Consider the following 57,671-nt stretch of genomic DNA (forward strand, 5'->3'; position numbering starts at 1 on the left):
CTCGCAGGGATACAGGAGAAACCTTTCTCAACGCCAACCCCGAAATTCCGGTTGGTGCCACTGAGCTGGTTGTTTCCCAGCCCAAGGCGGATGGCGAAGCCTACGAGTAGTTTTCAGTGTGTCACTGACGCGGCACTATTCTCTTTCGTTTGAGCCACGCGGAATCTGGCATCGCCAGTACCGACACCAGGTGCTCGAACACAGGGTTGATTGGTCACTTCCCGTACAGCGTCGAAGTCAGTGCAGACGCCTCTGCCGACGTGACATCGGTCTCGTTCATATCGGCGCCCAGGGGCGCAGTCTGGCGGTCTTGACCGCCCTTGATCAAGACCTCCTTGCAGGTTGTCGCGCCTGGCGCGCCACTCCGGGAGCCGTCTCCCCATAGTTTCCCAGTGGAAACCACTGGCTACTGCCAGCCCTACGGGTGGGTGATCCCCCTCGTCTCCCTCCGGGTATGACCAATTCCCATCCGCTCATCGCCGCTTTGCTAGCTCAGTTGCATGCGCAACTGACTATCCAAGGAAGGACAAAGGGTCATGGAATTGATTCTGCCAATTCAACGTACACAGATGCTCGCCAACTTTGAGAATGAAGGACCCGACCACGCCCCGGTGGTCAAGTGGTTCTGCCCCTGGAACAGTGGAACCTGGTTGCTCAGCGAGATCAAACCCGCCGACGAAGACATTCTATTCGGGTTGTGCGATCTGGGATTTGGCTTCCCTGAATTGGGCTACGTTTCACATGAGGAGATCGAAGAGATCATCGGCCCCGGCGGTCTCAAGATCGAACGGGACATTCACTTCAAACCGCTTGCGAGTCTAAGTGTCTACACCATGGCGGCGAAACAGGCCGGAGGGATTGTCACGGACCCGGCTTCTCTCATGCGGGCCTATCAGTTCCTCGCGGAAGACGCCAAGCGTGAAGGCAAAAAGCTGCGCTCCAGGCTGCTCAACGAGAAGAACGGTGAAGCCATCTCGTTCCCGCTCTTCAATGGCCTTTCCGCCATCAGCTGAGGAAAAAGAGGGGATCGAACCTTATCCCCTCTCTCACTCATAGATCGCAAAGTGAATTTTCTCGAGGACAGTTATTATGAAAAACGGACACGAAGAGCCTTACGCGCATGCTTCTTACCGTATAGCTGGGCCCACCCATATCGCCTTCAGCGGCGGCAGAACCTCTGCATATATGCTGTATCACATCCTAGCGGCCCATGACGGTAAGCTGCCGTCCGATGTGGTTGTTTCCTTCCAGAACACAGGCCGCGAGATGCCTGAAACTCTGGACTTCGTGGCAGACTGCGCAAGGCATTGGTCGGTACCGATAACCTGGCTCGAACGGGACTCTGACGACGATCGAGGATTTCGGACTGTCGGTCACAACGACGCGGCGCGCAACGGCGAGCCTTTCCAGCGGCTCGTCGAGGAGCGGGGGTATTTGCCGAACGCCGTGGCCAGGTTCTGTACGGCTGAGCTTAAGGTTCGCGTGGCAAAGCGGTACATGTTGAGTCTGGGTTACAGCCACTGGACATCCGTTCTGGGTCTTCGGGCCGACGAAGCGAAGCGGGTTGCGCGGGCTTGTGCACCAACCAAAGAGAGGTGGCAAAACCATTGCCCTTTGGCAGATGCTGGGATCACGAAACGGCAGATTAGTGCGTTCTGGAAGCGGCAAACTTTTGACCTCCGGCTCGCGAACGTCGAGGGCAAAACCCCCCTTGGAAACTGCGACGGCTGTTTCTTGAAATCGGAAAAGACCCTTGCGGCTTTGATTCGGGACTTTCCTGAACGAGCACAATGGTGGCTCGACGTTGAAAGTGGCGTCCGGACCCGGGGGCGAGCTTCGCGGTTCAACAAGAACTTTGCCCTTGCTGATCTTGCGTCCTTCGTCGATCGGCAAGGTGACTGGGTCTTTGATCAAGAAGACGCCTTGTGCGATGCCCCTCACGGTTTTTGTGAGTGATCGTGGATTACTGGACCCTTGGAGCTTTGGTCGATGCCAACATTGTTGTGAGCGCCTGGTGCGAGGGCTGCCGACACAAGAACCATATCGACCCTCGCGATCTTATCAATCGCCCTACCCTCTCCCCATTTGTCTACGTACGCGAGCTGCGAGAGAAGGTGCGATGCAGCGCCTGCGGTTCGAACGCGGTCCAGTTGTTGTTGCAGGAACGCCAGGTTATCGAGACATGGGATTCAGATCCGGACAGTTAGACGGAACTCCGAACTATGAGATCATTCGTTCGGCCCACTCGGTAAAATCCCTGCCGAGGATTGTCTTCCATCCACATACGGCTTCTAACTTGCCAGCGGGTGAAACTCATGGAGGAAGCTACAGGGCGGCTCAAGAACCTCAACGATGACAAACTCAGAGCCCACAACTTTGAGGCACAACAGGAGAAAGCTGCCCGGGATTGTCTGCGGCGCTAGTTCAACATGTGAAGTCTGTCCCACAATCGAGCAGTAAACTTGTAATCTTTAGGTTCGTATTGTAAATCCGCCATAGATCCGCTAAATAGGACAAAAAACCGGACATGAAAAGGACGAGTGTTTAATTTTCCTTATGCACAAGATACTGACAATAAATATAAATGATCAGAAACAAAGTGGACATTAAAGCGGACATGCGTGCGGACACTGCCGAGACCAACGGATCGGTCGAAGATCTCGGCGAAAGCGTCGCTCTTATGGAACCACTCCTTATCGGTGAAAGCACCAGGCAGCGGGCCGCTCTAACCGATTTGGTCGTCGATCTGGCCGCAAAGACCGCCGGGCTTCGCCGCAGCTTGCCAAGCGGCATCGTGACCGCGCTATCCGATCTGGTCCGCTCGATGAACTGCTACTACAGCAATCTGATCGAAGGTCACGACACCCATCCCGTCGATATCGAGCGTGCCTTGAAAGGCGACTACAGCGGTGACCCTGAGCGCCGTAATCTCCAGCTCGAAGCCAAGGCACATATCGCCGTCCAGGCCTGGATCGATACAGGCGGGCTTGATGGTCGGCCCCTATCGGCTGAAGGTTTGTGCGATGTCCATCGCCGTTTTTGCGAGCTGCTTCCCGACGAGCTGCTGTGGGTTACGGAGCCAGAAACCAAAGAGCGGTTGAGAGTCGAACCAGGCACGCTTCGGACGCAGTCTGTCCAAGTCGGCCGACTCCTGGCCATCAGTCCCGGCGCTGTTCCCAGATTTCTCGATCGATTCGAAACAACCTACAAGAATCTCGGCAAAACGGACGCGGTGCTGGCCGCAGCAACAGGCCATCATAGATTTCTGTGGATCCACCCATTCCTGGATGGCAACGGTCGTGTCGCACGGTTGATGTCCTATGCCGCCTTGCGTCAGACGCTAGATACCGGTGGGATTTGGTCGGTGGCGCGCGGTCTTGCCCGCAATGAAGCCGCATATAAGAACCATCTCACCGCCTGCGACTTGCCGCGGCGGAACGATCTCGATGGTCGCGGCAACCTCAGCGAAGAGGCGCTTGCGGACTTTATCAGCTTCTTTCTGAAGACCTGTATCGACCAGGTGGACTTCATGGAAAGTCTCGTTCAGCCTAATGGCCTGCGCGATCGCATCCTACTATGGTGTGCCGAGGAGACACGCGGCAATCGCCTGCCCCCGCACGCCGGATCGGTCTTGGAAGCCATCCTCTATCGCGGTGAACTGCCCCGCGGTGAAGTCGCGAACATACTCGGTACCGGCGATCGCCAGGCACGACGGATCACATCAGCCTTGTTGGATCGCGAAGTGCTGACATCAGAAACGACACGGGCGCCGCTGCGTCTCGCCTTTCCAGCAGCCCTTGCATCTCGCTGGATGCCCGGGCTATTCCCTGAGAAGGCGTTGTCAGGCTAAATCGGTATGAGCCGAAGCGAGGCGTCTGATAGCCTCCTGCAATGCGTAACCCCTTCCGATTCTTCAACAGTTCGCCCGAGGTAATCCACCTCTCGGTAATGATGTACATCCGCTATCCCTTGTCGCTGAAACAGGTCGAAGATCTCCTTTACGAGCGCGGGATCGATAACTGCCATGAGACAGTGCGGTTTTGGTGGAGCCGGTTCGGTCCGATATTCGCCGATGAGATCAGGAAGAAGCGGTCGGCGACACTGCTATTCGCGAATGCGGGCGCTGACTCAATAGTCGAGCTGAGAATTCACGCCGACCGTTCCGACGACGAGAAAGGACAATGGCGAAGTTTACGTTCATCAAGACCTTGCAGAAATTCACCTCCGTACGAGTCTCTGTCTATAACCACTTCAACCACGACCGCCACTTCACCCGCCGCGCCGTCTACCGCTTCACCGCCCTTGTCGAGTGGCGTCAACTGGCGGCCTGAAACCCATGCCTTCGAGGATCTTCGAGACTGATTCGTGTTAACTTGACAATGCCACCTATTCCACTTTGTCGAAATCTTCCGTGTTTCTTCTGAATGATTCGCCACTGCGTTTGGTGCCATTTGTATCAAAACTAGCCATATCAACCTTATTACCATCAATACCAGATGGCCAATTAAGCGTAATATAAGCTATGTCGCCGCTTTGGTTGGTAAAACCACCTGCAATCCGCTTTCCTTTGGCTAACCCTAGAGCATCCCAAGTGCAGCCAGCGACTCCTCGCGACTGGATGGCATAGGGGCCATCCGTGAATCTTAAATTGCGGAGTGATTTAAGCTTAGTAACATTTATTTGGCATTGCGGATTTGCAGTTGAAACATATTTTCCACCCATTTCCGCTGAAAGTGGCGTTATGGTGGACATTGTGGCGGCGGCCACAACGCAAAGGTAAAGTGTTTTCATCTTGCATGTCTCCCTCACAATTTGTTCATTTTGATATAAAAGAAAACCTCTAGCTCCAGGAAGTGGAACAGGGTCAGAATCTCCGGCTCACACGAACCTTCATGCGTATGAATCTTCGGACAAAGAACTCTATTCGGAGCTAGAAACTCGCACACCTCCCAAATGGGAGGTCAGTTTCAACGAGGAGAATAGGTCATGAGAAGACGAATCAGATCTGGCTGACTGCGGGTGTCAGTCTTCCGAAAAATCAGTTTCAGTCTTTGACGTGCCGTGCCTTCAGTAATGCCCAGTCGACAAGCAGCGGAGATGAGCGAATACCCTGCCAACAAGCTTTCGCAAAGGGCTCTTTCTGCATTTGTTAGGTCATAAAACGCTGAGACTACAGAAGCATCTAAAAAGCTCGAATGATTGGGGTCTAGAATCTCTAGTAAAACTCGCGCATCCAAGCCGGCATCATCTAACAACGAAGGGATTGGATAGAACGTCAGGTTATATGGCCTAGTTGATGCTGGATTGGACATCTGCACGCAGGACGATCTAGGCTCTGCCTCATTACCGCGCGATGAATTGGCCGTTGTCCAAATAGCGCGATCTATCTCTCTCTGTGTTTTCGAATCCTCAACTCTGAGCTGGCCTGAACGAAGGTTTAGAACACTTTGCCTTCGAAGGAAATCCTCGGCCTCTTCATTCACTTTTACGACTGTACCTCCCGATTTCAGGATCAAGACCGGGCGAGGCTGACTATCCAACAGGCGGTCGATTGTGCGTTCATGGCTTTGTAGAGAAATAAACTTCTGGCGCAAAACCAGGCTGTTCTGAACATGAGGGACAAGCCGCTGGTAGGCCAGGAGATCCTTGTTCGTATAAGCGTCGGATTGCAGGCCACCGTAAACGCTCATCATGACTCTGGGGACCCCGCTTCGTCCGGTCCCGTCATGGACCGTTGAAGCAATCAAATTCTTGACTTCAATGTACCGTGTGTAGTCGTTGAAATACTCCGATTCCTCAAAGAGCTTGTCATCGATCAATTCTTGACCGATGAAACACGTTCCCGAACGAATATATCCCATTGTTTCAGCGTTGAGCGACCATAGGTCGCGCGTATGATAATACTCTACGTATTCCTTCAGATCGTTTGCAGACAGATCCAAGCTGGCCCAGAGGCTGTTGTTCGCTGTCGGTGCCACATGAGGTGTGAACATCAGACAGCGCGCGCCATTAAAAAGATGTCGCACATCTTGCATGACTCCTGGCCATAACCCGTCGTCGGTGGAGGCTTCGTAGATTTTTTCTATGATCTTGTGTACAGATTTCATAGAGATCGTGCGCCGGTATTGCATTGGGCTTACATCATCAAATTCTATCAGAAATCCCTTATTTCGCGAATAAATTTGTTTGAGCTCTACTCATGGGCTTGCATAGATTCAGTTGCCCTATCAAAAGGCGCTCTGGCGCCTTTATCGAAGAGACCGATTAGTAAGATAGGGAGCATGTTGTGGAATCTAGCTGCATAAATGATGTTGCATAAACAAAACGCGAAAAAGATTAATGCAACACGAAGTCCGGCTACGCGCGCGTTTCGACAACCGTACAGAATCTGAATCTCGAGCTTAACGCGCTTTGCGAACCCGGTTGCCAAGAAACCTACAGCAAGAAGCTTTCGTCTGACTGGGTGATCCTTCCGGAACTTGAGAAAGCCAAGTCCCGACTCCGTGAAGACGATACGCTCGTTGTCTGGAAGCTCGACCGCCTAGGACGGCAGACCGTCGGTCTGCTGGGCGTCACCTAGGAGCGCACAGTTCGCGGTCTCGAAGCCCGAAGGCACTCAGTTAGGCCGAAAAGAAAGCTAGACGATAAGCAGATTGGGGTTGTTATCCAGTTGCTGGAGACGCCACACGATGATGGTAGCTTTCCCTCTTGCGAGGAATTCGCCACCGTCTTCAATGTGGACAAATGCCACCATTTCACAACGTGTGCGCGAATTCAAAGCAAGGAGCTGATCGAGGATTACTGGACTCTTGGGGCCTTGGGGTGCCAATATCGTTCTGAGCTGTATTGGTTCTGACCTAATTTGTAGTAGTTCAGACTCGATCTGACAGTTACCGGCTTGGATGTGGCGTCTGTCAGATTAGGTCAGAACTAATATGACTAACTTCTACGGGAGTGGACCGACCCGCTCACTTAGGGCATTGCAGCTTGCACCTATTTCAACAGTCTCGCGGCCCGGCTCAATTCCGCTTCTGCGTCGTTGTAATACTCTGAAGCCTGTTGCACTGACTTGTGCTGGGACTGCTGCATGGCCTCTGCCAACGGTATTCCATCTCTTGCTGCTTGGGTGAGGTATCCGGCGCGCAAACCATGCGCACTGTAATCTTTGACATCATAGCCTGCGCTCTTGAGTCGAGACTTGATAACCCAAGCGATCCCGGCTTCGGTCATCCCGCGTTCACCTACATTCTCCCAGCGATCAACTTGGCGAAAAACATATCCCTCTTCGATGTTCTCACTCTCCAGCCAAGTCAATAGTGCCTCAACGGGCCGACCAATCAACTTTACCGCTGCACCGTCTTCCGCATCTGTCGTCTTTGTGCGTCCGAGTTCGATCGTAATACAGGGCAATAAAGGACTTTCCGGATCTTCAGGGTCCGCAGGCACAGGTTCTTCTTCGATTAGTTGCTTAACTTTGAGGGAGGCTAGTTCGCTGCGTCTGCGGCCCCCTGACCCAAAGGCGACCGATAGCAAGGCGCGATCACGCAAAGCAGCCGGTCCTCCATCCCCACAGGTCTCCATGAGATCTTCGAGAATGTTGCGTGTAATCGCGCGACGGCTGTTTCGAACCCTCGGCCGATCGGCAGCTTTGGCAGCCCGTTTAACAGACTCACGTAGGCTGGGTGAATCAAAAGGACCTTTCTGCCCGCGAATGCGGTGCAGCGTGGCCCAGCTGGACAGGCGTCGTCGCACTGTCGCCGGTGCTTGTGGACCTTGGGAGCGCAACAGGTCACGCTCACGGAGTATATGCTCAACTTCTGGCGGCATGCCATGATTCGGATCTCGGGCACGCTCGGCCGCATCGTAAAGGTGATGCGCCACATACTTGAGCGCCAAAGATTCAGGTGCCGGCCAAGTTAAAGCCTGATCGGTAGCCGCCAGGCACCAAGCTTCAAGGTAAGCAAGGTCCGAAGTCAAGGCCCGCAAAGAGTTCTCAGGCGTGCCTTTGCGCGCCAGATGTTTAAGTGTGTTGAGATCAGCGTCGGTGAGAAGGTCTGTGACCAAATCCTGACGCTCGAAGGAGACCACGGAAATCAAAGAGCCCAACCGGTCGCTCGAATCTACTGAAGGTTCAGTCATGTTTCGGTCGATCTTTGGTTGCTCTGTTCATAGTCGCGGCGGTGCTTCTCAGTCAACTTTGCCTCTAATGCTCATTCCGCTTTAACAGCGGTGTCGAACCATTCGGTCTTCGATCGGCCTTTGTTCCGGTTCTTCCCCAGAAACGCAACAAGCTCCACTGCCCAAAGAGAGGACGAGCAATTGGCAACCCGTAAGTGCGATGCAAATTACGCTCCGGCGTATTGTGCTCTATGTAGACGCCTCGGTACAACTCATCTCTGTTTGTAGAAAGATCCTGATTCATTAGACACGATCCCGCAACACCATTTGAAAAATCGACCTTTCGCACAGAGCTGCTTGTCAAAGGGTCCGCACCCTGGGGTAGTGGGTCACTTTGAAATCTCCGGCTGACACTCGGTGTAAGGACCGCAGTTTTCCGAGCCCTGGTCGTTTGGCCTCGATCAGGGTTACATAGTTTTTGATTTCCCAAAGATGATCTGTCAGGCCATCCATCTCTGGAGCTTCTCCAAGCGGACACAGCCAACTAAGGCCTGTTACAACCCATCTAAGGCCGCACTCGCGAAAATCTCGAGATCTTCCGTAGATGCAAATGGCACTTGGGCAATGAAGTACTCTTCGCCGGATGGTTTATCGCCGCCTAGGCGAGCCGCGACATGCCCTTTTCCGAGCAACCGCTCAGCTCCTTCGACGCCAAGCGCGAGCTTTGACCCAGCAGTGCTGGCGACCTTTAAGCAAAGCCGATTGCCGAGGTTATCGCGGATGCCGACAGGGATGGCGTCCTGGGCAGCACGCTGCGTGATCATGATGATATGGATACCACAGGCTCGAGCTTTGGCCGCAAGACGTGTGAAGCAGCTCTGTACAACATGACGATAGTCTTCAGAGCCAGCCATCCAGTCCGCCATCTCGTCATGGACCACTGTGATCAGAGGAAGTCTTTCAGTTTCAGATACGCGCGCGTTATATTCCGAGATCTTTGGTACACGTGCCTGCATGAAGAGCTCGTAGCGACGATTCATCTCCTCGACAATCTCATTGAGAACCTGCTCGGCAGCTTCTTGTGTAGTTACAATCTCACGAGCTAGATGCGGAGCCTGTGAAATCCAGAAGAAGTCCACACCAAACTTAGGATCTATGACATAGAGTTTGAAGTTCTTAGGGTGATTGAATGCAATCATCTGAAGCAGGAGGTTCTGTGTCAGCACGCCTTTGCCGCTGCCGGTCTCACCGGCGATAAGTGTATGTGGTGCGTGTTCCTCATTTTCACCGTGGGATCCTTGCAGATTCAACCAGAGCGGCTCCCCGGAATCCTCCCGGAGACCAATTAGGAATCGGGACGTAGAATTCGGGCAGGAAACTGGCCAAATCGCTTCAAGCCAGACACGAGCTAAATCGACGATCTGTCTCTTCTGTGCCGCTACGAACAGTGAAATCCGACCTAAGCCCGTCCTGATATCCGTGACATCAAGGCCGAAGGTGGTTTTCAGCTCGAGTAGCTTGGGTTCTAGTTTCTTGACGGTCAGTGTGCCGTGGCCAGCAAAATTTACCAGGACGCCATTAGGCGTTGAGATGGTTGGATTAGGCATGAGCACTGCATGCATACCCAGCTCGGTCAAAGCTGCTTGAAGCTGCCTTGCCGTCTTGACCGCAAACTCAAGTTCTTGCTCTTTGCTACCCTGCCCACCGTTGCGTGTCATCGATAACTGAAGAGCGTTCTCTAGGGCAGGTCTGATCCTTCTATTGGAGACTGGAGCAATCTCGGCATCCGGTTCTTCAGCCAATCCTTGCGCCAATTCATTTTGCTCGACGAGTTCATCGTCGGACAATACCTGCTGCGGGTTCGTTGGAGCAGTTTGTTTAACGCTCTGTTCGTTTACTGTCTCCGGAAAAGAAGGCTCACTGCGTCTCTTGGGTTCCATACACTCCCGTTTTGTAAATCCTTCCGGCACGGGTATCGAAGGCGCATCAGGTGATTGGGGGTCTTCGATGACTCTCATGAGACGGCCGAGGGCACGCTGGCGGACCTGGTACTGCCAGACATCGTCATCAGATGTCGATAGAGTCACGATGATGCTGTCATCAGCGGTTTCGTCGTCATGAATAACAACAATCGACCTACCCTCAACGCGATATTGGACTTCACCGCGGGCAAGAGAGCTGCGGAATCGATCAAGTTCTTCAATGTCACCGAAGAAGCGAACATATTCAGGGCGCAACACCATGAGATGCAAAAGCTGAACGCCCCAAGCCTGTTTCGCGACTGGATCTTGCTGGTCAACAAAGTTTGCCCTGAGGGTATTCAAAGTGGAGGAGACTTGCTCACGAGATGATTTCGATTCCGTGGTCGAGGAGGTCGCGGCAACACATTTAGCTTCTACAACACTCATGTGGATGACGAAGTCTCCGGCATCATTCTTGGAGACAGAAAGTGCAAGAGTGTCAGCCATTTTTCCCGTTAGACCGAAGAAGGCCCTGTTATCGTCAAGTGAAAACCAAATTGGTTCGATGTTACTTGATCGCTTGTCGATACGGATGAGTGAGGTTGCAGCTGCGAGACCGATAACTTCACGGGCTGCGGATTTGGATCGAGCTGAACTTAGAATCTTCTGACCGCAAACCTCAACGACCGTGGAGATCGTTCGCCGCGCCATTGACTGCGCATCGTCGTGGAGTGCGGCGTCCACCATATGCTCAAAATCCGACTGTATATGCCGTACGAGGTTGGCGCTCGGTTCGCGCGATGATACCAGAACGCGCAACTCTGAATCCGGCAACTGCACATCCCGTATCACCTTGATGCCGTTATCAGCAAGCATCTGCCTGCTTGACATGCTATCCACACTGACGACCCACTCTCCGATCGCATGTGCCCGCTCGATTGTACGTCGAACTGCGGTTGTATCCCAGGACACACGCCGAAGCGGCAAGGCGCGCCAACCCTCCGGTATAATGACGAGATCTTCTCTACAGCAGTGGCAGAGATCGAGGAACTCTGCGGCGGCTCGTGGCGGATGTGTGACGGTCAACGACATCTCAATTGTCTTGGCGGAGACCCAAGAGTTGCCTGCATCACCGGCGCGGCGGCGTGGGAGAGCCACATTTCTAAAGTCTATCGCGTCAGGCAGCGTGTCTGGCTCACCCCGCTCATAATCCCACGTCATCTCCGACTGTTTGAAGAATACATCGTGCAGAAATACGAGATCCGTGCTGTTTCGACGATCACTTTTGCGAGCACTATCACCTTTGCCAACACCGACCCTCAGTCGCGACAGGAAACCTTCTGTCACCTCATCCAAATTCTGAGCACGTAGCCTGGCATTCTGAGTGGCGTAGATCTTTCGCATCCGATCCGGATTGTCATGGGAGATCAGAAGACTGCAGCGGAGGTGCCCATTCCGCGCCATCCGATCTTCGAGGCCCTTGGCTATCATTCCGGGCAAGCTGACCGTGTCCGCATTGAAGATGGCGGTCGAGAAATTTCCCTCTTCATGAGGATTGAGCTCGAGATAACGGTCAGAAACGGACAGAAACTGCCGACTTGCAGTTGATGCGGTTGCCTCGAGTTCCTGAGGATCAGAAGCGGCTGTTCCAACCGGAACGGCAAAGCTGTACCCCGCACAATCCTGAAGAGCAGCGTAGGACTTATGATTAACCGAGATAACCTCGGGAAAGAACCATTTCTTATAGAGATATCGACGCTCGTCACAAGCTCGCTTCAGTCCATCATCCGAGACTGTGTCGACACTCAAAAGGGTTTCGACAAAGTCTGCAAGATCTCTGGCTTTGGCCTGACGCTCAAGCAGCCGTAGCGGATGCCAAGCGGGGATGACTGCCCCCTCTTCCGAAGTGGCAGAGATAACAATACCAAACTCCGTAATCTTGCCCATAGTAGTAAGACGAGGGTTCGTGTTTGCGTTCAACTTTTGTCGCGCGACTTTGCAAAGCTGACCAAAGGCCTGAGCTTGTTTTTCGATCAAATCGGTCTGGTACAAGTTTTCCGGGTCGGTTTTCAGGCCTATAATCGCATTGGTGAATGCCTGACGGAACTCAGCCAATGCCTGCAGAATGGCATCTTTGGATGGAGCGTCGATATGTCGCCCAGCCTCATGATCCGTCAGCTCATCACCGATGACAACAAACAGATCTTCTTCTTTTGGAGCACTTGCGGGGTCAGCCGTTCTGCCCTCCTCTCCGTGCGCCACATCAACAAACGTCCCTGTATCATACAGAGAAACTGGTAAGGCATTTATTTCAACGCCTGGCTTCATTGAGAGTTTTGAGTCATGCACACGGATAAAACCATCCGTCATCCCTTCATAAAGGGCGTTGATATCCTCGGGCCAGGCCATTGCGATGCTGCTGACCGAGGGCGTCCAGAAGATGCGGACGCGGTGTGACAAGGGACAATCCGATCCGTCATCGGCGACCAGCCCCATCTCGAATTCAATTTGACGAGCGTCTTTCTTGGATTGCCCGGTTGCTTCGTCGATCGCCTTCTGGTCAAGCCATCGACCAAAATTAAATTCAACATGACCGGACAGCACCTTCTGAAGAAGCTGCGCCTCCTGCCGGAACAGTGCGTACACTCTCGCGTCAAGGGATGACCAGCTGGAAAGTTTCTCGCAGTGCTTGGCTTTAATCTCGATTTTCCCGCCGGTTGCGATCTTTCCATCATCATTGGCGGTTTTCATCAACAACGCATGGATACCCTCGAGGATTGACACTTGAAGGTCGTCACTCGTCACCTCATCTGAAAAGAGATGACGGCGCCACGCCTCATAGACCTTGACGCTGGTACCTGATCGGAGCTCATCCTGCCAAGTGTCGAAGAAATCCTGATCTTGTTCCGGGGTGGTGTCCTTAGTACCGAGATCCTCGAGATATTGTTGAGCGGCCTCATCACCTTCAAACTTATCGGCGAACTCTTCGGTTAACAGCTCCCGAGTCCGCTCGCTCAGATCTGGCGTTCGCCTTCGGCGTCGCACTCCGAAGGCATTTTTCCCAAATGCTGTCCAGTCAATAGTCTTGCAAAAGATCTCCTGGCTTAACCGCCAGCTCCCGTGTCGCAGATGTTTGCGATCTGCAACCAGTGCTCGAATGGCGTCAGCCTGAATCTTTTTATCTGTTGAATATTCCACCTCATTCTCATCGAGGCGCTCAAGTAGCTGGTCGGTATCGACCCGCTTGTCGGTCTTATCGAGCAGATAGACATAATTCGCGACTTCCTGTTCTGCGCCGCGAAACATGCCGCGGAACTCCTGCTCGAGCTTTGACCTTGCAGTCTCAAGTGCGGGTATTCTGGCGAAGCTGTAGGTCGGCATATGCAGGGCCGGTGCAGATTGGTGGACCTTTTGTGGCCAGGGGAGTGAAGTCTTTTCCTGGAGCAAAAGAACGAATTCGGCAAACTGATCGAGTTCCCTAGTGACTCCAGACTGGTTTAGTCCTTTCAGAAGGGCTTTGATCCAGTTCCGGCGATCATTACTACCAACGTCGCCAACGTGCCTGTCGACGATCACAGCCACCCATAGATCAATTTGTTCTTGTATCGAGTTTCGGTCGATCCTCGAGACTGGGTTGAGGCTTGCACCAACCGTTTCGCGCTCCTCGTCAGAAACCGCGAACAAGATAATATCAGCGGCATCACTATTCCGGAAATAAACAGCAGGCTTGTCGGTCAAATGATCCGCAGACAGGCTGGCGGTCAGAGCGGCATCAATATCCTTTCGAATCTTGAGGTCGATTTTTTTTGATGAATTCGAAGGTAGCGTGCGGGATATCCCTGCGAGATGTTCCGGCCTCAACCCTGCAAGTAGCTGAATAGAGCGCCCCGTATTGTTCTTCGCCTCATTCAGAACCATTTGCCATACGATTTTGCCGATAAGATCAGCTCTTTCGCTAATGCGGGCGTGTGCATCGCCGTCGAGGATGGGGCCTTTGGGGGGGGCTGTTGTCACAAGCGGATCCATTCAAATCACGTCGTCAAGCCAATAGGGGTTTGAGACAAAGGCGCAATCATCAGAAAGGCGCTTGACGTAACCCAGACCGGTTAAACGGCGCTCAAATGCCTTTAAATTGTCTTCGAAGGAAGAGATGTCGCAAGGTGGACGATCGAAGGCAATTCCTGCTTCTCGTGGACCAATAACGATGCTGTAGCGCTCATAGAGACTGGACATGAATTCCATGATCGTCACTGGCCTAGTCACATTTGCGAGTACAAGAGCTTCGATAAATTCATCTGAACCTGCGAACCATGAACCGACACCTCGGCGGGCAAGTACAAAGCCGGTCTGTTTGCCCAGGGGTTCGATCAGCGTTGAGACGTTATTACGACTGCGTCCCTTGGCGGCTTTGAGAAAATCGCTGCGCCAAGCGGTTGGCTCCTTTGCTCCTGTCTCACTATCATAGATGTTGGTATTGAAGGCCTCTCGGATTGCTTGCTTAGCGAGATTTGAGCGTTGTTCGAGATCGGGATGGGTGTGAGCTTGCTGCCACTTGGGCATGCCATCTAGGCTCTGGATGATGAAATTCTCTACTGCGTCCTCGATCAATTGACGCTGCCGCTTGAGATAACTTCTGGACAAGTCCCTGAGATCGCTCTTAGCACCGCCAGTCAGGTCAAGCGGGATGGGATCTCGGACTGGACTCTCTGCGACTTCATGCGCCCGGTCCACGAAATACCGCACAAGATTCAACGCGGTCATCCTGAAGAGCGGATCTAGTTTCTGAGGAGTCGGGAGCTCGCTTAGATTAAGGATCGACACCCAGTCTCCGGCCATCCGTTCATAAGAAGAATGATGCTTGAGAGGTAGATATCCGACTACCCCACCATCACTAGCGTCAGAGTCTGGTGTTTTTGGAGGCGCCAATTCTGCCGCGATTTTGTTGAGCGAGTCTTCAGTACCGAAGAACTGTGTTTTGAGTAAAGCGGCAAGCTCATCGGCCTGAGAAGAGCGATTGAGCATGAGATAGACCATCTCGCCGCCGCGTCCAAAGAACCGTCGGTCCGCACTAAAATCTTCCTTCACATCGGCGAATTGCAGATTTGGCCCCCTCGGAACGAGAAAGCGCGAAGTCCAACGACGATTGTGGATTACATCGAGCTCGAGACCCCTCAGAATGCGGACGGCCTGCAGAACCTCGAAGAAACGGTCGCCAAACCGTGTCGATAGATATTTAAAATCTACTGTATCCTTACGAGCTGTCGCTTTATAGCCGCGATTGAGTTCTTCGACCCATTGTTCAAGGCGCTCTTCCGGGGTGAGGTTTTCTGCGTAATTGATCCGCTCGAGAGAAGAGTCCTGAAACAAGATGTAACGCAAGGCTCCCATTTTGCGAACCGGAACCTTGAAACTCTCGTGCTCATTTTCGGAGCTTTTGGGGTGACTAAAGATCCGGTTAGCTTCATAGGAGGTACCACTTCCGTCAATCTGCAAGGCACGGCAGATCGAGAGAACCTCCAGCACTAGCATAAAGGCTTTCTGTTCTTCGATATAGCGATGTCCAAATACCGCTTCCTGCACCCACATATCTATGGGTCTTTTGTTGATGTGATTGTCCGTCAGGCAATCGGTAGCTGCATTGATTTTTGTCATGGTCAGCGACCCTCTTCAAGAATGCCAATCGGGGAATCTACGAGGCGCTCTTTATCGGTTTTAACGGCGACATACTGAATCTCGATATCACGATCCTTGTTGTAGCGAAGGATTGACCCAACACATTTGATTTGGAAATTCCGGATATCCTGAAAGCATTGGTTCGAAAAGCTGGTAGGTAATGCTCCTTCCGCAACGCGCATCAGATATTCGAACAATGTTGGAGAGACCGACAAATTGCTCATGGGTTGCCGATCCTCAGAACTGACCAATTCAAGTTGAGGGGCGCGACCGGGATTAGACGGTGGGTCCAGCCGCAGATAATAGGGGTAACCTTGCCAGTTGATCGGCGATCCAACTAGCAAGGGGACATCCATTCCCAAATAAACACCGGAGGGCTGAGTCAGCCAAAGCCGGTTGGTTGTCCCTGTCAAGGACCCGGTCAGAGTCCGATTGAGTCCGAGCAGTATACGTGCCCGGGTCCATTTCATGCTGTCTGCGTCTCTTTCCTCTAACGGGCGAAGCAAATTGATATAGAGATCACCATGATGATGGACCGAGAGTTGCCATGGACACATCTCGCGATCGCCTTTATGAGGCACATCTTCGGTGGTAAAAAAAAGCCGCCGCCTTTGGGCGATCAGCGCATCGCGTAAATCATCGATGTGGCGCTCGGGATTATCTCGATAGTTCTTTCTGATCTCATCAAAAAGGGGTTGTCCATACCGGCTGTGATCAGGCAGGGACGTGCCAGCATCGAGCAGCTCGTCATCGAAAAAATTGTTGGTCTCATGACCAATGCCGAAGCTGTCCAAGGCTTCGAATGCCGTGAACTGCATCCGCCGGATCTTTGGATGATTGTGGCCAAAAACGTTGGAGAAGGGATTTGTCGCCTTGTACTCAGCGGCATCGGCTCGAAGTCGAGCGCGATTGCAGTTTAACAACGGGGTCGCCGTACCCTTTGCATCTCCAAGAAGGGCGTTGACCACAAGTATCATGAGCTGGCGGATGGACAGATGTTTGTCGTCTGCCGCCGCCATCTCGATCAATGAACGCAGCCGAGTTTGCATTGTCGCAGGCCCAGCCTCGAGTAACACTTTGCGGTTTTCCCGGATCGGACAGGGGGTTGGCTCAGACATTGCTGAGCATGATGGCGGACAGGATGACCATGCCGAGTGATTGCAAATGGCATCTATCATGGCATCGAAGGTCTCAGCGTGAGAAGTGCGAGACATGTTGATCAAACGGAAAGCCAATCCAGGAGGTTTTTCTTGATCATCCTTGAGCAAACTCTGAAAAATTTGCAGGACTTTGACCGCATGTGGGTCATCTCCCATATGTTCGCGCCAGGATTTTATTAGATGTCCGTCATTGACGCAGACGACATAAACTTCGCGGCTGCCCTCTTCGCGATAGAATGCTTTGAGCAATCGTGGAATGAGGGACTGCTTGGTAGCATTATCAATTTCACTGAGATCCTTGATGAAGTGGATCTGATAGCCGTTCTTGGTGCAATTAAGTGTTACTTCAGGGTCAGTATTACCCCAGGCTAAGCTTCCACCACTCAATTCGTTTAGCACGTGTCTGGCGGTATAGGTTTTGCCATCTCCTGCAGTACCAGTCAGCAGTACCGAGGTTGGTTCATCAGCAGTCACATAAGCCTTGATCTGGGTTGAGCGCTCTTGATGGATCTCAATGGGATCGAGACCCGCTGATTTAGCTGCTTGGACAACAAATTCGTCATACATGTTGTTGCCATCAGAGGTCGGGCCATAGGCTGCCAGAAATTCGATTAACGGATTGTCGGTCATAAAAAAACCTCTACGGGCGCTATAGTCCGATATCGCCCTGGATAGTTTGAACTTTTCAGCGATTATCGGCTGCAAAGTCGTAGACCTAACAGTTTACACAAATTAATTCGTTGTCTCAACTTAAAGTGGAAATGCAAAATCTTTTACTTGTGACAAATGATGCAGGACGCAGCTACATCTGCGGTTCCGTAAACCTCATCAATTTCAATGTCATTAAGTCCTTCTCGAAGCGGATTGATTGGACGTCGTGCTCGCTCGCGCGCAAGCCGCTTATCAAAATCCTGTTCGATTTGAGCAATCCGATCGGGATGCTCCAGCTCAACAAGGGATTCTCGATCACTCCATGTAAAAGGAGAGCCGTTATCAATCGCAGTCTTCTCGTAACGTTTCGCCTCTTCAAAGGCCTCTGGATGTTCTTTCTTGAGGCGAACCCACTCAATCTTCTGTTGATAGAAGCAGAAGGTACAGCCACTGCGAGAGCGCCAGTCATAGTACTTTGGGAGCCCAAGCCCAGACGATTCTAGAAGTTCAATGACAGCTGGTTTGTCGAGACCATGCTCGCGGAAGGGAAAACGGACCTGGAGGTTTGGATGCGTCGCTTGCATCCCCGATCGAGCAGGTTCGTCTGCACGGATTGCTACGTGACTGATGACTTTGATACCGGCGTTGAGGTCGTCTTTGATCCAATTCTCAAACGGCCGAATTTTGAGCTGGCGAGTGCACCAGCGTGTACGAGGAGACGGGAGGAAATTTCCATATTCTTTGAGCCAGAAGTCGAAGTTCCGATCGGGATTGAGATATGCGATCTGTTTCCCAAGGAAGCCTTCTAAGCGGCCCAAAAATTCGTAGACTTCCGGCAACTCTTTTCCTGTATCCGTAAAGAAATACTCAATCTCCATCTCGGGATAAGTCTGGCGCATGAAGACGGCGAGCGCGGCACTGTCACGACCGCCAGACAGTCCAAGCACATTACGTTCCGTCATGACGCCATCTCCCGACACTTGTCTTCACCACTCTCTTGAATGAGGCGAGCCCCGAATTCGGCCAACGCTGCAAGCACGAGACGCTGATCCTGCCCAGATTTTGTGGCGACGTTCGAAAGCTTCTGGGCCAGAGCACTGGCAGCCTTTCGCTCTTGCGCTGAAAGTCGGACCGATTTCATTTCGGCCTGTGCGGCCTCTCCCGTTCCAAATACAATGCCGACGGCGTGCTGCGTTGGCTCTCGATCTTGTACTCGAGCCAACATCTCGGCTTGAGTGAAAGCGAGCGAGAGCTCGGCGATGGCGAGAAGCGCACGTTTGGGATCCTGATCGGACCATAAGGGCGGAGGCTTGTTGGCCACGAGGCTGACGATAGCTTCGAACTCTTGCTCGGTGCCGGAGAACTCAGCGAGACGTCCGGCAAATGCGTCGAGACGAAGATCACCGGTGATCCCTTTTACGGTTTTCGCTCGATGTCGGAGATGCTTGATGTCGATCTCTTTGTTACCAAGGGCTGACATCATTTTTTCACGCAGAACGCTCAGCATATCCGTATAGGCTGAGGAGAGTTCTGTAAGCGCGGCACCGATTTCACCTATAGGATGCGCTTGGTTCGATGGTGATACGGCCTGAGGCAAATCAACAAAAAGCGTTTGGTGAGGGTCACTCGCGCTGAGCAAGATCCGACGAACATTTGCCGCCGTTTCTGACAGCGTAGAGGTGCGGCGGGTCCAATTCGGCAGCTTCATCGCAAATTCCACTAGAGCTCGCGCCAGTTCGAGCGCTCCCGGTTTTGGCGTCACACCGGTCGAATCTTGAAGCTGCCAGCGCAGCGCTGATATGAGTTCCTCATTTTCGGCGGTGCGATTTACCTGCCGGAGCGAAATCGCTTGAGCATCTTGGAGAAGCCGATCAACAACCACATCAGTCACTCGTGGCTGGAACATGTCGTCGACATAAACTGCCACCTGTTGACTGTTTGCCATGATGAACGCAACCGAAAGGATTGGAAGGACACCCTGTCTGAGGCCGAAAGGCGGCTGCCTCCATTCGTTATATATCGAAGCCAGAGAAACGGCGCCGTCAGACGACGAGAGAATTTTTTCGGCAGCCCCCCACATCGGCCGGAAAGTCTTACCGATCTTACTGCTCTGATGCGGCGCATTGAATCCGGCGCGGCCGCCTCTCGTGCCATGAAGTCCTGACGCTTCAAGGATAGTCGCGTGAAGACCCCGCTCGGCCGGAAATCCATTGATCCCAAGTACGATTTGGTCGCCTCGGGAGACCATGGCGTGCAGCAGCGCGCGAACGGCGGCCTGACTGTTGCTCGACGGCCGCTCTCGGTTGACAAGCTCGCTCTTAATGATGGGGGCCTGGTCGAAGGTTTCGTTTGCTAACTCCGTAGCAAGATGCGCAACGGATCGACTATCTTGAAGCTCACGCTTTTCACCGCGCACAAACCATGCCGCTTGGTCAAAACCGGTCCTGAGAGCTTCTTCGAGCTCTGCGCTCGACAAGGCGATGCGCGCCTGAATTTCTCGACGTGCAACATCGTCGCCTTCGAGCGAAGGGTGCTCTCGCCTTATCGTCTCTAGCGCAATGAGTTCAGCGCCAAGCATACGGATCGCCCATGCATTCTTAGGGTAGCCGACCGCCACGGGAAGATCGCAAACTTGTTCTGACGCCATGCGGCATCGCTCTTTGACAGTTCGTTCAGGCTCCTCACCATCAGGGATCGCGAGAATAAACTGACCGGCCGCGCCGTCTTGCGGAACGAACGATGACATCGTTTTTTTGAGGTCAGTCACGCTCGTTAGCCCTGACTCGAACCATCGAAGCGTACCGGTCCGAAAATAATGCTTCTTAGCGAGCAGAGGCTGAAGATTTGCTAATTTTGCTAGACGCCCTACATCGAGCTCCGTCCGCTCAGCCTCAGTCTCTAGAAGCGCAGCCGCGATGTCGAAGTCACTGCCGGCGTATACCGTCCAAGCGTCGGTGTGCTTGCGAAAAACGATGATCGACCGTTGCTCGAGGGCCTCGACAACCGCCTTAATCGATTTTACCTTTTCGTGTGGGAAGCACGCGCGCAGAATATTCAGCTCCGCCATAAGACCGGACCCGTTTCGGAAAAGGTCGATCAGTGCGATTGTCTTTGCCAAACGAATGTGCAGCGCGCCACCAAAGCGCTCGCACCGCTCAACCGCGTCTGCGCCCATTGCCCATCGATGCCCATCAGGAGAGGCGAGAATAGCAGGCTCTAGGTTGACCTGTAGATAGTCCCAGAAATCGGCAGGCTCATAAGTGACTTGGGCTTCAACCGGTGTTTCTTGCAGGAAGTCCTGAAACGCGTGGGTCTCAGTAGAATTGAGAAAACCAAAGACACTTCGCTCATTCTGACCGAAGCGGCGTCGCGAAACTGGGCCAACGAGTGCTGCGGTTATGGGATGTAGTGGCCAACATGCGGCCAAGCGATCCTGGAGGTCTTTTGGGCTGTTCGGTCTACGCTTGGAGATAGTCGTAGCAACCGCCTCAGCTATTTTTACATTTGTTTTGGGCAGTACTTCGGTCGATAGAGCCCGTCCAATCAAGTCGATGACCTCATCGATCGCAGTGACGACCGGAATGTCGACATATCGACCCTGGATCTTCGCCCATTCGTCCTGGACTTCTCGACCTAGGCGTAGCGCATACTGCTCAAAAGACTGGTGTAGTATGCCGATGACGATGAGACGACCACCACAGCGGCCCGCTGTCTCGGCGAGATCTTGGAAGAAGTGGATATCGGTATCTGCACTCGCGGCGCCGTCGAGATACTTCCCCATCTCATCGACGACAACTAAAACGCCGCTGCCTGAACGCGCTTCGGCTTCACTGACGAGCCGCTCCAAAACGTCGCGGCCCGCAGGATCCGCCTTGCGTCGCTTTGTGCGCGGGCGGCCTTCCTCGCGGGCGATCGCGTTGGCTGTAGCAGATCGAAGGTCGTCGACAGGGTCGGATCTACCTCCGACAACCGGAACCAAGAGCCAATTCTCGCCACCGATGGGAAATGCTTTATCAAGCATTGGGACGGCGCTAAGTAACGCCCTCGCCTCTTCACGACGCGTAGGATCGGAGCCAACAGCTTCGCACAGCGCAAGCGCGAGACTAGACTTGCCGCCACCATAAGGGCCTGTCCACGTAAACGCGCGTTGGCCTGTATGAACCGATAGTCTTGCCATCGTTTCGAGCGCCTGGGCGTTGGATCCGTGGCAAACGAAGCCGTGCAATGCACCATCAACACCGAGGTCTGCATCAATGCGAATGGAGCGTTGGTAGCGCCGCTCGACTGACACGACTTCGGACAGAGTGGTCATGCGACTCTCCTTTCGGAAGAGCTTGAATATGCGGACGGCAGAAACATGATCGGGTCGACGTCAGGCTTGCGCCGCGCAACATTTCGTACGCCGGCCGTGTCAGACCAGATGAAGGCGTTGTTTGAGCTTTCGCCGATGCGCGCGAGACGATCAGTGAGAGAGGCTTCGTCGATCTTGAAGACGCGCCCCGGCGAGCCCGACTCATAGGCGATGCTTTCGACCGATAACGTGTTCTGGTCGATCGCATGACGCCGCCAGAACTCTGTGAGCGCAAAGAGAAACACTCCGTCTGGGAGACTTGGTTTTGGGCCTCGGCGAAACTCAAACGACTTGCTGCTGACAGCGCGAATAAGTCCAAGCTGAGCGAGCACCGGCTCCATACTGTCGTCGGTGAATTTTTTGCTCGTTGCCGGCACATAACTACGCAGGAAGCATTCGACGTCTCGCTTGATTGTCGCCGCTGATGCGCGAGTCCAACCACGAGCGTGACAAAGCTCGCCGATCGGCGTTGCGACCGCGTCATGGTCGAAAACCTGCGGGGCAAGATGATTGAACGCGTAATACCATGTTGTGCTGCGTTCTGGCCGACCCGCGATCATCCATTGGAGAAGCCAATTGGTCGCGGGGGTTTCGAGATAAGGGTCTAGCCCCTCTTCGTCGTCGAAGATCAAACGCCCGAGTCGGGTGGGACGATAGACTTCTCCATCCTCCTTTATCACTTCACATGTCAGAGCCCAGTGGCGAATGGCACTCACCATATTCTTGCCGACACCGAAGGTTACAATCGCCTTGTCTTCTGAGAAGAGTGATTTTGAAGCGCCGCTCTCTGTCTTCGCCACTTCATCGTAAGCTTTTTTGAGCCAGAGATGCCTGAGCGGGAACGTCTCATGGCCCGAGAACTGTCCTTTGAAACCATGGTCTGTAAGGGCGCCGCGCAGTTTCATCTTTGACCTCCCGGCTTGACCATATCGTTCGGTTCGCGACGGAAGCGAAGTAAAGGACTGTTTGTAGGTGTCATCGTCACATCGTTACTCCGCTGCGATGGCTGAGTTGAAATGCTCAACTTTGCTGGCGATCAAATTGGCTGCTCGGTCAACCTCGTTTTCGGTTGTTCCCCGTCCAAACCCGAACCTGAGGGACGCGTTTGCTTCTTCGAAAGTGAGGCCAAGGGCGGTGAGCACATAAGACGGCTCGATGAGGCCTGAGTTGCAAGCAGACCCATTCGACGCCGCGACACAGCCTTCGAGCGCCAGAACGATCGATTGTGCATCATCTGTGGGAAGTCTGACATTGAGACATGTAGGCAGGCTCTCCGTGAGGTTGCCATTCACTTGAAGGCTACCGAGACGGGCTTCGAGCGCGGCCTTAAAGCGAGCCTTTAACATCCGGCAATGCGCGTCGTCGTGCTCCATCTCCACAGCAGCGATCCGGCACGCTTCGCCAAATCCTGCACACAGCATCGGAGCTAAGGTTCCGGCGCGGAGACCGTCTTGTTGTGCACCGCCGAGAATCAATGGTGCGAGTTTCGGCTTGAGATAGTCTGAAACATAGAGGGCACCGATGCCCTTGGGCCCATAGAGCTTATGTGACGACATGCTGAGGAGGTCGACATTCAACGCGGTGACGTCAATTGGTAATTTGCCAAGCGCTTGAGCTGCATCGGTATGAAACACCACCCCGTGCGCCCGGCACACCTCACCAATTTCGGTGATTGGTTGAATTGTTCCGATCTCGTTGCTCGCGGTCATTACGGAGACTAGAGCCGTGTCTTCACGGAGCGCTGTCTGGACTTGCGCAGGGTCTACCCTGCCTTCCTGATCGACCGGCAACACCTCTATGATGAACCCTTCAGATACAAGCGCCGCGGCTGTGTTCAGAACACATTTATGTTCAATCGCCGTCGTAATAATGTGGTGTCCGCGTCGGTGTTTGCTGCGCGCCCACCCCATGATCGCCAAATTATTCGCTTCAGTCGCACCGGAGGTGAAGATGATTTCGGACGGTGTCGCTCCGATAAGATCGGCGATCTGCCCCGCGGCACCGTTGACCGCTGAAGCGGCTTCCCAGCCATATACGTGCTCCGAATGGGGATTCCCAAAGGTGCCGTCGAAATAAGGTAGCATCGCGTCTCGCACACGCGGATCAAGCGGCGTGGTCGCCTGATAATCGAGATAGATGCGTTCTGGCATACCTAATATCGCCCTTCGTCGTCGCTGCGGATCAGCGGTAGCCCGGCCTGATCCCCTTGTTCTTGTTGTTCGATAAAGTCCGGGTTCGCGCGTCGTAACAATCAAGAAACCGCATCGTCATGCAGCTCTGCCATACGAACGAGACTCGACACGCCTAAACTGTCAGAAACTAGAGTCGTATCCTTTTCGCCTTTATGACGCTACAATTGAAATTCCATACGTGTTGCACTACTTTTCACCAAATCTTCATCAGCGTCAATTGGGAACTGGATGAAATCGCCAGTTCGATTATGGGGCATGTTTTCAAATTGTGACCATCGATGTAAAGAAGTGTCAGATTTCGCGGCAAAAATTATTCTGAGCTTAGGGTCTCGAACGTGACTTTCAAAACTGAAGCATATGAGCAGAACTACCAGCAGTTTCGATCTCTAAACCAAATCATGTGGCAGATCCCTGTGCTCGCCATGACACTTACAGGTGGTTTGTGGTTTGGTGTTTCTAGGCTTGAAGACGACTCTCTCTTGTTTACGGTTCTCTTGCTGACCGCCGTTGTTGGCAATCTCACCCTCGTTGCGATCTTATATCGGTTCAGGCACGTCATGGGGTGCTACCTGAAGTGGCTGAAAGATGCCGACTCTGACGGATTTGTAGAGGCAAGTTCCAATACAGGTTCAGAGAATTGGTTCGAGCGCTTTTGCAATGCCGACAAGACTGTTCGCAATTTGTTCTCATTTCTCTTATACTGGGCCGCAGGTTGGAGTGCAATTGTTCTGATCGGGTATTGGCATGAAAGAAACTGGGATTGGGCAATGACAGACTCAACGATTGCCATAGACTTTTACGATCAGCATGCCGCGGCACTCTCAGATAGCTACGAATCCATCGCCTTCGAAAAGGCATATCCATTTTTGGTACCCGTTTTCGAAGGAGCAGCAATTGAAGTGTTAGATATCGGCGCAGGTACAGGTCGCGACGCTTCTTGGATTGCATCGAAAGGACATTCTGTAACGGCGGTCGAACCTTCCGCAGCAATGCGGTCCATTGCAACATCGCTCCACCCGTCGAACAGAATCTCGTGGATTGACGATAGGCTTCCGAGCCTATCTGGATCGAACTTAATTACGGCCAAGTTCGATGTGGTGCTCCTAAACGCTGTTTGGATGCATGTAAATCCGTCTGATCACAAAGCAGCGATTGGTCGAGTCTTCGAGCTCACGAAGCCGGGTGGAGCCGCATTCGCGTCTTTGCGTCTAGGACCGCAGAGAGCAGAGCGCGGCATGCACGAAGTGTCCTCGAGCGAGTTTGTCAGCCTAGCTAGAAGCGCAGGGTTCACCGTAGTTCCCAAGGGCGATTTCGCAGACCTCCTTGGACGACCGGAGGTTAGTTGGAAGATGTACGAACTTCGTCGATGACCAATGAATTTGTGAGACTAATCCTTTAGTCATTTTGACAGATTTACTCAAACGCGAGACGCACCCTTCATTTCATTCGTCGCGTCGGCCCTAAAATTAAGGCTCTTGCCCAAGCGACCAGACTTTTGTCCAAAATTTGAGACTGCCGCCGGACCCTCGGAGCCGATAGCTCCAGCAACATTACTGCATTAGTCCGAGCTAAAAGCAATTGTGGCTCGCCTCGTGTTCGTTAAGCGCGGCACAAGAGAAGCCGAATATTCGTGAGCAAATGCCGCTCAGCTATCCAGATTAATGCTGATCATGGAGATTGGGTGTGCATCGGCAGACTGCCATTCTGGAAGATGAAGGCAATAGCTGGGGGCTTGCCCCGCGCGGCAGAGTCAGGCGATCACCCATCCGTGCAGCTCTATTTCAGTTCCACCCGGAGCTTTGGCGACAAGTATTCTCTTCTAGTGCCTTTCGTGAGGACGTCGATCATTTCTGACAAATGCAACGTCTTATCGGCATGTTCTCGGACGGAGTCGTCGTTTGTACTCCAGAATTTCCACCAAGGAGTCATGGCCGCCACGACGTTCAATTCAATCTCAAATGATGATGTCTTTGTCGGATCAACTCTCAAAGTCCATTTGTCATTCTCATCCCTAATCACTGCAACCGCATTTTTGCGGGAAGCGTCAATCACCCAGTGAAATTCTTTCTCGCGTGGAAATTTTTCCTCGAGTCCGGTTACTGTCATGTGAACACTGAAGGGCGCATTGAAGCCTCGGGCAAGACGCATCTCCAAGTGATCTTCGTTTTCAATCGTCAGCACCTCCTGCAATGCATCGACATTCAATACGACAGCCGGGTTCAGTTTTTCGGGCTCGGTTAGCTGAACGACTTCTACCCGCGCCCCGTCTTGCTTCTCGGCCAAAGAGCGTATCGCCTCAATGAACCCCTCGACGATGTCTGTTCCAATAGCCATGTCCCGCGCGCCAATCCACAGATAAATGGGCCGTACACCGGAATGGTCGAATGACCCTTTTTGTCCAAATGCGTCCGGCGTCTCCGGGTAGACGCGACCACGAAACTCTGAGCGAAGTCCGATTAACCACAGATTGACCCCCTCACGGTCAAGCGATTGAAGCTGGGTCATAAGTCGACTGTCGATGCCAGCCTGGCCTGGGCTAGACGGCAAGCCGTCCGTAACAACCACAAATACTTTGGATTTGCGGAGCTGATCCGTGGATAGGAGTTCGACCAACCTCGTTTGTCGACTCCCAAAATATTCCTTCCTCGCCTTTGCCGACGGGAATTTGAGCCTATTTAACAGCGATTCTGTGGGGCGCAGCTCTTCTGGATCCGGAACGGCTTCGCCAAACGTCCCAAAATACACCGGCTCGTCACTGAGTTGGCCGCGTATTACTTGGAGCAGATGGACCCATAGAAACCGCTGAATGATGCTTCCATGCTCCTTTGTCGTTCGAAAGTAACCTACCATGCTGAGAGATGCATCCAGGTAGGTTGCAACACCCTTGTAATCCCTGGGGGGCGGAGGCGGTGGCGGTGGTGGGGGAACTGGCATGCTTGGGTAGAGCCAATATGCCGCTCCGCCGAGGAACGCCAGGGGAAGGAGAAATATCAGGAACCGTTTCATCGCGTCTTACTCTTGGACACTGAGTGTGCCTTTCTCACCTTCGACGCGCCAGCCGTCGGTCGAACGAACTACGACAGGAGCACCCAGTACACGGCCGACACGCGTTCCTTCCTTCACGTTTCCCCATTCCTTAAGCTCAAAAAATGGTGAAAATGCTTGCATCGTCCATCCCGCCATTCGCCGTGGGAGCAGAACAAACCGGTCGTCCGGCATCCGTATTGCGAGGAGGAGCCAATCACTGTCACTCACCGCACACTCCGTCGAACACACGAGATGAACCTCGACTTCGCCAAATCGCTGTTGAAGGCTATCCTTGCACGCCTCCAGGACCATGTGCCCCTCGGCTCGCCACCACGCAAGAAGGCTTGATAGAGTGAGCGGTTCGGTGCTTATTCGGACATCGCGTCGCACGGTTTCGGCCGTGAGACCTCCCCCGCCTGCGACGGCCGCAGGAGAATCCGATGGGATGCTGTCGAGTGCTACCGTCACGTACCGGTTTACCAGTAACTGCAGTTCATTCATGAACTGACCAAACTGTCCGGCATCGTTCGCAATCGGGGGTCGGCGCTCAATTTCAGGCCTCAGTTCGCCGCCATTCCGCCTAGTTCTCGCGGTTGCGATTCCCCTGACCTCCTCCGCGAGTGCGTCGAGCCGTGCTTCCATGTGGCAGATCTGTTCATCGCGGAGTCGGGCGACATGCGACCATTGATGAAAGGTCTTGCGGAAAAAAAAGATTGCGGCAGCCGAGATGGTGACCAGCCCAAGGGCCAGGACCAAGTACAAGAGAAAACGAACTGCCTGTGAGGTGAGTTCATCCACCACCACTATCCCATTGCAAACTCGCTACTAGTCGCGGCTGAATTTTCTCCAGAAATAGATTAAACAGGCTATTGTTTAGTCCGTATTTCCCCCCTGGCGCGGTATACACGCAAGTTTGACATTCCCTGTTCAGCTCGCGAGCGATATCTTCTAGCTGTTTTTTGGATATCGCGAATCCGGATAACGCCACGAATTGCTCGACAAACCGAGAACAATCGAAAGACAGTGTTTCACTTGATAATCCACCAGTTGGAATGTCGCTTTTCCAATCGATAGGCTGACCTGCAACGATGACATCCCCACCCATGATGGTTCTGACGGAAATATTGTCAGGGTGATTGTATGTCCCTTCTCGAGCAATCCGCACCGCACCTTTCGAGACTGCGCCCTTGAAGTCATTGTTCCTAGGTAGAATTACATTGGCGTCGACGCCCCAGTGTTGGAACAGTCGGCTGACATACTCTGGTATTGTATCGTGTGGAGCGGAATAACCTTCGATTAAGCGCCATCCGTTGCCGACCGGGAAAAAATCGACTTTTCGGATGTCGTGTCGAGCAAGCAGACGTTCGAGGTAAACAAAAATCCCAACAAAGAATCGATTTATCGCGGCCTGAGCCGACTTTCTCTGGGGTGGCGTGAAAGTGTCCAGGACCAATCGGATGCCGCCGGCATCCCGCAAGAGCCGTTGCATGATGATCATCCGATCATTCACATCCAGGTCCTTGTCATCCAGGCCTTCGCGACGAATGTTCCGGAAATTCTCCGCCAGATAGTTCAAATAGACGTTACCCCCGTAGGCGACGCTTTCGACATATTCGCCGCCGGCCACATTCATGGCGATATCGGTTGTTCCACCGCCGATATCGACCACCATTACCGCACGGTTCTGTTCTGACGAGCCGACGGAAAGCGCCTCCACCGCGTATGATTCGGCGATTAGTTCTTGCAACCCCAGAGTCGGATTAACCATAGCCAGTTCGATTACCATTCCCGTCTGTTCGGCAAGATCGGCGAACAACGCGCCGTTGCCGGTCGAAGCCGCTAACAGCTGCTTGTATTGCTCATAGCGGCTTGCTCCGAAGGCCAGCGGGTAGGTCGGTACGATGTCAACATGGCAACTGAGGTAATCCTTCCTGATTTGAGCCAGCACGAGGGTGAGGACCATGTTGAGGTAGACTTTGGTTAGCTCATCACGACTAAAACCGTCAGGTGCTTTCCATTTGAAATTGCTTACCAGATGTCTACTAATTCCGGTTCGCCTAAAATAAGGAAACGGCACGGTAAAATCGGCGATAGGACGCGTCAAATTTCCTTTGACCCTGGCACTCAACGTCGTGAATAAGATTTCGGACGGCAGCAGCGACAATCCAGGCCCATCCATATCAGCGGCTGAGGCGGTCGGCACGAAGCTTGATGCCTCACGCTTTTGATTGCTTTCGGGTTTCCACCATAGTCGCGTCAGGAGGTCGTAGGAGAGGTCCTCGAAGGTGAACGTGGTATAGTCCCCTGCTTCGTCGTCGAATATCCCGAGAGCCGTGTTTACGGTTCCGAAATCGAGCGCGATCGTCTTCGCTATGTTGCCCGACTCAAGATCGGGACGATCGTCCATGAAAATACCGGCAGGCTTGCCGTCGACGACCATTTCCGCATATCGCACTGCTTCATTGATCTGGCACCCTAGAGAGTCCGCAACCGTATCCAGCTTGACTAGGCGTTCTCCAAAAAGATTGACCGTTGGATGTGTCCCGGCGAACTCCGCATTCGTCATGAAATAGGCGTAATTGATCTTCCATCCTTTGGCTCTATAATTCGGCCAAAGGAGTAGGCTTCCCTCAAAATTCTCGATCAACATAGAGGCTAGAGGCTTCCATTCGATCGGTGCGTCCCATCCTCTCAGATAAATTTGGTAAACTGGACGCCCTTCAAATGATCCACTGATTCCCGATGCGTCAGTGTCCACAAGGTTCAAAAATTCTGAACGTAGAGGCAGATCGGGCGTACGGCCATTCGAGCAAATTACAAGTCTCTCGCAGAACAGATGCTTCGAGATCGCACGGAGGGGTACACTCACTAATTCGCCATCGTGTTTGCGGAGTCGCGCGGTAGAGATCACGCTGGTGAGGTTACCGAGCGCTCCAGTAGGCGCCTTGACGGTGGTGGACCAGTTCCCCGAGGAGAGATTGTTGAGAGAATCGAGAGCCAGAAGAGGCTCGCTCGATGGCAGTTGAAGGACCTTCCTAATCTCCTGAACCCATTCGGTGAACAATGCCTTGACGAGACCCGGCCCGAGGCGCTCCATTTCTTCGTCGATCGCGATGGCGAGAGCATTCAGGGTGATATTGCAGACAAGCAAGTCGTCCCGGATCCGGACGTAGTCCGGTTCGGGGCTCGTCGTCGGCCCCTTGAGGTCCCACTCCGACGCCGCCTGGAATCGGGCACCCGGGAAAACAAGGCTATCTGGGTATGCACCACCGATGACCTTGTTCTGCCATTTTAGAACAAAAAACTCATCTAAGTTGGGTTCAAAGCTTTGCAATACATATGCGGCACGAACGGTTGGCGCCAGGTCGGTGAGGCTGTGGGAGACCACCTCAACGAGACCGAGGAAGATCCCCTGCACCAAACGGCTGAAATACTCGTTGGCCGCCGGCTCTTGCGGTATCTGGTTCAAGGCCTTGGTGAAGGAGAACGCGCGCGCGAAAATCGACGGAACGCCCCCGTGGTGAATCTCTTCCTCTCGGTACAGCCGACCGTCGAAATCACTCGGTTCGATCGTGGTGGTGCCGGCTTCGAGAGCTAATTGCCGCCAATCGCCAGGAAGAAGTAATTCGGCCATTATCAATGTTCTCCTGCCAGACCAAATTCCCCGTTGAAATATCGATTGTCGAGAGAACGAAACAGAGCGCTGACAATTGCATCGGATACGGTATCGTAATCCAGTTGTTCAGCTTCTAAATTCCTCAATCCTCTGGTTGCTGCTCGTATGAACGCCATTGGTCGGTGGAGTGACTGCTGGTAACCGTCACCATCGAGTTCGCATTGCAAATCAATTGAAAACGGCACAATGTCCTTCGTCAGTGCCTCGTACCGGCGAACCGTCGTGTGTATCCGCTGCGCTTCCTCGGTTAGTTTGGTGCTGACAGCACGCTGGATAGTCTCTCGTCTATTTTTCGTCAGTCGTGTCAATCGCGTCAGGATCTTTTCGATATCCTTAGGCATCGGTGGCACGAAGGCAAAACCCAACCCGCCGTCGAAAAGTCGTGAAAGTCGGGAAAGATAGCGCGCCACGGCGACGTTTAATTGGATGACCCGTTCAAGCGAAACCGACCTCCCCTCCCCGAGCGCAATGCCGATACCGAGATCCGTGGCGACTTTCCGACCCTGAGGCATCTGCACGACCTCAATGGCGTGGGCATTGTGGAGACGCGCTAATCGGCCGCCGTCGAACAGAGACTGTGCGTATGCAGCGGCGAGGACATGCAGCGGTTCGGATTGCTCAGTTTGCTTTCCGACTGCTTCATGCGTTCGGCTCGGCGGAACACCAAGACCGAAAAGTACACAACCGTTTGTTCCATCAACGATTTTGTCAGCGAGAAAGCTCATACCTGACTTGGCGTTAACGGCGATCTGCTCATTGTGAATGATCTCATGATCCGCCATACCTTGGTCGACCGCGACGGGGCGTAGGCTGAAGTGCTGCAAAAAATAGAGGATATATAGTTTGACGTTATCTCGATGGGATGTCGATTTCAGGGCGCGATTGATCTCATGAGCGATGGTCGGTACACCACCAGCGCCGGTACCACCCATAGCCGAGCCGCAAACGATCACGGTGTGTGTCATGCCGTCACGAAGGTACGCATTCGTCGACTCGGGCGATCCGTCGAACAATTCGTCGAATGAACCTGACGCCGGACGACTCAGGCTATCGACAATCATTGCCGCCCCGACTGGAGGACGCCCGTACATTCCCTGGCCTACCGGTGTGCTCTGCTCCCGTGCCGTGAACAGAGCATCCAATACATTTTCGCAGAACTCGCGGTTACTGGGCTCTGTGAAATGTGTGCCGACAGTGGCTCCGGCCCCCTGAGGAAGTGGATCGATAAACGTGCTGTCGACGGAATCCGTATAGTGTTCAATCGTGTCGCGATCAAGATGATACATCCGGGCAGTCGGCAACCAGGGCATCAATGACATGAGACGTGCATAGCTAAGGGCCATCATCTGCCCGGTGCCACCAACCGCAATCATAAAACTTGCCATTTTTTACCGTCTGTCCGTTTGCAACGTGCTTGGGTGTCACCTCTTATTTAGTCAGCGTTTGGCAATCCAGAGCGAGACACCCATGGTCCAATACAATACTATCGATAGTATGGCGTTCGTCATCACGGCCGTCATGATCGCGACTTCGTCGCCCCGCACCGGCAGCAGCCAACTCCAGGGAAATTTTATAAACTGCGTGCAATTTCCATTGGACAGGGCGTCCTCGAGGTCGGGAGACGCGAGGATAAGCAAAATTGGCGTCGCTGCCGCTACAATCGCCAGAACGCCGAGCGGGAGAAGTAGGCGCACCAACGCATGAACATTGCGCGCAGTATCGCCGTCAGGGGCATCATCTTCGAAGGAGGAGAAACTCAGCCGCCGCGTCATCCACACGTGCCATCCAACGGCGAGTGCGGAAATGATAGTGATCAACACGAGCGATAGCGCCGCACGGTCATTGATCAATCCAATACAACCTATCAAGGTCGTTCCCCCGATCTCACCGAGTTTTTATGGGAACTGACCCCAATAGGTCGTTCCCCCGGCGGGCGCAATAACATCCGGTAGCACGAACGCTCGCAATTGGGCCATTTTAGGATCATGCAACATTTCTACGAGCGCACGCAACCTATCTAGGCCGGTCGCACCTGTGCCGCGTGAGACGCTGATGATTCCGACACCATTGGCTTGCAGGGCATGAATGATGTCACGATCCCAAATCCGGGATTGCCCGGAGTCCAAGGCATTGATCGCCAGGAACCTTATGTGATCTAGACGGCGCAAAGCGAGGATAGACTCGTATCCAACGTTCCCATCTCGAACGACGAATCCACCTTGGCGAAAACGCCCGTCGAGCAACAGCACGTCAATTTCCGGCTTTCCTAAAAACTCGAGAAATTCGCCCTTGTTCGGATTGATCAATACACGGTCCGGCCCAAGTGTGCGCTTCAGTATTTTAGCCCAATCGTTCACGCTGTCTTCGGTCCGTACGAGGACAGCATGAACCCGACTGCGCGCCAATGTGGGGACCGCCATCATCCTGGTCGTTAGGCGGAGTATGCTGTCCAATGGATCGTTGTTGTTGGCTGTGATCGGGAACAACATGCCAGAGGAGCCGAAACCGGCCTCTTGAGCGATAGCCAACCAATCCGCGTCCACGTTATCGGAGATCAGGCCGATTAAGGGACGACTTTGCCGTTCAGCTGAGACGAATGGGGCGATGTGGTCGCGATGGAATGCCTCCCAATCGTCGCCGACGTGATTTTCGTCAGTTGCACGAAGAATGAGATCCTTTAATAACCGAGCATCGTTGGTTCGTCTCGTGGACGAGCGCGAGCCTGGGATGATTGACATCATAGGCGGATTCACTGATAGGCGTATGGACAGGAAGACAGCTTGATTCGTTAAGCCCAGTGCGCGGAGATGGCTCTCGGTGCGAGCTAAGCGCTGGTCGCGTTGTGGCGACAGGGTCGTGAATTCCAGAGCGGACAAACGAACCGCGGACTCTGAATCCTTTTCGATACGGGAGAGCAAGGTGCGTCGAACCGACGCCAACGCCGCGTCGGCGCGACAACCTCGTTGCCTAACTGCACCAACACCAACTGTGGTAAAAACAGCATTGTCCGCTCGCCATTCCAGAGATCGGCGGGTTTGAACGTCTGTGACCCGATAGGCATTGAGCAAATAGGCCCAGTTCGATGCCCTAATATTCTTTCGTAGTGCATCAAGGGCTTCGTATAGTGCAAGGAAGTTTCGTATCCGTTGAAACGCAGAGTGCGTTCGTGTGAGAGCTGCATACTCCTCGAGCAACTGCCGGTTCCACTCGACGATATCCAAATTATTTCGGTCTTTGGATTTTGTTGAAACTGCAATCGAAACGCCCGGCTCGTCAATCACGGCTATTTTCGACCCAGTTATCGCATCGCACCGCACACGATGTGGAATCAGCCCCGTTCGCCCTTCGTCAGACCCAGGATGGATCCAGAAACCGGGCGGGACCTTAGTTTGACCTGCGGCAATTCGATTGAGCGCTTGCAGCCCAACTGTCATGGCGGCGCCGACCGAAGTGTGCCGAATGCCGCCCGAATACAGCAGCTTGTACGATGTTGATCGTGTCCTTACATCCGGTGACATTCGGACACCAGGTGGTTGGGACGATCCAATGAGCGCTCGCAACGCCAGGACGACGTCTTCCAACTCCAGGGGGGCGCTTGTCGTCTTTCTTCCGATCAACAACAGATCACCGCCCACGCCGACTACAATCGCGTTCAAATGGTCGATCGGTAGCTTCGGTTCTGTCGTGTTTGCCGCCGCTTCCTTTTGAACACGTGCAAGGGAAACAACAATGAGATCGAAACTCTCCGCTCTACATTCAATAATGCCCAAGATCAGGAGAAGGCTTGCGACAGCAATACGCTTCATCGCAACCTCTGGATCCGGACTCTTGGTGAGTCACCTTCGCGATCGGGGGGTTCGACGATAATATTAACATCACCTGCCGAATAAAGAAAATTACCTGTATCGTCAATTTTCTCAGATGAAAGATAATCGCCTTCTGAAACAGCGCCGGCGTTTAATTGAATAATTATAGTTATGTTAATAATCACGCTAACCGTCAGCAGCACAAAGAGAATCGCCATAAGGATCTGCGGCTTCATGCCAGTCAAAAAAGCACTTGATAGCGTGCGGTTTTTAGAGGTACCAAACAACGATTTCCCGCCCCTCCTCGCCTTGGAGACAGTGCGAATAAGAGTTGCCACAAGGACCACAAAAAGGAGTAGCGCCAGTAGCAGAAGCGCTAACACCCATAATGGAAAAGCGGCAAGATATGCCCACAAGCTGCCCCAAAATCCCAATCCCGCCCCTGTTTCGCTACCGCCAATTGGAACATCTCTTGAATTGCCTTGGAGCCCACCTACGGGTTCGCTGGTTTGTGAGGTAACAGATTCTGAGCGTACGGTTTCTCGTGCTCGCGCCTCCTCCGCTAGACGCGCAGTCTCTCGTGCTCGTGCCTCCTCCGCTAGACGCGCAGTTTCTCGTGCTCGCGCCTCCTCCGCTAGACGTGCAGCCTCCTTTTCATTTTTGATCTGACTTAACGCGGTTTCGACGTCAGTGTTAAGTTTCTCTTCTACCTGTTTTCGGATTTCTTGAAAAAGTAAGGCGTACCGATTATCCAGAGAGGCTGGTGGTTGCTGGGGCCAAATCGTGTCGACGCGATAAGCTGACCAGATTTGTTCAATAAGAGATGCGAAGTACGTCACCCACTCTTTTTTGCTGCCGCTTCCAGCTGTGGGAGGCTTCGCATCGAATCCGACTGGCGCACCCACGATCAGCTCTTTGATCGTAGAAAGTCTGTTTTTGTCGCGACTACGCACGCCTTTGATTGCCGCCGTGTGGCCAAGGTAGATTTCGTATTGGCCGTCCCAAGCGCGTAACGCTTCATTGATACGATCCTCCACACCGCGGCTTACGTACTCTTTGGTTTCCGCCAGAAGCACATCGGTTTTGAAATCTACCGAAGAGATTGAATTCAGAAGGTTCAAATTTCCGAGATCCTGACAAACAATAAACAAACAATCGCGGATGCGCACAGGATCGACGATACGTGTTCCATCGCCCAGTTTCATTGACACGATGAAGCGTTCATCGGGGGGCTTGAAAAACCAGGTCCTATCCGCTATCGATCTAAAATTATCCCTATACTGGCCTGCTGCAATAGTTTCACGAGCAGCCTCAAATGGGGTCGCGATCAGGGCATTGACACGCGCCGGAAGGACGTCACCTAGTTCTTGCAAGTAGCTTTGCTTGACTCGTTGTCGCACCTCCGCTTGTTCCTGATCCGGTACACCAAGCACGTAAGCCTCGACGAGGAGACTTTGAAGTCGGGGAAATAGCTTCTCGACAATCAGGCTGCGGCTGGTCTCCACTTCGGCATGCGCTATGAGATCAGTGCGGATCAAGCGCTCGATCTCCCCTGGGTCAGTTAGGGGCAGCACATGCTTTTCAATGAACTCATCGAAACGCTGTTTTTCTAGATTGGCCGCACCCTCCTCGATCATAATCCGCACAATGGAGAATAACGGGTAAATATAGTGCCAATCCTCCTTGCTTTCGCTCTGCTTGTCGATCGCACGTTGGACCGAACCGGTCCAACTCGAGGAAATCTGACCTCTGGTCCAAAGTTCGGGCGCCAGCTCAGAATCGATCGCCGTTTTCTGGATCGCGATCTGCTCCTTGACATGGGCAATGATCTGCTTAATACGTCGTTCGACGGCATCGGACACTTCTGCCAATAACGCGGGCTCCGCGCGCTGCATTTTCCGAACAAGTGTTCGTTTGACGAAGTTTTTCTCGTCCAGAGCCGGCCAACCAGCCTTCTCCATCTCCTCGACCTGCTCGATCGAGGGATAGTGATTAAGCGAAATGCGGTTCATTTGAGCTTCGACCGCCTCGTCTCTCGCCCTCACGAAGAGGGCTCCGGCAGTATCCGAAAATGCCTTTTTGCTTTGCTCAAATTGTACTGTGAAAGCTTCGCGCATTGAACGACGAAAGGCTTCCTCGCTCAACTCGCTTTCCGCGATTTCGACGCTTCGGTATGCGCGTGCAAGCGCTTCGTCGAATTCTTGTTCTAGCCTTTGATCGAGGAACTCGAGTGTCAGCTTCTCGCTTTCCTCCGCAGTCGAATGATTTTCGATGTTGGAGAGGATCTGTTGTTTGATCTCGCCGCGAAGGGTCTTCGCCTCCTGTTCGGCTTTGTAGCGCCCGCCCGCATCCTGAGCAGCCTCTCGCGCGAACATCTTGGCAGATAGCAGACGACTCTTGTGCTTGGCATCTTGCTGCGCGTGTGCCGGGTCGCTCGCCGTGGTCGAACCGATTAACGCGATTACCAGCGCTATTAAAAAAAGACCACTCTTTGGCAAGGGACCCATCTGCCTTATTCGACCGACTGAAGCTGGTACCACGTCACATCAAGGAAGGCATACCCGGCTTGTTGGAGTCGTTCGCGGATTTGGTCGATCTGTCGTTTGTAGAACTCGTTGACCTTTGCCCTGCGATCCTCGGGAGTCGTTGTTTGATCTAGTATCTTGTTGACGAGCTGTTTGGACTTGGCGTCCAACTCTGCCGGGCGTGCAAGGAGAAGGTCAAGAATGCGCGTGAGGACCTCGCTCTGTATGCGTTTGGCATCCTGTTCAAATGTATCGACGCCCTCCAAAATTGCGTTGTGAATTAGGGCTCTATTGGTGGGAACTACGATTTTGGCCTTGGCCAGCGCGAGTTGCGCTTTCTGATCCGAGGATAGCTCGCCGAATTGTACGTCCTCGATAACCGTCAATTCGTCGGCCCACTTCTGAACCGGCTCTTTTTGAAATCCTGCACGCGCTTCAACCAGATTTGCTTTCTCCAACACCCTGGCATAAAGGCCATCAAGATATGACTGTCTCGACGCCGCTTTGCCATCAAACAAACTCTTGATTTGGGAGGAAAATACCTGAAATTCGAGATCGTCGATCACTGTATTATTTAGTCTTACGCGAAATCCCGAAGAAAAAATGGCAAATCCGATTCTCGCACGCTCTTCAATCTTAACTGCGTTCCAAGCCTCGAGCATCCTCAGTCTCTGCAATTCGTATATATTACGCCACTCCAATATTCTTGCCTGCTCAGGTTTTGTTTCGCCAATACCTTCAATCTGGTCTTTCAAATCTTTATTTTCCGCCTCGATATATTGACCAACCAATTTGTTCTTAGAAATCTCCAAAACCGCCACCAAACTTAGAATCATGATCAAAGGGAACAAAAGTTGCGTAAACAGGTTCCATATCATGTCTTCGTCCTGGGAGCTTTTTCCGTAGACCAACGAGCGCGCACTCCTTGTATTCATCTCTCCACCTCATTCACCAAATGGCCGGGGCCACCATCCTCTTTTCTTCGGCTTATTGCTGTAGCTATCGGTAATCGCCTTTATTTCAGCGACGAGCTTTTGATGCAGGTCGGTGATTGAGTCCAAGTCCTTAATTTCTATAGTCACGTGGGTGCGATGTTCCTGCTTCCTCACTGCGCTCAACAGTTCGTCAAACCTTCGGTCAACTTTGTCTCTATGGGAATTTGACTTCTTTTCCATCTCGCCCTCGGTCTGAGTTATCTTCTCAGAAAGCATGTTCGCCACTCGTGTCAGAACCTCGGCGAAGGCGGCGCCAAGTCCGTCGACAGCATTCTTAGTTGCCTCCGGTTGGTTTGCGAGTCCCGTCTCTACTCCTTTGATGGCTTTCTTAATTTCAGCAAGATCGGATTTTAGAACGCCGGCGGTATGGTTTTTATCGAAACTGTCGGGGAGAGACTTAACCGAGTCGTTTACGTTTGTGAGTCCTGTAGAAATCGAATTCCACAATTTAATAATTTTTTCCGGCGATTGCTTCTCGACGGCGGCAGAAAGCCGATCCACCGCCGTCTTTAATTCAACTATGCTGTTTTCGGTTCCAGCCAATTCAACACTGGTCGATTTCAATCTTTCCTCAAGGCGGGCGAGAGAAGACTCGGTAGAACCGGCGGTTGGATCTGAGAGATCATAGATCCATCGCCAGACCCGGATCACCAAGGGCCCAAACACGTAAGCCAACACCGTCCCAGTAAATGTACTGAGAAGGGCGGTTCCGAAGGCTTTCAGCAGAATGTCGAGCGTATCAACGGCACCAACGTTCCCGACGACGTCTTTCATCCCCCAACCGATGAGCATAAATCCCCACAACGTACCCAGCAGTCCGAACTCAATCCACTGGCGCTCGTAGCGAAAATGCAAAGGCAGGACGTCGGCTTCGTCGTAGAGCCGTTCCTCCGTTATTCTCCCCCTTGCCGCCTGCGTCGTGTTACGTGCTAGGTCGAAAAAGAACCAGCAAAACAAGAATGGAGTAACTGCTGAAAGGTCAATCGAGGCCCCTCGTAAAATAGCGATAAAACGGCTAAAAAATCTAACGCGCTCGTCTATGCTGGCACGCTCAGGTTCACTGGATAGCGGCCTGTCCGACGTCTCGAATATACTTTGGTTCGACTCGATCTGATTCGGAATTTCACTAATGTTGATGACTAAAAATGTTACGGAGATTGCTAACCCAGTAATAGCGATCAGCAACAGAATAATTAGAATCAGCTTTTTACCGGCGGATTTCGGGTTCACAAAATGGTATTTTACGGCGCCAATAGATTGCTTTGCCGCACTCCTAGGCAGTCGGCCTGTAGTCGCTTTTTTCATGCCTTATCATCTATCGCGGCAGATGGCGACAGCGTGTGCGTCGATATCGTCCTCGCTTTTTGCATCTTTGTTCCCCCCGTTATCGGAAATCATCTCTGCAATTGATAGGCGTCCTTCGACATCTACCCGCTTTTCCATCCCCAGAATTTCATAGGCTTTACACAAATCACTTAAGTATGACTGAATTCGAATTGGGGATTGAAGTTTCCCACGCTCAAAATAGCACTCTGCGCAAGAAGAATTTTTCTCAATAGCTTTAGAAAGATATTCTAGAGCCCTTTTTTTCCTACCCCTCTTACGATTTGTTCTTGCAAGAAATAAGTACGGTTCATAACGATCACTATTTTCATCTGTCATTTTCGAAAATAGTTCAATTGCTTCTTCTTCCTCGCCATCGCGGATGAGGAGCTTCCCGAGTCCAATTTGAGCCTCGGGCTCGCCGGCTTCCGCGGCTTTCTTGAAATGGGCCTTCGCCTTTGGCCAATTGCCGTTTCCAGCATAGATATTGCCAATTTGTGTCAACACTGCCGGGGTCTCTGGAAGCTGCTGCCAGTAGTTAAGTGTGATCCTCTCGCGGGCATTTTCCATACAGGCGCTCGACGGCCAGTTTCGAACATAGTCTCCGTATCCCTCGTAGGTGTCGGTGCGCGTTGCTTCACGGTAGGCGTTGAAACTTTGCTCGATCTTCTCCATCTGCGCGCGTTGTCGCCCAGTACCCTCTGGAAAGGCGGCTTTATATACACGAAACGGTTCACTGACGCAGGAGGTTCCAGCTTCACGTAAAAGGCTGGGCTCAACAAGATCCCGTACTGGTTTGGCATACCGGCCCGATGGCCAACGTCTTAGATATTCAAGCGCAGGGCCCTTGGCGCCATTGACCGTTTCGGTTGCTTTGCGAACGTCACGAAACTCTTTGAACTCCGGATCGATCAACTTCACCGTCTTATGATCGCGAACCACGACGCCTTGATTTTTCACAGCAACACCGACCTCAAGAGTGAGGGATGCTTCCTCGTCGATGTCCGGAGCATGGAAGGTAATGGGCACGCGTCTGTTCATGCCACTGTCGAGGTTCTGGATCGATTTTGAAATCAATGGCTGCGTAGCACCATCGTAACCACTAATTTGTAGCGCCACATCGAGACCTTCGATCGTCGCGCTACTGGCGTTTTTGAGATCGGCAAAGACTGTGTACGCAGTGTTGTCGAAGAGCGGCTCGGCCGCGCTTAAGTTTTCCAGGGTCAGCGATATCGCGACAACGATAGGTTCGAGTTTTACATTGGTCGGCTCTGGCAGTTTGGGGCTCGGTGGAGGAAGCGCGGCTAAACTCCCGATCCGGTCCGAGGAAGGACTTGGTTTTGCTATATCCTGTTTCTCGAGGTTGTCTAATTCTTGAACTAAAATAGTGGTGTGCGGCGCAGTCCCACGATCTTGATTCTGGTCTGTAGCGGTGGAAGGCGGGCGTGCAGCTGTTTGAGAGGGTTCCTGCGAAATCGTCTCTTCTCCAACTCGCTTTTCGTGCGCTGTCGGACTATGAGGTTCGGGCAAGCCATTCGTGACGGTTGTACCCCCATCATCGTGCTCTTGGGGGCGATCATTCGTCTCTTCCAGACCGACTACCTTTCGCCAATCAAACTCTTCGGCGATGGTCACGAATTTGTCTGCCGTCTCGCATCCGCTCAAAAGCACACATGCCATAACGAAGGAGGTCAACCTGCCGAGTGCCCGCCATGGCCACTGAGGCCGAGCAGTGCCTCCATATGCTGGATGTGGAGGCTCACCTGTCCGGAAGTTCACAAGATTGAGTTGCAATCTTGATTGCTGGCGCGAATTAGCCAAGAAATCCCAAGGTCGAAGTTCTGCATGAACAGACCAGCGAGAATTTGATGACATATTTCCTCGTATCCCGAACGGCAAAATCATATGCACTCTCTTTCGGGTCGGCTTGGTGTCGTCTCATATGTTAATGCGGTTACTACAACCAATGTTAGTTGTACTCATGACGACTGTCGAATCTTTGGTGTCAATGTATCAATTTTAATGGAGAAAAACTTCGCGCCACACCCTGTCCGTGCGTACCTTCGATACCTGACAAGTGTTCTAAAAGGCTAGTAATGCGAACCTCTCGACAAAAGCTGTATCATCACCCGCGCTCTAAGTTACTCATGTCGTACCAGGAGGTTCAAAAGTTCTGGCAATTGCGCAAATCCTGCGTCGAATCAAGTTCGTTGCCTAGTTTAGTACGCATGCCCCTCCACACGGGGAGGTCTAGCCTTTTGAGTCGAATCAAGCGCTTACTTGACAGTGGTAGCCAGTTCCCGCCATGACATCCAACCATCGTGTGATCGTTACTCCGCCGCTCCCCACGCCATCGAAGCGATCCGTCCATAGTTGTCCGAACGGATTTTTACCTGAGAAGGGCCGAGCCGGACTTCTTCAGTTCCGGTGCCCTGGTTATCCAGTGATCGGTAGTCGATCCGCAATCCACTCGGCAGTACGATGGTTTGCAACCGCCTAATTTCTTCCTCGGAACGATAAACCCATGACGTAATACCTCCGTCGAACGCCACGTACTTTTTGAGGCGACCCTCCGGGCCCAAAGTCGTGACGGACGTCGTGCCCGCCCGTTCGGTTTCGATCGTTATCAAATCACCGGCGTTCGAATATGCCAGTTTCTCTAAGGACAAGAGCGACTTGATCTGCGTCACCTTCCCGTGGTTATTCCGGACGATTTGAGTCCCCTGCAGCTCGCCACTGCGGGTTAGTCGCCCAAACTCCGATATGCGGCCCCGGTCGTCATATCGCGTAGCATAAATGAACCCCGACGAATCGGTTACTTCGACAAGGCGGCCCATAAAATCCCATTTTTCCTCAAGCCACTGACTAGATTTACCGTTTTTATGGGGCGCACTGATTAGAATCCCGGTGGGTCGACCATCGCGATCGCGGCGCGGTCGCAACACTGTTTTGCCAAGTTGAACAGACGCGATGCGTCCATCAGGCTGCCATGAAAGCTGTGCGGCCGGGACGTCATCAACCGAAACCTTAGTGGTGCGCCCCTTAGTGTCGTTGGTGATCTGGTAGAGCGGACCACCAAGAGCATTGGTAGTCTCAGTTTGGCCGTCCGAGCTAATCAATCGTGTGAAAACGGCCACTCCATCGTGCGAATGGGTTTCGCGCACTTCCCTGCCCTTGCCGTAACGCCATCGGACCATTCCCCCGTTGCTGAGTTGCGCCTCGGAGGGGCGCATGCGCTGGTCAAAGGCCCATTTCACAGGCATGTCTCCAGGCTGGTCCGACATCACACTCAGTTCCGAGCCATGCTGTGTCTCGGAGATGGTATATTCAATTTTATGGGTTCGGCTCTGCTGCCAGCGCAACCGGGCCTGATCGTCATATCCAAAAGAGAGTTCTTGTTTGTTGTCACCGCCAATTCGGGAAAGTCGGTTCGCTTCGTAGGCGTAGGTCCATTCAACCTGCCCACTCGTACCATTGCTCGAGCTCGGCCGAGAAACCGTACTTAGGCGACCGGCGACGTCATATTTGAATTCGACCGCTTCAGTTGGAGCTGGCGCCTGCTTGCTGAGAATCCCGATTTGCTCCGCTACGCCCCCGATGATGCGGTCGAACTGGTCGTATTGGAGTGAAATTTTGGCGACGACGTCTTTTCCCTGAAAACCGACAATTTGGGTGAGATGTCCCGCTTTGTCCCGCACGTAATGAAGCGCTGAACCATCAGATTCCACTAACATCAAATAGGTATCGTTGCCGAAATGCCAAACGGTTCCATCCCTGAACAATAATTGTATAGTCTTCGCCTTGAGAACATCGCTCTGCGCAACGCCGACTCCCGAAATTTCTGGATGGTTCGGGGCGACAGTCAACTCACCAAAAGGTTCCACCCGGGCTGCGCGATTGAACCGAACATTGATCGTCCCCAAGGGGCTGACAAGATGGAATTGGGGTCTGTAAGTTTTCTCCTTAGATCTCATTTCCTTCTCTATACTACTGTCCGACTTTAGAGGTACTGGTACCTTCAGTAGTCGCGGAAGGTCGAATGTCCAGCCCTTTCCTAACGAGCCTTCGGGGTCAAAAAACGAGTTGTAGAACCGCGTCAGCCTGATACTGCGCCCCAATCCGATCGGAACGGTCATGTCTGTCACCGATTGGCGATTTGGTGCGAGTGAACGGGTTGTCGCGCCCGGCAATGTGACCATCGAAGGTATTGCACCATCCGATGTGACTACAGCGCGGTTGATACTGATGGGCGACGACGCCGTACGCGCAAGCCGTGGAATCTCTCGTATCGCCATTTCTGCCTTGATTCTGGATTCTTTGAAGAATGAGGCATCTTCCTGCAGTAGGGAATGGGATTCAGCAAGGTTAGCCTCAGCGTAAGCGTGAACGTCGGCGGCGTCCGGCGCAAGGTTCACTCCACCATAAATTTCGCTGCCCCTTCCGTCTGACTGGTACCTGCGTTCAGTCAGAGATGGCGTAGTGGTATCCATCGAAAACTCTGCAACACGATAGTCACGCATCCATACGGGCATCGCCTCACCGAGGTCACGCAGCCGTTCGGCAACCGCGCTAACCAGCGCAATTCTTTTTAATTCGTGAAAAATCGCCACAGGCTGATCCCGGCCATTGCCGGGGGGTGGTATCAGGACCACTTCATCGGCGATTTTCGAGTACTTTTCGGTAAACCAAAGTTTGAACGCGATGGCGCCGTCAGAAGATTTGCCTTTCTCGTCGTCAACCAATTGCCCGTTTTCCCAGCGCATTTTCTGAGTTTCAATCTGGAGTGGCAGATCAAACAGCGAAAGGTTGCTCGCTCCAGCGTCGTACCGGGCGACACGAGTTGGCTTGATCCAAAAGCGTTCCCAGTTCGAGTTCTTATTCTTTTGTTCCCGTTTGCCGAAGAAGACCGCATTGAGAATGCTCTCGTAGCCTGGAACACGTGAAGAAATATGTTCTTTGGTGACGTTGTCCTTGCCGAGCTGATAGCTCTTCATAATCCGGTCACACTGGAACAGGACCCAGCCGACATAGGTGTCGTCCGTTCCTGGGCCGTGCTTCACATCCATGGTCGACCCTTGTGGGTTCGTTTTATCCGGATCAATCGTCACCGATGGGGCTTTGCCGTGGTCGTAGATTGCACGAAACACCGTAACAACGTCATCAAGGTGCAACGGTGGCAAGGTTCGATTTTTGCCATCGCCACCTATCAAGATCAAACGCCCCGTCGATTTATCGACGGCTACGCCCTTTATGTGCCCTAGACCGACCAAGGCCTTCGCTCCGCCGGCAAGGCTGACGCCACCAACGGGAGAAGGCGTTGCCACTCTCGACGCATTCCATGCTGCCAACGCAGCCTTACTCCCTGAGGAAGCAAAACCACCTGGCCCTGCGATCAGTCCTTCACGTCCTGTCGTGTCGTACTGACGTTGGATTTGTTGCATCTTGCCAATATCGGACATCATCTTGTTGGTTAAACTTCTAAATTCGGAGGTATTATCGCTCAGTCCATAAGGTCGATCGGGCGCTCTGTAGTTGTAGTTGCTGCCTCCTGGCAGAAAATGCGGCATCATGTCATCTACTATGTGACTCCAAGTAGACACACTCTCGTCTGCCTTATTGTAAGTACCTCGCGACGGACTATTTCTATCCCAATACCCATTCGGGTAAACCTTAGCCAGGAAATTGATTTTGTTTCGAAGACGACTATTTCTGCCTCCTTTCTTAGGATCTGGTATAGCAAGAATCGCCTCATGTGACCCTCTACCATCTATACTTATAAACTTGTATGTCTTGTGCCCTGAGATTGAATGAAAAACACTCTTTCCCGGTGGCAGGAGTGTCCATTTTGTCCCCCTATCGTCAAAATAAGTGTTGTTACCATTTTTGACGTATTCAAAACTGGAGACTGGTTTTTTGTTTTGCCATAGTGATCCGTACGGTATTTTGTTGTTATAAAAATTGTTACGGTCGTGGTGGCTGTATCTAGGATGATTTTTTGAATAAATTTTAGGAAGCGAGAGTCCGCTACTGAAATTTCCGTTTCCGGCGTCAAGCATCCATGCCTGCGCCTCGGCCCCATTCCTATCAACGAAGTTTACTGGGTCCCCGCTGGCATAAGCATATAGTGAATGGCTGTGCTTCGATGTGCCCGGCACCCGAAGAATCGGATCAGGCTGAAGGAAACGCCCCGTGGTTGAATCGTAGGCACGGGCCTTGGCCAGATAGACCTCCGCCACGGGATCCCAGATCAGGCCGGCGAAAGCGGCGACCAGATCCGAATCGAGATCATTCCAAAGCGGCGCGCCATAGGGTGAGTAATCGCGCTGGCTGGTTAAATCGCCGCTGCCGTTCAGCTCCACTCTGACACTAGCGAGATGATCCTCGAGTCGGTAGCGAATATTCCCGTCACGCAATTCCATTAGCGGCACCGCGCCGTCCCAGACAATGATGGTCTCCGCACTATCCGCATCACGCCGCCAGAGCGGTCTCCAGGCATCGGTAAATGGATCGGGTAGGAATGCCGTCGTCCGTCCCTCGACCAAGCGCTTAGTCAATAAGCCGAGCGCATTATAGGTGTATCCAACGGCAGCGCCTCGCGCGGTTATTAGCTCGCCAGCGCCGTTGTATTTATAATCGATGGCCTTCGGCAGAGTTGGGAGCTGCCGGACATGCCCACGAGCATCCAAGTGCACAGAGCCCCGGTTGTCGGCCATGAGGGCGCCAGTCGGTGTGCTGGTGAAGTGTAGTGTTTCTTCCAATCCGGACTGCGCCTCGGCCAAATTCCCGAGGGCATCGTATTTGTAGTGATAGCTGCGCCCATCTCCTCCCTGGCAGGCGACGCCGGTTAGCCTTTGCATCACGTCATAGTCGTATGTGCAGTCGTGATTCCTTCCATCGTAGCTCAACTCGCTAACCATTCGAAGCAAACCATCGGGCCTATAGGTATAGGCGTATTGGGCAAGGATTCGGCGGCGGGAATCGACATGGGTCAGTTCTACGAGTTCACCCTCGTCGTCGAACTTGCGGATGGACTCGATCCCGTTCGGCAATCGGCGAACGATAGTGTTCGACGCACGGTGATATTTATAAGTGATCTCACCCGCAGGAGTTATGGTCGTAGTGAGACGTCCTAGATAGTCGTACCGATATCCAATGGTCGTCGCCTTTCCAATTTGCAATTCGACAAGATTGCCCCATACGTCGTATCGGTAGCGAAGGGTCGGCGCGCCACTGGAACGCACCTCAATGGGCAATCCGGATGACCCGTAATGGAAGGCGATATCTCCACCAGGTGCCTCACCTCTCAACAGGCGACCTTGGGAATCAATTACAAACGTCCGACTTTCGTCACGAAATTCAACTGTGGTCGTCGTTGTTTTTGCGCCCGTCTTATCAGATCCCTCATAGTGGATCAGCGCGGCCGTCGAACCTGGACCAACGATCTCTGTTGGGCGCCCCTCGCTGTCGTATCGCCAACTCCAGTTCAGCGTCGACGTGCCGTTGGCCCCATCTGGCAGTTTCTCAATATTGGTGACCAGCGCAGGCTTCTGTGATGGCGCGTCATTTGTCACGCCTCGTACCACGGTATTGGACACACCCACGATCAGCCAGATCGCAAAGAGCAGAAGCGCCAAAAACCCAACGACAGCGGAACCAAACATGAGCCCTGTCCGAGAACGGAAGATCGTATCCTGAAATCTCATATCGCGGCCTTCCCACAACGAAAATAATGGCCACCTAAACTATGGATTTGGCCAATCCAAAACAACTTGCCCCAACTATGCAACAGATCTATCTGCGAAGGCTGACATACCTTCAAAAATGGCGTACTATGCCAAGAAAGTTATATCGCTATTTCCTTTGGGAGTTGTATCTAAAACGCATTACTAAAGCTAACATCATAAGTGCGACATCTGAATCGGCATATCCAGCGCCGCGATAGATTCCCAAAGTATTAGCTAAGGGAGCAAATTATGAACGAGCTTAGTTGGACCGAAGAGCAGCATACCATTGTTAGAGATCTCATCGCCGAGGAAACCGAGAGAGCTCGGCTAAGCCACATGTTTATTCCCGAGCATAGACTTGAGGAAATATCGCGGAGTGTACCTGCCGACGAATTCGATTCCATCGCAAACACAGTCGACGACGTTAAAACTATCCCGCTCGTGGAAGTCGCCGCGCTTGTGAACCTTACTAAGCTTCAAGTCGAAGACTCAGATCTTTCTGCGGCGTTGTTGCTCATTCGTCGTGCAGCGAACCGATTGGCTCGCGCACATGATGCAGTCGTCTTTGTTGGACAGCCCGGCGCGGATCAATTGCCTCCGACGGCACCTCAACCGCCGCCAAAAAAAGTCGTGAGTGCAATCGGAGGTTCTCAGAACGATGGAGTATCTGTCTCAACAAACACCGTAGATATCGGGCCAGCAACAAGTAGTGCAGTCACAAAGACTAAATCGACAAGCAGCAAAAGTGGTGGATCATCAACGGAGGGTTCTTACGGAGAGGCACTTGTGGCAGGCGTGGCTGAGGCCTTAGTAAAGCTCGAAGGAAAAGGGTACATCGGCTCATATGTTCTCATTCTCGGCCATGAACTATTCATCTATGCGCATACACCGTCTGTCGGATCCCTTGTGCTTCCCAAGGATCGTCTAGAGGGCTTGCTCGGTGGAGGCCCAATACACCGCTCCAGCGTCATAAACACCAAGGAAGGGTTCTTACTCTCCCTCGGTGGAGAGCCAATGGATCAGGCGGTAGCCGTAGCTCCAAAGTTTGAGTTTCTCCGGATTGGCGATAATGAGGTACGCGAATGCCGTGTGTTCGAGCGATTTGCACTTCGCCTCAAGGAGAAGGACAGCGTTGTTAAGCTAGTCCTAAAGTGAGGGCAGCGTATGCCAACCCTAGAGTGCGATGACTTCCGCATATGGTTCGGTACCGAAGATGCGCCTGCTCCCTCAGGAGCCATTCCACACGGAAGCAAAATTGCGGCTCGTGTCGGTGTTTCGCCAGATGCTCCAGAGCTAACGATAAGATTCCAATATCGCCGCCAAAGCGGCACGTGGATGACGTTGTCGACGAAGCCATTACCTAGGGACAATAACAAATCCCCTCGGTACTACGAGACTTTCTTCCCTGACCTAGCACCCGGAGCTATTATAGAATATACGGTTCAGTGTAGGCGAAGGGGTAAGATCGTCGAAACAGGCGACGCGAAAACACTGATGTTTGAGGTCGAGTCAGTTACGTCGACGGGAGGACGCGGAAAGCACAATTCTTTCCGGCCTACAACTGGAAGAGAGAGCAAATCCGCTACCGCTACGATCGTAAGGGGCGTTGCTTCGTTATCTTCCAGAAACACACCGGCTGCTTCCTTATCTGGAACAACATACAAAGCCGCACGACTAGTAGGTTTCAAGAAGGACGTCGCATCCCAAATTGCCGTTAAAGCTCCAGACATCTCTCAACTTGATAGTGAAGCTACTCGGCAGCTCGTCGATGAAGGGACGCTTGACGCGGTTGACGCCGGAAGGCTCGCCATCGCTTCCGTAGTCGTTGAAATGACCGGCGGTGATGAAAGCGCCGCCGGAAAAGTTTTGACGGCTCTTGAAAACCGTGGCGTTACAAAACCTCAAGACCTTGCGGGCGTGAACAGTGAGGAGATGACTGACACTCTCGAAAGCGCGGGGGTAGGCAGTCGCGAAGAGGCTGCGGTTCAGGCGGCGAACTTGCGCACTGCTGTGAGCACGGCATTCCCGAGTGAGATACTCTCACCGTCCCGTGCTCCACTTCCCGCCGCTACGGTTCGACGAGGAAAACAACGGGTTTCCGTCAAACCCGAGACAATCGACAAAGCGTGGAAGAACAACGCCGATCTTGACCTGTTGCGACTGGACATCTCCAAGGACTCGTCTGATAGACAGAAGCTTAACCTATCGGGCCTTGGAGCAGCAGAGCGCAAGGCATTTATCCGCGACATTCAAGTTCGCAAGGGAGCTGTTAGGGCGACGCAAAACGCAGACATTGCCGAGAAGCTTCTCAATAAGGGCATCACTTCACCCGGCACAGTCTCGCCGGCCCGGCTGGCGAAAGAGACTGGGATCTCGCTCGCTCGCGCCGTGAATACCCACAAGCGTGATATTCAGCATTTTGGGAGGCTTTCCCACGGACTGTTCACCCTTCTGGACGCGCACAGCGGTGGCCTACAAGATACTGCGGTTGGCAACTTGCGTCAGGCTAAGGTCGTTAATTTCGTTCGGCGCACTGAGACGAACGAAACCTTTGACGGTCTTGACAACATAGAGGAGCTTTTCGGGGACCAAGACTCATGCGACTGCAAGCACTGTAACTCGATCCTTGGTCCAACTGCCTACTTCGTCGACCTAATGCACTTCCTGCACACACATGTGCTCGACGATGACGTTGCAGAGGGCGACGCTCCATTCCAGGGAAAACAAAACCATCAGTTACATCTCAAGACCAGGCGGCCAGACCTATGGGTGTTGCCGCTCACCTGCAAAAACACGCATACGGAAGTCCCGCAGCTTCAGATCACGAACGAGATCTTCGAGAACTTTTTAGCCGAGAAACGCGGCACCATAGTGACGCCTGACCGCAAGGACGTTCTAGACACAGTCTACGGAAGCGTTCTGCCAGGAGGTAGAAATTCCATGCTCCAGCCTTTCCATTTGCCTATGGAAGAGCTCGAGATTTACCTTACCCATTTCAAGCTTCGGCGTAACGACATCGCGGAACTCCTAGACGAACCCGAAGATGACCAGCTCCGTGCTGTGCTGGGTATCTCCAAGGTCCACGCTTCCTTAATTACGATCCCAGATGCCGCGGCCGTTAACGTTCACAACAAGCTTGGCTTGAGTATACCCGCGGACGGAATCCTATCGGTAAAGAAGCTGCTGCACGCAACACAACTTCCCCGGCAAGAGTTGGGAGAGCTCCTTCAATCTAGGTTCGTTGGCGGTGCGCAGCCAATGGCAATCACAGCCGAGAAGAAATCGGCCGAAAGTGTTCAATTCGACATCGAACGCGTTCATGATATCACGCATGGCCACCTTGATCGCATCCACCGTTTCCTGAGATTAAAACGATTTCTCTCGTGGCTACCTAAAGAATTAGATGGCTTCATTGACTCTGCTGGCGGCAATCTCGATAGCGCAACATTGGCGGATGCCGGACGTGCTGCTTTCCTGAAGGGCCGGTTCAAGGCGAGCCCATATGAACTGTGCGCGTTCGCAGGAGACCTGCCGCAGTTCTCAATTGAGCGCAAGAAAAACCCAGGTGACGAAGAGCGCACTCCGTTCGATATGCTGTTCAACGTGCCAGACCTAATGCGGGAGGATGGGAGCTACCCCAACGCCTCGATTCGTTACAGTGAAGGCGAGACATCAAGTGCAGCGCAGGAGCGCTCGATGCGACTGCGTGCCGGACTTCGCATTGACAAGAGCGACCTTGCGGCCCTGATCGAAGGGCTCGCAGACGCGTTTGAAGAAGGAGCTGAACCCAATGTTACTTCAGCGCATATGCACTTTTTCGGTCTTCGACTCCGCACATCTCCGCGACCCACCCTGCCAACCATAGTTCCGCCGAAAATCGCGCGTCCACTAGCGGTAATCGGCGATAGTGTTGGCTCGTTCCCCTTGGATGGACATAATCTTTCGCTGCTCTTCCGCCATGCGGTGCTTGCCCGTTGGCTGAAGCTTAGCATCGTCGACCTACTGACTTTGATTCGGCTTGCGCCTGATGTAGGCAACTACGTTAAAAATCTGCGAGATGTGCTCGCCGTTGTTCGGTTCTATGACTGGTGGAGGAGCACTCGCCTGTCACTCCAAGATCTCTCGCTGCTCCTCGCTCCGGTCGACGCGTTGCAGGAACAAGTGGAAGACCTTTGGGAGGCGCTGCAGGCATGGTTGCTCGAACAAGACCAAGTCCTGCTTACGAGCAATTTCCTTACACAGATTGAGGGAGTGAGTGAAGAGCTGTCGCGCGAGATTGTTGCCTTCAACACTGGCAAGATATTCGAACTAGATGGTGACCTATTGCGCGTAGCCGCATCATCGGATGTAAAAGACCTCGACTTGACTCCTGCTGAGGAGCAGGAGGTAGATGTTGAGGCTATCAAGCAACATGTTCGCGGGTACCTCTCCGACGAACGACTTCCTCGCGCCCTAACTGAAGCCCTCGGAATGGATATTGAGTTGGCTCGAGCCGTCGTAGCGGCTGCATTAGCAGGTGATGATGATCCCTCACCAAGTGCCTTCCTAAAGGGGGGCGCATTGCAAGAAACCTTGAGGCCCGCTTTAGTTGCTATCTTGCGATTGCATCGCGTCGGGTTGGCTGCACGGCTCGTACCATTAACCCTCACCTTTTTCGCCGAGAACCAGGGTGCCTTTGGTGTCAATAATTGGATTGAGCCAAACCCCAAAGCGTTGAGGCGGATTGTTGCCACCCAGACCCTCCTCAAGAAGAATTTCCGTGACGATCCGGCGCCTGCTCTTGCGCAGATCAAGCGAGTACTGGAAAGAAAAGAAGTACTGATAGAAGTTGCTGTTGCGATCTTCGGGATTGAGTCCTCCACTGCGTGTGATCTGGTTCGCACCTTGCGCATCCCAGAGAACGTCATCGACGCGCTCCTGAGGATAGAGAGATATAGCGAGACCATAGACAAACTGAGCATCGACGCCACCGCGCTTTCGGGTATCGTTGATGAAGATTATGTCCGGGCTGGTATGGCATCGACCGCTGTAGTTGCCGGCTTCCGTGCAAAGTACGCGGAAGAGGCTGCCTTTTACGAAAAAGTCGAACCCTTCCAGGAGCGCGTGCTTGAGAAGAAACGCGATGCCCTCATCGACTACCTACTGCGCGGTCCGGATGCGGAATTCCCTGATGCCCGCGAAATGTACAAGTACTTCCTTATCGATGGGGAAGTCGATGGCTGCTTCCGCACGTCGCGGGTTGTTGCCGCAAACTCCAGCCTGCAGCTTTACGTTCACCGGATTCGGATGAACTTAGAGAAGGAGCCGAACGGAGGGCTTCATGTTCCTCCATCTCTCATTCCCGACGAGGAGTGGGAGTGGCGGCAACATTATCGTGTCTGGGAAGCCAATCGAAAGATCTTTCTATGGCCGGAGAACTATCTTGATCCCACAATTCGAGACGACAAGACGCCGCTGTTCGAAGAGCTCGAATCCGAGCTGTTGCAGCAAGAGATCACCGAGCAGACGGTGGTCGATGCGTACTCGAATTACCTCAAAGGTCTCGAGGAGCTAGCGAATCTGCGATACGCGGGTGCCTATCACCACTACATCGAGGATGAGGATTCTGCGGAAGTCACCGATATCATCTATCTGTTCGGTGCCACTGGCGGAGAAGCGCCCACTCACTACTGGCGCGAGATCCGAAACCTGGCGCGGAGCCAAGAGGACGAACTCGTGTCGCCGGAGTATGGGCCTTGGCGCAAGGTCGAGACCCGCATCTCCACCCGCCACGTCAGTCCAATCGTCTACGACGGGCAGTTGCACGTTTTCTGGAACGAAATCACAACAACCTCTCAAAATGCGGTCAACGATGGTAAATCGCGTTTCATCGGGTACGCTCACCGCTTCGCGTTGCAGTTCAGTTCTCTCCTCTTGGGCGGGCAATGGACACCGCCCGGAAGTATTTCACTCACGGGTGCCGCTCCAACTTTTGAGGAGTCCAACAGCTCCGTTGATGACCCGCTCGCGGAGAAGTCGGAGATAGGTGACTTCTACGAAGCCATTTTCGCTAAGTTCTTTCCTTGGTTTGGAATCTATCGCGACTCAAACATCGATCTCGATGAGGCAAAGAGGAATATCCTGGTGCCTCGCTGGGGCATCGACATCCACACCAAAGCACGTGAGGGCTACACAGTTGGTAACTTCATGTGGGAACGGCCCTATCTCTCGGCTGATCCATCTTATGGTCACCGACTCTTGGTGAACTGCGCAGGCCTGATGGTCCGCGGTGCCGTGGATTTGTTCGATCGGCTGGTACTTCGCACCGACGATACACTTCATAAGACGTCTCCCGTCGTCGAGAGCCAACTCCTTGCGTACCGGAGGAACTTAATTAGCTGGGCGGGTATTTGGTCTGGTGGTTTGAGGCTTGTCGGTGGATTACCTGATTTCACGCTTTTGCGCCGAGACAATAACTCACTATCACAGGAGACGTGGTCAGCGTGCCCCTTCGATTACACAGTCGCCGCAACACTCGCACTCAATGCGCGGAATCTTGAAGTCTTTAAGCGGCATTGGGGTGGAGAGCCAGGGTGGTCATCTACAGACAACAAGGTGGCAAATGTTACTGCCGATGCCGGCGTGTGGGCCGTAGCCGGCACCCCTGGCGAAACGGTCATTGAAACCGAGGACGAGCTTTTCCTTCTACAACCGAGTGCCATTGTGGCCGACCACTACGTGCTGCACCGGCTGGGAACGACTCTTATTCGAGACGTCGCTCGCAAGCTGTTCACAGATGGTGTCGATGGGCTGTTGGCGACTGCTCACCAGCTTGGACTGTCAGAACAGAACCCCGAGGTTACCGGTCCACGCACGCACGATCAAACGATTCGAAATCCGATCGCGAACGACGCCTCATACGGCATCTACTACCAAGAAATCTTCCAGCATATCCCCCTGCTGATTGCACATCATCTCAACGCACAGGGCAAGTTCGAGCACGCTCAACGCTGGTATCACTACGTGTTCGATCCGACCTCTCCGGAACCTCCGACCGACACGGACGCCCCCGAGACGGATCGAAATTGGAAATATCGTCAGTTTCGCGGACAAGAACAGACCAAACTGCGTGACGTTCTCTCCGACACGGCTGCGATTCAGAAGTATCGCGAGGACCCATTCAATGCGCATGCAATTGCGCGACTACGAGTGAGCGCCTACCAGAAAGCCGTGGTCATGCGCTACATAGACAACCTATTGGACTGGGCCGACGTGCGATTTAGGCATTTCCAGATGGAGACAGTGAACGAAGCGATGATGCTATACGTGACGGCGGCCGAGGTATTGGGGCCTCGTCCCGTCCAGCTCGGCGATTGTGGTGAGCTAAGCGACAGTGCTCGGACCTACGACAATCTGAAAGAATCAATAAACAAAAATGGGGAACTACTTCTAGAAGTAGAAGAGCTGATACCTCGGCCGACTCCAGCGGTCCCAGCACCAGTTGGCCCAGCACCAGTTGGCCCAGCGTTGATCAAGCCAGTCTTTGGGTTGAAGGGCTTATTAGCGTTTCCTCTCAGTAAAGCAACAATAGCAGTTAACTCGACAGGGCCGTCGGTCACAGTTGGAGGCAAATCCGCCGTTGCTGTAGCGATGGAGACGCCAATCGCGTCGATGACCGAGACCGACCCGATCGGGGCAAAGACAGGCGTCGCGAAGCCAGCATCTACCTCCACCTCGATGGCTATAGGGGCGACGTCGCTGCCTATGATGATGACGATTGCCAAACTGGACGCAGGTAAAGGCGCCGAACAACCCGGTGCAGGCAGGATCACGGCTGCAATGAAGGGCGCAAACGCAGCTAAGGCGTCAAAGGGGAAGACGGGGTTTCTCATCGCGGAAGAGGCGTTTGGGAAAGCGGGGACAGTCGAGTCAAGCGACCCTCCTGACACAAGCGGCACACTGACCCAGGGCATAGGAAAGGCTACCAATCTTGGCACCGCGACTGCAGTAGGCGGGCTGTTGACGGGCGCCGTGCCTTTTGTGAAAGCCGCACTTGCCCAACCTCGCACCGAAGCGCTAGTCAAATCGTTTGCGCTGCGACAGCAGTACCAGTTCCTTGGTGGCCGCTGGAAGATCAACGGCGGGCACCGCATTCCATCAACCTTGGGAGATCGTTTTGGAAGAGCCGTCGTCCGCCAAATAAGTGCGGCATTCTGTATCCCCCGGAATGAGGTCCTTGAAGATTACTGGTTCCGGGTCGAAGACCGGATCCAGAAGATCCGATCCTGCCGGGATATCACAGGTCGCAAACGCAAACTCTCGCTTTTCGCACCACCGATTGATCCAAACCTGCTTGCTCGCGCGCGTGCTGCCGGGATCGCGTTAGACGATGCTCTGGGCGCATTCGAAGGAACGGTTCCTCAGTATCGGTTCCCTCACCTGCTTCAGAAGGCAAAGGAGTTCAACGGAACAGTACGGTCTTTTGGAGCTGAATTGCAGTCAGCGCTTGAGCGTAAGGATGTCGGAGAACTCGTCCGACTGCAAACTACGCAGCAGCAGCAAATCCTTGCTCTAACCACCAAGGCCAAGGAATGGGAACTGGAAAGCGCCCGGGCAAACGTTGATGTAACTGAGCGGCGCAAAACTGCTATAGAAAATCGGCAAGCTCACTATTCCGATTTACTGGAGGCTGGCCTCAACAAATGGGAGCACATGGATCGGATAAGCACACATGTGTCTTCGACAATCTTGGGCAGTGCCGCAACACTGAATATGATTTCGGCGGTCTTGGGCATGGCTCCTCAAATTGGCTCTCCATTTGCCATGAAATACGGTGGCGTCGAACTCAAGGAGGGACCCGGGCGGGTCGCTCAAGCGTTGGCCTATTTGGCTGACCTCGCGCAGATCGTGGCTACGTCTGCGCGATTAGAGGGCGGTACCAAACGACGAAAGGAGGACTGGCAGTTCCAGCGCGATCAATCGAAGGATGAAGCAAGCCAAATCGAGAAGCAAATCGAAGTGGCTGAGATCGCCCGAGATTTGGCAGAACATGCGATCAAGTTCCACGAGAAGAACATCGAGCACAATGAGGAATTGCTCGATTACCACGAGGACAAGTTCAGCAGTCTTGGACTCTATACCTGGTTAGCGTCGCAACTCCAGCGAACTTACGGAGAAGCCTACAACATGGCCTACCGGATGGCTCGCTACGCCGAACAGGCATACCGGTTCGAGCGAGAGGACTACACGAGCGAGCTACTATCCGGTCAGTATTGGGAGGCCCCGCGCGCGGGTTTCCTTGCCGGCAACCGTATGACGTTAGATCTCCAACACCTTGAACAGCGCTACATCGAAACAGACCATCCCAAACGTGAACTCACGGATCATTTTTTCTCTTTGCGGCAGTGGGACCCCATGGCCTTGGTTGAGCTGCGGCAGAAAGGCGAGTGCACATTCAAGGTGCCCGAGCTCTTTTTCGACCTTGCATCTCCGGGTGACTACCGGCGGCGGCTCCGTTCCGTTCGCGTGACGATTCCAGCCGTAGCCGGTCCGTATATCAATGTGATGGCCTCGTTGTCGCTATATGGCAGTCAGATGCGGTACGAGCCGAGCCTCGACCTGCAGGATGCTCCGCGTCCTCGTGTAGACTCGATCACTACTAGTAGTGCCCGCAACGACGCGGGCGCGTTCGAGCTCAACTTCCGAGGCGAGAAGTACATGCCGTACGAGGGCGCAGGAGCAGTGAGCGAGTGGTCGCTCAGCCTACCCACAACCGTTAGAATGTTCGACTACCGCACCATCGGCGATGTGGTGCTGCACCTCGACTACACAGCCTCGTTTGATGGTCTCCACCGCGACGTCGTCCAGGGCGTGACGACCGGCATCGTCGCGTCGGCGCAGGAACGGCTGGCGAGCGACGGGATGGTGCGCGCTTTCAACCTGAAGGAAGAGTTCCCCGCCGAGTATCAGCGTCTCGTTGCCGGAGAGATGGCTGAGATTGAAATTACAGCTGACCATCTGCCGTTCTTCCTGCGCTTGGCGAGCGTGAGCGAGGCTACACTGGTCTTCACTTCTATACCCGAGGACGAACCAACGATCAGCGAGGTCGAGCTTGACGGCAGCTCTCTTGGTGCACCGACTGCTGATGAAGAGGTCGACGGTTTAAGCGTGGAACTTCCTATCCGCGGAGAGGCACCTTGGAAGCATTTGATCCGTGTACAGGGACTTTTAGGAGGTACCGGTTGTTATCTTGTGTTTGCGCTCAGCAATGCATAACCGTACCAAGAACCCGTTCGGTCGACCTGCCACCAATGCCGCGTCAGGCAGCTGCAATCTTTGAGGCGGCGATTGCTAAACGTTCAACAGAACATTGTGCAGACAGCAGCTATTGTGATCACGTCATTCGTCTCCCACTGGTAGCCGCTTGAAACGCGTACCAACTACGGTTGAGAGGTCTCCGCGCTCCCGACCGAATTAACATTGTTTACACGTTCGCAAGCTCCGTTTCCTG

30 protein-coding genes and 1 pseudogene (1 of these 31 only partly in view) are annotated in these 57,671 nt (G+C 53.2%); 9 read left to right on the forward strand and 22 right to left on the reverse strand.

Annotated elements, in window-relative coordinates; translation table 11 throughout:
• Nucleotides 1-110 carry the 3' portion of a hypothetical protein gene (locus tag QMZ18_RS33655; protein ID WP_282610838.1) on the forward strand. It extends 100 nt beyond the left edge of the window, so only the last 110 of its 210 coding nucleotides appear in the window; its start codon lies beyond the left edge, outside the window; the stop codon is at nt 108-110.
• Nucleotides 111-214: 104 nt separating this feature from the next.
• Here QMZ18_RS33655 and QMZ18_RS33660 read toward each other — a convergent pair whose 3' ends face one another.
• Nucleotides 215-403 carry a hypothetical protein gene (locus tag QMZ18_RS33660; RefSeq protein WP_282610839.1) on the reverse strand — a complete coding sequence of 63 codons (189 nt, stop codon included), beginning with the start codon at nt 401-403 and terminating at the stop codon, nt 215-217.
• A 133-nt stretch (nt 404-536) separates the two neighbouring features.
• On the opposite strand from QMZ18_RS33660, the gene QMZ18_RS33665 reads away from it, so the two are divergent.
• The 4 genes from QMZ18_RS33665 (at nt 537) to QMZ18_RS33680 (ending at nt 4,331) form a co-directional block, all read left to right on the forward strand.
• The gene (locus QMZ18_RS33665; RefSeq protein WP_282610840.1) at nt 537-1,013 is read left to right on the forward strand and encodes a DUF2958 domain-containing protein; all 477 of its coding nucleotides are present in this window, start codon (nt 537-539) and stop codon (nt 1,011-1,013) included.
• A gap of 76 nt (nt 1,014-1,089) precedes the next feature.
• On the forward strand, nt 1,090-1,956 hold the full coding sequence (locus QMZ18_RS33670) for a phosphoadenosine phosphosulfate reductase family protein (protein WP_282610841.1): 867 nt from the start codon (nt 1,090-1,092) through the stop codon (nt 1,954-1,956).
• Nucleotides 1,957-2,599: 643 nt separating this feature from the next.
• Nucleotides 2,600-3,850, forward strand: a complete 1,251-nt coding sequence (locus QMZ18_RS33675) for a Fic family protein (protein WP_282610842.1) — start codon at nt 2,600-2,602, stop codon at nt 3,848-3,850.
• Nucleotides 3,851-4,181: 331 nt separating this feature from the next.
• Nucleotides 4,182-4,331: a hypothetical protein gene (locus QMZ18_RS33680; RefSeq protein ID WP_282610843.1), complete on the forward strand. Its 150-nt coding sequence runs from the start codon at nt 4,182-4,184 to the stop codon at nt 4,329-4,331.
• A 55-nt stretch (nt 4,332-4,386) separates the two neighbouring features.
• Here QMZ18_RS33680 and QMZ18_RS33685 read toward each other — a convergent pair whose 3' ends face one another.
• Both QMZ18_RS33685 and QMZ18_RS33690 read right to left on the reverse strand, forming a co-directional pair.
• The gene (locus QMZ18_RS33685; protein ID WP_282610844.1) at nt 4,387-4,791 is read right to left on the reverse strand and encodes a hypothetical protein; all 405 of its coding nucleotides are present in this window, start codon (nt 4,789-4,791) and stop codon (nt 4,387-4,389) included.
• Between the two features lie 176 nt (nt 4,792-4,967).
• Entirely contained in the window at nt 4,968-6,107 is a 1,140-nt protein-coding gene (locus QMZ18_RS33690; protein ID WP_282610845.1) for a hypothetical protein, read from the reverse strand.
• Between the two features lie 260 nt (nt 6,108-6,367).
• Here QMZ18_RS33690 and QMZ18_RS37145 point away from each other — a divergent pair.
• A pseudogene (locus QMZ18_RS37145) lies at nt 6,368-6,580 on the forward strand (recombinase family protein); the annotation flags it as partial.
• Nucleotides 6,581-6,993: 413 nt separating this feature from the next.
• Here the strand turns inward: QMZ18_RS37145 and QMZ18_RS33695 are convergent.
• The 8 genes from QMZ18_RS33695 to QMZ18_RS33730 all read right to left on the reverse strand — a co-directional run bounded on the left by QMZ18_RS33695 (nt 6,994) and on the right by QMZ18_RS33730 (nt 24,064).
• Nucleotides 6,994-8,139 (reverse strand): tyrosine-type recombinase/integrase, encoded by a 1,146-nt coding sequence (locus tag QMZ18_RS33695; RefSeq protein WP_282610846.1) that lies wholly within the window; start codon nt 8,137-8,139, stop codon nt 6,994-6,996.
• Between the two features lie 533 nt (nt 8,140-8,672).
• Nucleotides 8,673-14,105: an FtsK/SpoIIIE domain-containing protein gene (locus QMZ18_RS33700; protein WP_282610847.1), complete on the reverse strand. Its 5,433-nt coding sequence runs from the start codon at nt 14,103-14,105 to the stop codon at nt 8,673-8,675.
• Nucleotides 14,106-15,731, reverse strand: coding sequence for a hypothetical protein (locus QMZ18_RS33705; protein ID WP_282610848.1), 1,626 nt, complete (start codon nt 15,729-15,731; stop codon nt 14,106-14,108).
• A 2-nt stretch (nt 15,732-15,733) separates the two neighbouring features.
• The gene (locus tag QMZ18_RS33710) at nt 15,734-17,542 is read right to left on the reverse strand and encodes a hypothetical protein (protein ID WP_282610849.1); all 1,809 of its coding nucleotides are present in this window, start codon (nt 17,540-17,542) and stop codon (nt 15,734-15,736) included.
• Between the two features lie 143 nt (nt 17,543-17,685).
• A complete protein-coding gene (locus QMZ18_RS33715) occupies nt 17,686-18,525 on the reverse strand; it encodes a phosphoadenosine phosphosulfate reductase family protein (RefSeq protein WP_282610850.1) in 840 nt (279 codons plus the stop codon).
• A complete protein-coding gene (locus tag QMZ18_RS33720; protein WP_282610851.1) occupies nt 18,522-21,875 on the reverse strand; it encodes a hypothetical protein in 3,354 nt (1,117 codons plus the stop codon). The genes QMZ18_RS33715 and QMZ18_RS33720 overlap by 4 nt, the downstream gene beginning before the upstream one ends.
• Entirely contained in the window at nt 21,872-22,819 is a 948-nt protein-coding gene (locus QMZ18_RS33725; protein WP_282610852.1) for a DUF4007 family protein, read from the reverse strand. Before QMZ18_RS33725 ends, QMZ18_RS33720 begins: the two co-directional genes overlap by 4 nt.
• A gap of 84 nt (nt 22,820-22,903) precedes the next feature.
• Entirely contained in the window at nt 22,904-24,064 is a 1,161-nt protein-coding gene (locus QMZ18_RS33730) for a cysteine desulfurase family protein (RefSeq protein WP_282610853.1), read from the reverse strand.
• 377 nt (nt 24,065-24,441) lie between these two features.
• Between QMZ18_RS33730 and QMZ18_RS33735 the strand changes: the two genes are divergently transcribed.
• The gene (locus QMZ18_RS33735) at nt 24,442-25,476 is read left to right on the forward strand and encodes a bifunctional 2-polyprenyl-6-hydroxyphenol methylase/3-demethylubiquinol 3-O-methyltransferase UbiG (protein WP_282610854.1); all 1,035 of its coding nucleotides are present in this window, start codon (nt 24,442-24,444) and stop codon (nt 25,474-25,476) included.
• Nucleotides 25,477-25,882: 406 nt separating this feature from the next.
• Here QMZ18_RS33735 and QMZ18_RS33740 read toward each other — a convergent pair whose 3' ends face one another.
• From QMZ18_RS33740 to QMZ18_RS33790, 11 genes are all read right to left on the reverse strand, one after another.
• A complete protein-coding gene (locus QMZ18_RS33740; RefSeq protein ID WP_282610855.1) occupies nt 25,883-27,112 on the reverse strand; it encodes a hypothetical protein in 1,230 nt (409 codons plus the stop codon).
• A 6-nt stretch (nt 27,113-27,118) separates the two neighbouring features.
• On the reverse strand, nt 27,119-27,931 hold the full coding sequence (locus QMZ18_RS33745; RefSeq protein ID WP_282610856.1) for a hypothetical protein: 813 nt from the start codon (nt 27,929-27,931) through the stop codon (nt 27,119-27,121).
• On the reverse strand, nt 27,924-30,767 hold the full coding sequence (locus QMZ18_RS33750; protein WP_282610857.1) for a hypothetical protein: 2,844 nt from the start codon (nt 30,765-30,767) through the stop codon (nt 27,924-27,926). Before QMZ18_RS33750 ends, QMZ18_RS33745 begins: the two co-directional genes overlap by 8 nt.
• 2 nt (nt 30,768-30,769) lie before the next feature.
• On the reverse strand, nt 30,770-32,194 hold the full coding sequence (locus QMZ18_RS33755) for a hypothetical protein (protein ID WP_282610858.1): 1,425 nt from the start codon (nt 32,192-32,194) through the stop codon (nt 30,770-30,772).
• 51 nt (nt 32,195-32,245) lie between these two features.
• Nucleotides 32,246-32,677: a hypothetical protein gene (locus QMZ18_RS33760; protein ID WP_282610859.1), complete on the reverse strand. Its 432-nt coding sequence runs from the start codon at nt 32,675-32,677 to the stop codon at nt 32,246-32,248.
• Nucleotides 32,678-32,704: 27 nt separating this feature from the next.
• Nucleotides 32,705-34,615, reverse strand: coding sequence for a hypothetical protein (locus QMZ18_RS33765; protein WP_282610860.1), 1,911 nt, complete (start codon nt 34,613-34,615; stop codon nt 32,705-32,707).
• Nucleotides 34,612-37,122, reverse strand: a complete 2,511-nt coding sequence (locus QMZ18_RS33770; protein WP_282610861.1) for a hypothetical protein — start codon at nt 37,120-37,122, stop codon at nt 34,612-34,614. Before QMZ18_RS33770 ends, QMZ18_RS33765 begins: the two co-directional genes overlap by 4 nt.
• 5 nt (nt 37,123-37,127) lie before the next feature.
• A complete protein-coding gene (locus QMZ18_RS33775; protein WP_282610862.1) occupies nt 37,128-38,018 on the reverse strand; it encodes a hypothetical protein in 891 nt (296 codons plus the stop codon).
• 66 nt (nt 38,019-38,084) lie between these two features.
• Entirely contained in the window at nt 38,085-39,440 is a 1,356-nt protein-coding gene (locus tag QMZ18_RS33780) for a hypothetical protein (protein ID WP_282610863.1), read from the reverse strand.
• Nucleotides 39,441-39,446: 6 nt separating this feature from the next.
• Nucleotides 39,447-41,093, reverse strand: coding sequence for a lipopolysaccharide assembly protein LapB (locus QMZ18_RS33785; RefSeq protein WP_282610864.1), 1,647 nt, complete (start codon nt 41,091-41,093; stop codon nt 39,447-39,449).
• A gap of 695 nt (nt 41,094-41,788) precedes the next feature.
• The gene (locus QMZ18_RS33790) at nt 41,789-47,119 is read right to left on the reverse strand and encodes an RHS repeat-associated core domain-containing protein (RefSeq protein WP_282610865.1); all 5,331 of its coding nucleotides are present in this window, start codon (nt 47,117-47,119) and stop codon (nt 41,789-41,791) included.
• Between the two features lie 312 nt (nt 47,120-47,431).
• Between QMZ18_RS33790 and QMZ18_RS33795 the strand changes: the two genes are divergently transcribed.
• Together QMZ18_RS33795 and QMZ18_RS33800 are read left to right on the forward strand one after the other, a co-directional pair.
• Nucleotides 47,432-48,337, forward strand: coding sequence for an encapsulin (locus tag QMZ18_RS33795; protein WP_282610866.1), 906 nt, complete (start codon nt 47,432-47,434; stop codon nt 48,335-48,337).
• Between the two features lie 339 nt (nt 48,338-48,676).
• Nucleotides 48,677-57,436, forward strand: a complete 8,760-nt coding sequence (locus QMZ18_RS33800; RefSeq protein WP_282610867.1) for a neuraminidase-like domain-containing protein — start codon at nt 48,677-48,679, stop codon at nt 57,434-57,436.
• The last annotated feature ends 235 nt before the right edge of the window (nt 57,437-57,671 follow it).

Source organism: Pelagibius sp. Alg239-R121 (genome assembly GCF_947331435.1).
In the GTDB taxonomy this organism is placed as follows: Bacteria; Pseudomonadota; Alphaproteobacteria; order Kiloniellales; family Kiloniellaceae; genus Denitrobaculum.

Bases quoted from the DNA above. Each gene is read 5' to 3' on its own strand.
- QMZ18_RS33665 (WP_282610840.1), top strand. From the start codon at position 537: ATGGAATTGATTCTGCCAATTCAACGTACACAGATGCTCGCCAACTTT.
- QMZ18_RS33670 (WP_282610841.1), top strand. From the start codon at position 1,090: ATGAAAAACGGACACGAAGAGCCTTACGCGCATGCTTCTTACCGTATA.
- QMZ18_RS33680 (WP_282610843.1), top strand. From the start codon at position 4,182: ATGGCGAAGTTTACGTTCATCAAGACCTTGCAGAAATTCACCTCCGTA.
- QMZ18_RS33685 (WP_282610844.1), bottom strand. From the start codon at position 4,791: ATGAAAACACTTTACCTTTGCGTTGTGGCCGCCGCCACAATGTCCACC.
- QMZ18_RS33690 (WP_282610845.1), bottom strand. From the start codon at position 6,107: ATGAAATCTGTACACAAGATCATAGAAAAAATCTACGAAGCCTCCACC.
- QMZ18_RS33695 (WP_282610846.1), bottom strand. From the start codon at position 8,139: ATGACTGAACCTTCAGTAGATTCGAGCGACCGGTTGGGCTCTTTGATT.
- QMZ18_RS33700 (WP_282610847.1), bottom strand. From the start codon at position 14,105: ATGGATCCGCTTGTGACAACAGCCCCCCCCAAAGGCCCCATCCTCGAC.
- QMZ18_RS33705 (WP_282610848.1), bottom strand. From the start codon at position 15,731: ATGACAAAAATCAATGCAGCTACCGATTGCCTGACGGACAATCACATC.
- QMZ18_RS33710 (WP_282610849.1), bottom strand. From the start codon at position 17,542: ATGACCGACAATCCGTTAATCGAATTTCTGGCAGCCTATGGCCCGACC.
- QMZ18_RS33715 (WP_282610850.1), bottom strand. From the start codon at position 18,525: ATGACGGAACGTAATGTGCTTGGACTGTCTGGCGGTCGTGACAGTGCC.
- QMZ18_RS33720 (WP_282610851.1), bottom strand. From the start codon at position 21,875: ATGACCACTCTGTCCGAAGTCGTGTCAGTCGAGCGGCGCTACCAACGC.
- QMZ18_RS33725 (WP_282610852.1), bottom strand. From the start codon at position 22,819: ATGAAACTGCGCGGCGCCCTTACAGACCATGGTTTCAAAGGACAGTTC.
- QMZ18_RS33730 (WP_282610853.1), bottom strand. From the start codon at position 24,064: ATGCCAGAACGCATCTATCTCGATTATCAGGCGACCACGCCGCTTGAT.
- QMZ18_RS33740 (WP_282610855.1), bottom strand. From the start codon at position 27,112: ATGAAACGGTTCCTGATATTTCTCCTTCCCCTGGCGTTCCTCGGCGGA.
- QMZ18_RS33750 (WP_282610857.1), bottom strand. From the start codon at position 30,767: ATGGCCGAATTACTTCTTCCTGGCGATTGGCGGCAATTAGCTCTCGAA.
- QMZ18_RS33755 (WP_282610858.1), bottom strand. From the start codon at position 32,194: ATGGCAAGTTTTATGATTGCGGTTGGTGGCACCGGGCAGATGATGGCC.
- QMZ18_RS33765 (WP_282610860.1), bottom strand. From the start codon at position 34,615: ATGAAGCGTATTGCTGTCGCAAGCCTTCTCCTGATCTTGGGCATTATT.
- QMZ18_RS33770 (WP_282610861.1), bottom strand. From the start codon at position 37,122: ATGGGTCCCTTGCCAAAGAGTGGTCTTTTTTTAATAGCGCTGGTAATC.
- QMZ18_RS33775 (WP_282610862.1), bottom strand. From the start codon at position 38,018: ATGATATGGAACCTGTTTACGCAACTTTTGTTCCCTTTGATCATGATT.
- QMZ18_RS33780 (WP_282610863.1), bottom strand. From the start codon at position 39,440: ATGAAAAAAGCGACTACAGGCCGACTGCCTAGGAGTGCGGCAAAGCAA.
- QMZ18_RS33790 (WP_282610865.1), bottom strand. From the start codon at position 47,119: ATGTTTGGTTCCGCTGTCGTTGGGTTTTTGGCGCTTCTGCTCTTTGCG.
- QMZ18_RS33795 (WP_282610866.1), top strand. From the start codon at position 47,432: ATGAACGAGCTTAGTTGGACCGAAGAGCAGCATACCATTGTTAGAGAT.
- QMZ18_RS33800 (WP_282610867.1), top strand. From the start codon at position 48,677: ATGTTTGAGGTCGAGTCAGTTACGTCGACGGGAGGACGCGGAAAGCAC.